Source organism: Isoptericola cucumis (assembly GCF_014635665.1).
Lineage (GTDB): Bacteria > Actinomycetota > Actinomycetes > Actinomycetales > Cellulomonadaceae > Isoptericola > Isoptericola cucumis.
Genome location: NZ_BMDG01000002.1, coordinates 166858 through 221826 on the forward strand (window position 1 = coordinate 166858; position 54969 = coordinate 221826).

Below are 54969 nucleotides of genomic sequence, written 5' to 3' on the forward strand. Positions count from 1 at the left end.
GACGTCGGAGCCGTACAGCGGCTCGTGGTACTGCCCGTTCACGGTGATCCCCATGTGAGGGATGTTGCCCTCGACGTCGCCGACCCACACCGAGGTGGACAGCTGCTTCGTGAACCCGGTGAACCACGTGTGCCACGAGAGCTGCGTGGTACCGGTCTTGCCGGCCGCCGGCCGGCCGCCGTCCAGCCCGTGGCCGGACGCCGTACCGATCTTGAGCACGTTCTCCATGGCCGACACCACGGTGTTCGCGACGTTCTCCGGCAGCGCGTTCTCGTCGCAGTTGCCGCCGGGGAGCTCGTAGTCCTTGCCCCCGGGGCCGGTCACCTTGGTGATCGCGACCGGCTCGCAGTAGGTGCCGCCGCTGGCGAGCGTCGCGTACATGGCGGCCATGAACAGCGGCGTCGACTCCTGGGTGCCCACGATCATCGGGGCCTGGATGTCGATGTCGGTCTTCTTCGGGTCGTAGATGGTCTTCTTCTGCACGCCCGAGTTGGTGGGACGGAAGCCCATCTTCCAGGCCGTGTCGCGCATGTCGCACAGGTTGAGCTGGTAGCCCATCGCGGCGTACGCCGTGTTCACCGACCGGTAGGTCGCCTCGAGCGCGGACAGGTTGCTGTAGGCGACGCCCTCGGAGTTGGCCGGCGCCCACGGCTCCGCGGCACCCAGGGTCCCGACGCACGGGGTGTTGAAGTTCTGCGGCCAGCGCGCCACCTTGGCGGCAGAGACCGTCTCGTTGAGGGTGTGCCCCTCGCGCAGCCACTCCGCCAGCACGATCGGCTTGAAGTTCGAGCCGACCTGGAAGCCCTTGGAGGCGCCGTGCGTCGGGTCGGCGTTGTAGTTGAGCAGCGTGGTCTTGTCGTCGCTGCCCTGCGGCGGCGTGTACGGCACGTTCTGCGCCATCGCGACGATCTTGCCCGTGCCCGGCTCGACCGAGGCGATCGCCGCCTCCAGGCCGCTGGAGTCCTCGGCGGGCACGGCCTCGCGGACGGACTGCTCGGCGGCCTTCTGCTTCTTCGGGTCGAGGGTGGTGGTGATCTCCAGCCCGCCCCGGTACAGCAGCGCCTGCCGGTCGCTGCGCGTCTCGCCGAACGCCGGGTTGTTGACGATGTCCTTGATGACGTAGTCGCAGAAGAACGCGGCGCCGTCGGCGGCGTGGCAGCCGATCTCGACCGGCTTGACGTTCAGCGTCTCCTTGATCGTCAGCGCCTGGGCCTCGTCCCGCTCCTCCGTGGAGATGTGCCCGAGCTTCCACATGTTCTGCAGCACCAGGTTGCGGCGGACCTTGGCCTCCTGCGGGTTGACCGTGGGGTCGAACCGGCTGGGGGACTTGGTGATGCCGGCGATGGTGGCGGCCTCGACGACGCTCAGGTCGGCGGCGTGCTTGCCGAAGTAGTACCGGGCCGCCGTCTCGACGCCGTAGATGCTCTTGGAGCCGAACTGGGCCACGTTGAGGTAGCCCTGCAGGATCTCCTCCTTGCCCATCTTCTGCTCGAGGGCGATCGCCATCTTGGCCTCGCGCAGCTTGCGGCTGATCGAGTCCTCCTTGGCCTGGATGACGCCGAACGGGTCGTCGTCCTGCAGCGCCTGCTCGATGAGCATGTTCTTCACGTACTGCTGCGTCAGCGTCGAGGCGCCCTGCGTCGCGTGGCCGGCGACGTTGTTCGCCAGCGCGCGGGACATGCCGCGCATGTCGATGCCGCCGTGCTCCCAGAACCGCTCGTCCTCGATCGCGATGACGGCGTTCTGCATCGGCTCGGAGACCTTGTCGAGCGGGACCACGATCCGGTTCTGCGCGTAGAACGTCGCGAGCTGCTTGCCGTCGGCCGCGTAGATGCGGGACTGCTGCGACAGCGGGCTCGGCTCGAGCTCCGCCGGCAGCTCGTCGTACACCTCCACGGTGCTGTCGGCCGCGGCGTTGGCGCCGGCCACGGCCGGGATCACCAGGCCCGCCGTCAGGACGCCTCCTGCCACGGCCGCGAGGACGAACGCGAGCAGCAGGGCGACGAGCTGCGTCGCCGGCATCGTACGAGTGATGCGGCGGGGATCCTGGTTCGCCATGCGGTCCAGGATACGGGCTCGGTTCCAGTCGGCACGGCCGCCGGCGGGCCGCGCGTGTGCAGGTCCTGTGGACCCCTCGTCGTGGCGTCGTGGGCTGTGCAGGGCGTCCCGGCTGGTTACGATCGCCGCATGGCTACCACGTGGGAGTACGCGACCATCCCCCTGCTGATCCACAACACCAAGGCGATCCTCGACCAGTGGGGCTCCGACGGGTGGGAGCTCGTCCAGGTCGTCCCCGGCCCCGACAGCACCAACCTCGTGGCCTACCTCAAGCGGCCCACGGGCGACCAGTGACGTCCGGCCCCGAGGCCCGCCTCGCGGAGCTCGGCATCACGCTGCCCGAAGTCGCGGCCCCCGTGGCCGCGTACCAGCCCGCCGTGCGCTCGGGGCGGTACGTCTACACCGCCGGCCAGCTGCCGTTCGTCGCCGGCGCCCTGCCGACGACGGGCAAGGTGGGCCAGGGTGAGGGGCTCGTCACCCCCGACGACGCCGCCGGCCTCGCCCGGACCTGCGCCCTCAACGCGCTCGCCGCGGTGCGGTCGCTCACCGGCTCGCTCGACGGCGTCCGCATCGTCAAGGTGACGGGTTTCGTCGCGTCCGACCCGTCGTTCACCGGTCAGCCGGGCGTGCTCAACGGCGCCTCGACGGTGCTCGGGGAGATCTTCGGGGACGCCGGCACCCACGCGCGGTCTGCCGTGGGCGTCGCCGTCCTGCCGCTCGACGCCCCGGTCGAGGTGGAGCTGATCGTGGAGCTGGCCGAGTAGTCGCGCCCCGCCCGCTCGCGCATCGCCTCCCGCGCGGCTGAGCCGATGCACGAGCAGGCGGGAACGGCATGCTTCGCGCGGTCGTAGAAGTCCCGAAGTGGAGGGCGCCCTGGCGCCCGTGAACGCGACCGCGCGAAGTATGCCGTTCCCGCCTGCGACCGCGACCGAGGTGTCGGCCGGAACCGAGGTGCCGGAACCGTGGATCAGCGGGCCCGGCGCTCCAGGCGGTCGAGGTCCAGCAGCACGACGGCGCGGCCCTCACGACGCACCCAGCCCCGGGTGGCGAAGTCGGCCAGCGCCTTGTTGACGGTCTCGCGCGACGCGCCGACGAGCTGCGCGAGCTCCTCCTGCGTGAGGTCGTGCGCGACGCGGATGCCGTCGTCGTTGGGCTCACCGAAGCGGCTGGACAGGTCGAGCAGCGCCTTCGCCACGCGGCCGGGCACGTCGGAGAAGACCAGGTCGGCCAGGGTCTCGTTGGTGCGGCGCAGGCGGCGGGCCAGCGCGCCCAGCAGCGTCGTCGCGACGCTGGGGTGGGCGGCGATCCACTGCACGAGCGCCTGGTGGCGCAGCTCGTAGACGAGGGCGTCGGACACGGAGGAGGCGGTCGCCGTGCGGGGGCCCGGGTCGAACAGGGAGAGCTCGCCGAACATCTCGCCCGGGCCGAGGATCGACAGCAGGTTCTCCCGGCCGTCGCTCGAGCGCCGCCCGAGCTTGATCTTGCCCTGCGCGATGACGTACAGGCGGTCGCCGGGCTCGCCCTCGCGGAAGAGGACGTCCCCCCGGCTGAGCTCGACGGGGATCATGGACTCGAAGAGCGCCTTCGTCTCCTCGGATTCCATGTCCGCGAAGAGAGGGGCGGAGAGCACGACGGTGTCGTCCACAGGATTCCTCACGTGGTTCGGGGGCGGCCGTCCCGGATGTCGGGCGGGTCGTCCGGCTGATGTCAAGGGGTTGTGTTCCAGTTCTCAGTCTGCCTCACCGCACCAAATCGCGTCGGGAAGACCGTGTCGGACGTCGTCGCTAGGCTCCGAACGTGCCGACGACATCTTCGACCACGACGACCCCGACGGGCGAGTCCCGGCTCGCGCTGGTGCGCCGGGCGCGCCGCATCGACCGGGAGCTCGCGGTCACGTACCCGGACGCGCGGGCGGAGCTCGACTTCACGACCCCGCTCGAGCTGCTGGTCGCGACGGTGCTGTCGGCGCAGACCACGGACGTGCGGGTCAACGCCACGACGCCGGCGATCTTCGCCCGGTACCCGGACGCGGAGGCGTACGCCTCCGCCGACCCGGCCGAGATGGAGGAGCTGTTCAAGCCGCTGGGCTTCTTCCGCGCCAAGACGCGCGCGGTCATCGGGCTGGGGCAGGCGCTGGTCGAGCGGTTCGACGGCGAGGTGCCCGCGCGGCTCGAGGACCTGGTGACGCTGCCGGGGGTGGGTCGTAAGACGGCGAACGTGGTGCTCGGCAACGCGTTCGGTGTCCCCGGCATCACGGTCGACACCCACTTCGGGCGCCTGGCCCGGCGGTTCGGCTGGACGGCGCAAGAGGACCCGGTCAAGGTCGAGCACGAGGTGGGGGAGCTGTTCGACAAGAAGGACTGGACGATGCTCAGCCACCACCTCGTCTGGCACGGGCGGCGGGTGTGCCACGCCCGCAAGCCGGCCTGCGGGGTGTGCCCGGTGGCGCGCTGGTGCCCGTCGTACGGCGCGGGCGAGGTGGACCCCGTGGCCGCCGCGAAGCTGGTCAAGCCGGGCCCGCGGGGCTGACGCCCCGGGCGCAGGCCGGTCTGACGCCGGTCAGCGTGGCGTGGCCGCCACGCGCGGCAGCCACTCGAGCAGCAGCTCGCTGACCTGGTCGGGCGCCTCCTCGGGCAGGTAGTGCCCGGCGCCGTCGATCCGCTCGAGGCGCAGGTCCCGCACCAGGGCGGCGGAGTCCACGTCGGCGGACTCGGGGTCCAGGATGCCGTCCGCCGTGCCGTGCAGCTGGAGCGCGGGGACCTCGACGGGCTGTCGCACCGCCGCGAGGTACCGGCGTCCGTCGGGCCGGGGCGTCGAGCGCACGGTCCAGCGCAGCGACTCCATCACGGTGTGCGCGGCGAACGGGACGCGCATGACGGTCCGGTAGAGCTCGACGTCGTCCGCGGGCAGGGGGCGCGCCGTCCCGAGGTCGAGGACGCGGGCGACGAGGTCGCCGTCGACGAGCCGGCGCTCGGGGAACGTGGGGAGCTGGTAGAACGCCAGCTGGCGGCGCGCGGCCCGGGTGAGCAGCCGCGCCCCGGAGACGTGCAGGCGGGCGGGGTGCGGTGCGGAGACCGCCCCGACGGCGGCCGTGACGGCCGGCTGCAGGCTCGCCATCGACCATGCGACGGCCCCGCCGGTGCCGTGCCCGACGACGACGGCCCGCTCGTGCCCGAGCGAGCGCACGACGCCGGCGACGTCGCGGGTGCTGGTGGGGACGTCGTAGCCCGACGGCGGCTTGTCGGACGCGCCGACCCCCCGCAGGTCCATCGCCGCGACGCGGTAGCCGGCGTCGGCCAGCGCCGTCAGCTGGTGGCGCCACGCCCACCAGAACTGGGGGAAGCCGTGCAGCAGCACCACCAGGGGGCTCGCGACGCCGGCCCGGCGCTCCGGCCCGGCGACGGCGACGTGGAAGCGCGACCCGTTCGCGGGCACGAGCTCGTGCGTCCAGGGCCCCTCGACGAGGGCGCTGGAGAAGTCGCTGGAGTCCGACATCGCGGTCATCCGGTCGAACCTACCGGGTCGGTCCGCAGGGCCGCCCGCGGACGCGCGGCGCCCGGCGGGTGTCGTCGCTCACCCGCGGTCAGCGGTGCGGCGTCGCGCGGGCGCCCCCGGGCGGCGGCCCGGACACGTGCTCGACGTCGTCGCCCCCACGGGGCTCCTTGGGTGGGTCGAAGCGGTAGCCGACGTTGCGGACGGTGCCGATGAGCTGCTCGTGCTCGGGCCCGAGCTTGGCGCGCAGGCGTCGCACGTGCACGTCCACGGTGCGGGTGCCGCCGTAGTAGTCGTAGCCCCAGACCTCCTGCAGCAGCTGGGCGCGGGTGAAGACCCGGCCCGGGTGCTGCACGAGGTACTTGAGCAGCTCGAACTCCTTGTAGGTGAGGTCGATGGGACGACCGCGCAGGCGGGCGGTGTAGCCGCCGGCGTCGATGGTGAGCTCGCCCGCGGCGATCTCCTGCGGTCCGTCGTCGACCGGCCCGTGGGCGGACCGCTCGACGACGAGCCGCAGCCGCGCCTCGACCTCGGCGGGGGACGCGGTGACCAGCAGCAGGTCGTCGGCGCCCCACTCGTGCGTCACGACCGTCAGCCCGCCCTCGGTGAGGACGAGGACGAGCGGCACCGTGAGGCCCGTGGCGTGCAGCAGGCGGCAGGTGGTGCGGGCGGCGACGAGGTCGCGCCGGGCGTCGAGCAGGACGACGTCCGAGTCCGGGGCGTCCACGAGCGCCGACGGCTCCATCGGCAGCACGCGCACCCGGTGGCTCAACAGCCCGAGCGCGGGCAGCACCTCGACGGAACCACCGGTCGCCGTGGGCGTGAGGATCAACAGATCTGCCACGGCACCTCCTCCCGTTCGCGGGCTGCTGCCCGACAGGTGCGCCCCGCAGGTGCGTCCGACAAGTTACCGCGGCTGCGGTGTGCGCCACACCTGGGCGGACCTGGTTGTGCGGCGCGCGCCGGCGCGCCGTGTCCCCGCAGTGTGCCCCGAACCGTGTTACCGGCGTGTGAAGCGCCGGTTGCCGGGACGTGTGCGCGTGTCTGGGACACTCGTCGTCGTGACCGTGACCACCCGAGCCGTCTCCACCACCGTGCTCGCCGCCGTCGTCGCGGCCGCCGCCTACCTCGGCACCGACGTCCTGGCGGCGGTCGCGGCCGTCCTGGTGCTCCTCGTCGCCGTCGGGTGGGCGCCCCTGCTGCGGCTCCCGGCCCGCGGCGGGACGGCGGTCGTCGTGGGCCTGACGGGCGTGGGCGGCGTCGCCGTCGCGTGGGTGACGCGGGGTGAGCCGGTGCTGCGGTACCTGCCGCTGGTGGTCGCGATGGGCCTGGTCCTCGCGTTCGTGGCGGAGATGCTCCGGCGCGGCGGGCGGGCCCGGCTGGTCGAGTCGGTGAGCGGCACCGTCAGCGGCGTCGTCGTCGCCGTCGCGTGCGCGGGCTGGGTGGCGGCCGGCCGGACCGAGGCGGGCTCGGCGCTGGTCGTGACCAGCGCCGTGGGGCTCGCGGTCGCGTCGGCCGTCTCGGCGCTGCCCGTCGCACGGGGGTGGGCGGGGTCGCTCGTCGGGGTCGCGCTGGGCGGCGCGGCCGCCGCGGGTGCGGCGACGGCGGTGCCGTCGGTCGACCTGGTCACCGGGGCCGTGGCCGGTGTCGTGTCCGGTCTCGTGGTGGCGGTGCTCCGCCTGCTGTTCGAGCGCCAGCCCGCCCTGTCGAGCCGGTGGGCCGCGGTCGCCGCGGTCACGACGCCCGTCGCCGTGAGCGGCATCCTGGTGTTCGTCGTGGGGCGACTCGTCCTCGGTTGAGATGTAGGGCGGTCAGGCCGGGCGCGCCACCACGCCGGCCATGTTGATGGCCTCGCCGGCGAGCTCGATGCGGACCTTCTTGGCGACGAGCACGCCGCCGGCCTCCAGCGGCACGTTCCACAGCAGGCCGTACTTCTCCCGCTCGAACTCGGCCGTGGCACTGAACCCGAAGATGTCGCGGCCGTACGGGTCGCGCCCGGCCCCGCCGAACTCGGCGTCGAGCGCGATCGGGTGGGTGACCCCCCGGATCGTGAGCTCCCCGTGGAGCACGAACTTTGCGGAGGTCTTGAGCGCCGCGGGGGCGGTGTCGGCGCGGCCCGGGGTGCGGCCCTTGAGGCGCGCCCAGGAGAAGATCGGGTCCACCTCGGTGTGCCACTCGATGCCGGTGCTGCGGAAGTCGATCGTCGGGAAGTTCTCGACGTCGAGGAAGTCGGCACTGCGCAGGTGGGCGTCGCGGTCCGGGAGGTGGGAGTCGATCGACGAGGCGTCCAGCGAGGCCGTGACCGACGAGGCCATCGGGTCCTCCGCGACGTGGATCGTCGCCCTGCCGGCGGCGAACTCCCCGCGCACGGGGCTCACCATCATGTGCATCACGAGGAATCCGAGTCGCTTGTGCTCGTCGTCGAGCACGTACGAACCGGCGGCCGGGATCACGAGGTCGTTCCAGGTCCGGGTGGGCGAGGTCATGGATGAGTCTCCGGTCGCGGCGGGGTCGGTTGCCGCGACGTCAGGCGGCAGACCGGGGCGGTCGGTGATCGGGCCGGTCCGCGTCGCGAGGTCCACGGCGGGTGCAGGAGCAGATGCTTCAACGTTCAATCTACGGCACCGGGACCGGCGGGCGACAGTCGCCCGCAGACGTGGTGGCGGAGTTCACACGAGCGGCGCGAACGGGTGCGCCGACGGCGTGGACGGACCCGGCGCACCGGCGTGCGCACCGGCGCCGGCTCAGTACACGAGCGCCTGGGCGCCCGGGCGCAGCACCTCCTCCGTGAAGACGGCGGCCCCCGCGATCCGGACCTCGGGCAGGACGTCGTCGGCCGTGATCTCGCGGCGGGCGGCGCACTGCGTGCACAGCGTCACGGTGCCGGCGGCCAGCACGGCCTCGAGCAGGTCGGAGGCGGGGGCGGCGTGGTCCAGCGTCAGCTCGTCCGCGCGGCCGGGGACGGCGAACCAGGCCGACTCCCCGGTCAGCCACAGGCTGACCTCGACGCCGGAGGCGACGGCCGCCGCCGCGACCGTGAGGGCCTGGTTCGCGGCCTCCGGGCGGTCGAGGCCGGAGGTCGTCTTGATCACGAGCGTGCGGGCGGGCGCCGGGGCGGGGGAGCTGCTCATGTCGGGCGACCCTACCGACCGTGCGCCCGGGCCGGGCCTGGTGGGTGCCGCCGGTGACGGCTGGGTAGGATCGCAGCATGTCTATCGAAGCTCTCGAGGCCGTGTTCACCGGCCTGCTGGTCGTCGTGTCGGTCACGATCGTCTGGTTCGCCGGCTACGTCGTCTACAAGCTGTTCCAGGGCCAGCGCTGATGCCCTTCGCCTTCCCCGAGGGCCTCGCGCCCGAGGTGTACCCGCTGGCCTGGCTGGTGGGCCGCTGGCGCGGCGAGGGCGTCATCGAGTACCCCGGGATCGACGAGACCCCGTTCGTCCACGACCTCGTGTTCGACCACGACGGCGGCCCGTACCTGCGTGTCGAGTCCACGCTGCGGGTGCGCTCCGCGGCGGTGGCCGACGGCGAGGGCGACGACGACGCGGCCGACGAGCCCGACACCGTCTGGTCGACGGAGACCGGCTACTGGCGCGTGTCCAGCGACCGGCCCGACGGCCTGGACGACGACCGGCACGCGCTGGAGGTCCTGCTCACCGACGCGTCGGGCCGGCTGTCGCTGTTCCTCGGCGTGGTCGGCAACGGCCGGGTCGACCTGGCCACGGACTTCGTGGCCCGCACCTCGACCGCCGCGGAGGTCACCGCGGCCAAGCGCCTGTACGGCCTGGTCGACGGGCAGCTCATGTGGGTCGAGGAGCTCGCCGCCTTCGGCCACCCGCTCGGGTCCTACGCCTCGGCGAAGCTCGACCGGGTCACGGAAGTCTGATCACGGAAGTCTGATCACGGAAGTCTGAGGTGGAGGCCTGATGGACAGCCCGCTGCTCGCCCGCCACGGTGCGGTCCCCGCGACGGGTGCCGACGCCGGCATCGCGTGGCACTACGGCGACCCGGTCGCCGAGCAGCGCGCGCTCGCGCGCGGGGGAGCCGTCGTCGACCAGTCCCACCTGGGCGTGGTCCGGGTCGCGGGCCCCGACCGGCTGGGCTGGCTGCACTCGATCACCTCCCAGGACGTGCAGGCGCTGCCGCCGCGCACCTCCACCGAGCTGCTGGTGCTGTCCCCGCAGGGCCACGTCGAGCACTCGGCCGGCGTCGTGGACGACGGCGAGGCGACCTGGCTGATCACCGAGGGCGACCACGCCGAGCCGCTCGCCGGGTGGCTCGAGCGCATGAAGTTCATGATGCGTGTGGAGGTCGCCGACGTCAGTGCCGAGTACGCCGCGATCGGCGAGCCCGTCGCGGCCGAGGGCACCGACGCCGAGCCGGTCACCTGGTGGGACCGGTGGCCCACCGTCCTCGCCGGCGGCACCCGGTACGGCCCGCCCGCGGACGAGCACCCCGGCGCGGAGCGGTCCTGGCGGCTCGTGCTGGTGCCGCGCGCCGACCTGGCCGCCGCCGTCGCGGAGCGCGAGGACGCGGGCTGGACCCTGGCGGGGACCTGGGCCACGGAGGCGCTGCGGGTCGAGGCCTGGCGTCCGCGCCTGTCGCACGAGGTCGACCACCGCAGCGTCCCGCACGAGCTCGACTGGCTGCGCACCGCGGTGCACCTGAACAAGGGCTGCTACCGCGGGCAGGAGACCATCGCGCGGGTGCACAACCTGGGCCGCCCCCCGCGCCGCCTGGTGCTGCTGCACCTCGACGGCTCCCAGCACGTCGTGCCCGACGCCGGCGCCGAGGTCCGCCAGGGCGGTCCCGACGGGCGCGCGGTCGGCACGGTGACGACGGTCGCCCGGCACCACGAGCTCGGTCCCGTCGCGCTCGCGGTGATCAAGCGGTCCGTGCCCGAGGACGCCGAGCTGACCGTCGTCGGCGAGGTGGGCGGCAGCGAGCTGCAGGTGGCCGCCGCCCAGGAGGTCGTCGTGCCCGGCGACGGCGTGTCGGCCGACCGGCCGGAGGCGCACGGTCCGCTCGCGCGCGGGCTCACCCCGCGCGGCCCGGACGCTCCGCAGAGCCTGCTGTGACGCCGCCGCGGTGAGGCCGGTGGCGGGTCGACGAGGGGCGGTCGGGTCGGCGTGAGCTCCCAGGGCGCGGGACGCGAGGGCGACGCGCCGGTGGCCCGTGCCGGCGCCGCCGCGCGCGCGGCCCTGCGCACCCTGCCCCGGCGCATCCGCGTGCGGCAGGGGATCTCCCGCGTGCGCATGTCGTTCTGGCCCGTGCTGCAGGCGGCGCTCGCCGCGGGCGTCGCCTACGGCATCGCCACCGTGGTGCTGGGCCACACCCAGCCGTTCTTCGCCGCGATCGCCGCGTGGGTGTGCCTCGGGTTCAGCTTCGACCGGGAGCTGCGCAAGGTGGCGGAGGTCGCGGTGGGCGTCGCGCTCGGCGTCGCGCTGGGCGACTTCATGGTGCACCTCATCGGGTCGGGCTGGTGGCAGATCGCCCTGGTGATGGGGCTCTCGGCGACGATCGCCCGGTTCATCGACCGCGGGGCGCTCGTGACCATCCAGGCGGGGGTCCAGGCGGGCGTCGTCGTGGGCCTGCCCGCGTCGGTGGCCACGAACGGGGCCTTCGGGCGCTGGACGGACGCCCTGGTGGGCGGCGGTGTCGCCCTGCTCGTCGCGCTGATCACCCCGGGCGACCCGCGCCGCCGCATCCGTGCCCTCGCGCAGGACGGGACGCGCGAGCTGGCCCTGACCCTGGAGTCGGTCGCGCGCGGGCTGCGCGACGGCGACGCCGACGAGCTGGCGGCGGCCCTGGTGCGGGGGCGGGCCGCCGAGAAGGTGCTCGAGGAGTGGCACGACGTCGCGACGAAGTCCGACGAGATCGCCCGGGTGAGCGTCAACCGCGTGCACCGCGGGGAGATCACGCGGCTCGCCGCCCAGGCGGTGCTGGTCGACCGCGCCATGCGGAGCGTGCGCGTGCTGGCCCGGCGCACCCCTGCCGCGCTCCGGTCGCTCGGCGCGCTCGAGGACGACGACACCGACCATCGCGTGGCCGCGGTCCCGCTCGCCGGGGGGATGCCGTCCCCGCCGGAGGTCGACCCGGTGGCGGACCCGGTGGCGGACCTCGTCGTGCGCTTCGCGCACGGCGTCCGGCTGCTGGCGTCGGCCCTCGGCTCGGGGTCCGGCATGGCGCAGGCGCGCGACGCGCTCGCCGAGGTCGCGCGCGACGTCGACCCCCGCACCGTCGGGGAGGGGCACTGGCAGGTGCAGTCCCTCGTCCTGCTGCTGCGCTCGCCCGTCGTCGACGCGCTCGAGGCGGCAGGCATGCCGCCGGACACCGCGCGCGTCACGCTCCCGGAGATGTAGCCGGCGACCGGCGCGCGGGTCAGCGGTGCTCGACGACGTCCGTGTCGTCGGCCAGGAGCTGGTGCGTGAGCTGCTCGACGAGCGCGTCGACCTCGGGCTCGTCGCCGCCGGGCCACTCGGCGACGTACCGGCGCAGCCGCTCGCGCTCGGCCTCGCGGATCTCCTCGGCGACGGCGTCGCCGGCCGGCGTGGCCAGCACGGCGTCGCCGTCGACCTCGACGAGGCCCCGGTCCCGGAGCGACTCGGCGACGCGGCGCACCGTGTCCGGCGAGACCTCCGTGCGCTCGGCCATGAGCTGCACCGAGCGCTTCCGCTTGAGCGAGACCCGCGTGACCATCCAGGACTCCTCGGGCGACAGGTCGGTGCCGCGCGCCACCAGCTCGTACACGCGCAGCGGGTCCTGCTTGCCGACGCGGCGCCACAGGATGAGGCGCAGCTCCTCCAGCGAGGTGCGGCCCGAGCCGAGCGCGAAGGCCGCGCCCGCCGCGTGCCCGGCCGTCTCGGCGTCCCCGGCGCGGGTCGCGGTGCGCAGCTCGACCTCGGGCAGCAGCCAGGCCAGCCCGAAGGCGAGGATTGCCACCGGCACGGCCCACAGGAACACGCCGTGCAGGGCGTCGGCGTACCCGTCGAGGAACCAGTCCTGCACCTCGGGCGGGCACTGCGCGACGACCTGTGACGACGCGGACAGCGCCTCCGGGCTGCAGGGCCCCTGGGCGGCGACGGGCACGGAGGTGCTCAGCCCGGACGTGAGCCGGTTCGCGAAGACGGTGCCGAAGACGGCCACCCCGACGGACGAGCCGATGGTGCGGAAGTACGTGGCCCCGGACGTGGCGGTGCCCAGGTCGCGGTAGCTCACGGCGTTCTGCACGGCGATGACCAGCACCTGCGTCACCATGCCGAGCCCGGCCCCCAGCACGAACATGCTGAGCCCCGCCTGGAGGGTGGTGGTGTCCCGGCCCATGAGGGACAGCAGGTAGAGCCCGACGGCGGTGACGCCCGTGCCGATGATCGGGAAGTGCTTGTAGCGCCCGGTCCGGGAGATGAGCTGGCCCGACCCGATGGACGTGATGAGCATGCCGAGCATCATCGGCGTCATCTCGAGGCCGGACTCGGTGGGGCTCGAGCCCTTGACGGTCTGCAGGTACAGCGGCAGGTAGGTGATGGCGCCGAACATCGCAAAGCCGACGACGAACCCCACCACCGCGGCGACCGAGAACACCTTGCTGCGGAACAGGTGCAGCGGGAGCACGGGCTCGGGTGCGCGCCGCTCGACCACGACGAACGCGACGAGGGACACGACGGCGAGCGCCACCATCGCGTACACGGGCCCGGAGCTCCACTCCCAGGTGGTGCCGCCGAGGCTGGTGACCAGCACGATCGACGTCGAGATGGTGGCCAGCAGGACGATGCCGGCATAGTCGACGCGCGGCTTGCCGCCGGCGTCGATGTGGGGGAGCACGGAGGCGACGACGAGCAGCGCGACCACGCCGATCGGGATGTTGATGTAGAAGACCCAGCGCCAGTCGAGGTTGTCGACGAAGAAGCCGCCGAGCAGCGGGCCGGCGACCGACGAGACGCCGAAGACGGCGCCGAACAGGCCTTGGTAGCGGCCGCGCTCCCGCGGCGGCACGACGTCGCCGATGATCGCCTGGGACAGGACCATGAGGCCGCCGCCGCCGATGCCCTGGACGGCGCGCCACACGATGAGCTGGCCCATGGTCTGCGACGTGCCGGACAGGATCGAGCCGATCAGGAAGATGACGATGCAGGCGATGAACAGCGCCTTGCGCCCGTAGAGGTCGCCGAGCTTGCCCCACAGCACCGTGGTGGCGGTGCTCGCCAGCATGTACGACGTCACGACCCACGACAGGTGCTCCGCCCCGCCGAGGTCCGAGACGATGGTGGGCAGCGCCGTCGCGACGATGGTCTGGTCGAGCGCGGCGAGCAGCATCGCGAGCATGAGCCCGCCGAAGATCGCCCAGACTTTGCCCTGGGGCAGCGCCTGCGGGTCGGTCGGCGGCGCGCTCGGTGCGGTCATGCGGTGCCCTCCCGGCGTGGGGGCGGACGCCGTGGTCCGCCGCGGTGGTGCCTGCGTCCCGTCACGCACGTTGCCACGACCACGGCAGGTCGGCACCCGGAACCGTCTCGGTCGTCAACCACCCGTTGTCGTCAGGTAGTGGATGAGATACAGTACCTGTCGTGATGCAGCGAGATGAGCTCCCGACGGCGGACGACGCGTTCTCCGCCGACCTGCTGCGTGGTCACACCGACACGATCGTGCTCGCGACGCTGCGTCGTGGGGACCGCTACGGCTTCGAGATCTACAAGACGATCCGCGACGCCACCGGCGGCGCGCACGAGATCAAGGAGGCCACGCTCTACGCGACGTACCGCCGCCTGACCAAGGACGGGTTGGTCGAGGCCTACTGGGGCGACGAGTCCCAGGGCGGGCGCCGCAAGTACTACCGGATCACCGACGCCGGCCGCGCCGTCTACCGGCGCAACGTCGCGGCGTGGGTCGCCACCCGCGACGTCGTCGACGCCCTCCTCAGCACAGACAAGGACACCCCCCGATGACCACCGTCCACCGCCTGCTCGACGACGCCTTCGCCGGCGTCGAGCCGTCCCCCGAGGTCCAGGACCTCAAGGAGGAGATCCGGGCGAACCTCGAGGCGCGGGCCGCCGAGCTCGAGTCCGCGGGGGCCACGCCCGACGCCGCCGCCCGGCGCGCCTTCGACGAGCTCGGCGACGTGCGGGCGATCGTCGCCGACGCCCAGGCCGACGTCGCCGAGGAGACGGGCGGCGCCCCGCGCACCGCCCTGCAGGCGGCCCTCGCGGCCGCCGAGCAGCACCGGGTGCGGCCGACGCCGCGCTTCGTGCTCGGCGTCGTCCTCGCGTCGCTGGTCCTCGCGGCGGCCGTCGCGGTCGCGGCGCTCGCCCCGGCCGGCGTGCTCGCCCTGCCGGGGATCGCGGTCGCCGCGCTCCTGCTGACGGCGTCCAGCGCCGCGGGATTCGTCGTGGGCCTCTCCCTCTCGCGCGAGACGACGACGAACCACCCGATGCCGCAGGGTCGCGCCGGCGGGTACTACCTCGCCTCCGGGCTCGGGGCGTTCGGGCTCCTGCTGGCGCTGTTCACCGCCCTCGGGACGTTCGGGGCGTGGGTGTACGTCGTCGCGGGGGGTGCCGTCGTCGTCGGCGGGGTGCTCTTCACGATGCTCGGCGTCACGCAGACCAACCGGAAGAAGGCCTGGGTGCGGGACGTCGCACGGGCGCAGGCCGCCGAGGGCCACTTCGACCGCTTCGACCGGGACCCGGCCGCCGCCGCGCGGTTCGGGGTCTACACGCTCGTGATCTGGCTCTCGGCGTTCGTCGTGTTCGTGGTCCTCGGCCTCACCGTCGGCTGGGCCTGGTCCTGGCTGACGTTCGTCGTCGCCCTCGCGGTGATGATGCTCGTCCTCGCGCGGATGCTCTTCACCTCGCCGGGGGAGGGCGCGCGCGACCAGCGCTGACACCACGCACTGACCCAACGCACCGACACAAGAAGGTCCCCGGGCGACTGCCATCGCCCGGGGACCGGTGACCCGGGGTCCGGCGCTCGGCCGCACCACGGACGCACTCCCAGCCTACGGGCGTGCGCCGGACCCTCCGACCGCACAGGAGGAGAACCATGAGCACGACCCCGAACGGGTCGGCGCCGGCGATCGACGCCTCGATCGACGTGCGCGGCCTGACCAAGACCTACCGCTCCCCAGGACGGCGGGGCCGCGAGGTCCGCGCCCTCGCCGGCCTCGACCTCGCCGCCGCACCCGGCACCGTGCTGGGGCTGCTCGGCCCCAACGGCGCCGGCAAGTCCACCACCGTGAAGATCCTCGCGACGCTGTCGCGGCCCGACGCCGGCAGCGCCCGCGTGGCCGGGCACGACGTCACGCGGGACCCGGCCGCCGTCCGCCGCGCCATCGGCTACGTGGCGCAGCGCCCCGTGACCGACCCGATGGGCACCGGGCGCGAGAACCTCGTGCTCGCCGGGCGGCTGCAGGGCCTGTGCGCCCGCGCCGCGCGGAGCCGCGCCGACGAGCTGCTCGAGCGCTTCGGCGTCGCGCACGCCGCCGACCGGCTCGTGAAGACCTGGTCCGGCGGGATGGCGCGCAAGCTCGACGTCGCCGTCGGCCTGGTGCACCGCCCGCAGGTGCTGTTCCTCGACGAGCCCACCACCGGGCTCGACCCCGAGGCGCGCACCGCCATGTGGGCGGAGATCGAGCGCATGGCGGCCGGCGACGGCATGACCATCCTGCTCACCACCCACTACCTGGACGAGGCCGACCGGCTCGCCGACCGGGTCGTCATCGTCGACGCCGGCCGCGTCGTCACGTCGGGCACGCCCGACGCCCTGAAGGACGAGCTGCACGGCGACGGGATCACCGTCGAGCTGGAGGACGGCACCGCGCAGGCCGCGGCCCGCGCCGCGGCGGCCGTGCCGGGCGTCGTCGACGTCGTCGCCGACGGCCGCACCCTGCGGGCCCGCGCCGAGGCCGGCGCCACCGCGCTGCCCGCGCTGCTCGCCGCGCTCGACGCGGCGGGCCTCGACGTCCGGGCGGCCGGGCTGTCCCGGCCCACGCTCGACGACGTCTACCTCGCCCGCACCGGCCGCAGCCTGGAGGAGGCCCACCGGGCCGCGACCCCTGCCGGCCGGGACACCGACGTCGAGGAGGTGGCGGCATGAGCACGCCGACGAGCACGACGACGAGCATGCCGGCGACCGGCACGCTGACGCAGACCGTGCTGCTCACCGGGCGGCAGGCGCGCCAGGGGATGCGCATCCCCGTGTTCATGGTGATGAACCTGCTGCAGCCGATGATCTGGCTGCTGCTGTTCGGCCAGCTGTTCCGGTCCGTGATCGAGATCCCCGGGTTCGCCGGGGGAGCGGACGTCACGTACCTCGAGTACCTCACCCCCGGCGTCGTGATGATGACGGCGATGGGCGGCGCCGCGTGGGCGGGCACCACGTTCGTGCAGGACATGGACCGGGGCGTCATGGACCGCTTCCTCGCCTCGCCCACCAGCCGCGGCGCGCTGCTCGGCGCGACGATGGCCTGGTACGCGCTGCTCGCGTGCGCGCAGGCGCTCGTGGTCGTGGGGGTGGCGTGGGTCGGCGGCGCCCGGTTCCCGGGCGGCTGGCCGGGGATCGCGGTCATGCTCGTCGCGGTGGCGCTGCTGAGCTGCCTGTTCGCGGCGCTCTCCGGCGCGGTCGCGCTGCTCACCCGCCAGCAGGAGGCCCTCATCGGCGTCTCCCAGCTGCTGACGATCCCGCTGATGTTCCTGTCGTCGGCGGTGATGGACCCGTCCCTGGCGCCCGACTGGATCGCCACCGCCGCGCGGTTCAATCCGTTCGACTGGGCGGTCGTCGTGGCCCGCGAGGCGCTCCAGGGGTTCGCCGACCCCGGTGCCGTCTGGCTGCACCTGGGCCTGCTCGCTGCAGCGGTCGCGGCCATGGCGGGGCTCGCGACGCTCGCGTTCCGCGCCTACCGGCGCGCGATCTGACGTCGCCCTGACGCCGAACAGGTGGTTGTCGTCGTATTGCGCCCGCAATACGACGACAACCACCTGTTCGGCACGACGGAGGTGCAGACGGCGGGAGCGGGCGGGCGGTACGGTCGTGCGTCATGGAGGTCTCCGTGAGCGCGCTGCGCGCCGAGCTGAAGTCGTGGATCGAGAAGGCCCGCGCCGGCGAGGAGGTCGTCATCACCGAGCGCGGCGTGCCTGTCGCGCGCCTGTCCGCCGTCGAGACGGCCGATCTCGTCGCCGGGCTGGTGCGCGACGGGCTGCTCACGCCCGCGGACACCGAGCGCCCCGTGCACGCCGTGCCCGAGGCCGACCCCGCTGTGAACGGCTCACGACCGGCCGCGCGGACGCCGTCGCGCATGTCCGACCTGGTGCGCCGCATCCGGCGCTGACACCGGAACCGAAGGACGGAGCACGATGGCCCTCGTCTACCTCGACGCCAGCGCCCTGGTGAAGCTCTGCGTGCGCGAGCCCGGCTCGCGGCTCGCCAGCGCGCTGTGGAACCGGGCCGACGTCGTCGCGACCTCCCGCGTCGCCGACGCGGAGGTCCGCGCGGCCCTCGCCGCGGGGGAGCGGGCCGGCGTCCTCGACCCGCTCGCCCGCCGCCGCGGCACCGCGACGTGGGAGACGCTGTGGCCGGCGCTGCACGTGGTCGAGGTGACGCGGGACCTCGGCGACCGCGCGGCGGACCTGCTCGCCACCTGCCCGGTCCCGCTGCGCGGCGGCGACGCGCTGCACGTGGCCAGCGCGCTCTCCCTCGCGCACGACGACACCGTCGTCGCGGCCTGGGACGAGCACGTCGCGGGGGCGGCGCGCTCCGTCCGGCTCCGCGTCCTCCCGTAGGCTCGTCCCCGTGCTCGGATCCCTCCAGTTCCTCGTCCTCGCGGCGCTCGCCGTCGTCGTGCTCGTCGTGCAGGCCGTCGCGTTCGTCGACGCCGCGCGCCGCCCGGCGAACGCCTACGTCTCCGAGGGCAAGCTGAAGAAGAACATCTGGCTGATCATCCTCGGTGTCGCCGCGGTGATCGGCTTCCTCGGCCTGCCGCCGGCCATGATGACGTCGACGTCGTTCTTCAACGTCATCGCCGTCGCGCCCGCGATCATCTACTGGGTCGACGTGCGCCCCAAGATCCAGCCGTACGGCACGGGCGGTGGCCGCCGCCCGCAGGGCCCCACGGGCGGGTGGTGACGGTGGCCGGGGAGGCGCCCGGGATCACCCGGGAGGTCGCGCCCGTCGCCCGCGGCGCCGTGCCGCTCGCCGAGGTGGTGCGCGGCGGCCTCGTGGAGTCGGTGCACCTCGGACACCTCGTCGTGCTCGACCCGCGGGGCGAGGTGCGCCTCGCCCTGGGTGAGGTGACGACGACGATCTGGCCCCGCTCGTCGGTCAAGCCCCTGCAGGCGGCGGCGATGGTGCGCGCGGGCCTCGACCTGCCGGAGCGGCTGCTCGCGCTGGCGGGCGCCAGCCACGACGGAGCGGCCGTGCACCGCGACGGCGCGCGGGAGATCCTCGCGGGTGCCGGCCTCGACGAGTCGGCCCTGCAGAACACGCCCGACCTGCCGCTGGACCCGGCCGAGGCGCTCGCCTGGCAGCGCGCCGGCCACGGGCCCGAGCCGATCACCCAGAACTGCTCCGGCAAGCACGCCGCGATGCTCGCCACCTGCGTGGCCCGGGGCTGGGACACCGCGACCTACCGGGAGACGTCGCACCCGCTGCAGCAGACGATCCGCGCGACCGTCGCGGAGGCGACCGGCGACGACGCCGCCGGGATCGCCGTGACCGTGGACGGCTGCGGCGCCCCGCTGTTCTCCACCACGCTGCTCGGCCTCGCCCGGGCGTTCTCGCGGCTCGCGGCGGCCCCCGGGCGCGAGGACGCGGAGCCCGGCGTCAGTGCTGCGGACGGCCGGCGAGCCGACGGCCTCCGGCCGCACCTCGCCCGGGTGGCGCGGGCGTTCGCCGCGCACCCGGAGCTCGTCGCCGGCGAGCGTCGCGACGCGACCGCCGCGATGCGCGCGGTGCCCGGGCTCGTCGCCAAGGACGGCGCCGACGGCGTGTACGCGGCGGGCCTGCCCGACGGCTCGGCCGTCGCCTTCAAGGTGCTCGACGGCGCGTCGCGGCCCCGCCCGGCGGTGCTGGCCGCCGCGCTGCGGGCCGCGGGGGCGCTCGAGCTCCCCGGCACGGACCGGGCCCGGGCGGAGGCTGGGCTGGCGGCGCTCGCCGACGTGCCGGTGCTCGGCGGCGGCGTGCCGGTCGGCCAGGTCCGCGCGGTGTTCTCGGCGGACGGGGTGCTCGCGTGAGGGCGGTCGTGCAGCGGGTCACGCGGGCGAGCGTGACGGTCGACGGCGAGGTCGTGGGCGCGATCGGCCGCCCGGGCCTGCTGGCCCTGGTCGGTGCGACGCACGACGACGGCCCGGAGCAGGTCGCGACGGTCGCGCGCAAGATCGCCGAGCTGCGCATCCTGCGGGGCGAGCGGTCGGCGTCCGACGAGGGCGCCCCCGTGCTCGTGGTCAGCCAGTTCACCCTGTACGCCGACGTGCGCAAGGGCCGTCGGCCCACCTGGAACGCGGCTGCCCCCGGGCCGGTGGCGGAGCCGCTGGTGGACGCCGTCGTGGCGGACCTGCGCTCGCGCGGGCTGGAGGTCGCCACCGGCCGGTTCGGCGCCGACATGGCCGTGGAGCTGGTGAACGACGGCCCCGTGACGATCCTGGTGGAGGCCTGACGGCCCCTGATCGGCCCTGACGCGTCAGCCGGAGGTGCGGCGCCGGCGCACGGCCGCGACCGCGACTCCGCCGACGACGACCAGGCCGGCGGCGATCGCGACGAGGCCGGCCACCTCGGCGCCGGTCTGCGGCAGGAAGCCGGCGCCGGGCGCCGCCGCCTCCTGCGGCCCGGGTGGCGCGGCCTCCCCGGGCACCGGGGCGCCGACCGTCTCGCCGGGATCCGGGTCCGCGCCGTCGGGCGGCGAGGAGGGCGGCACGCCGGGCGGGTCCGTCGCGCAGCTCGGCGAGGACGGCGGGTAGGCGGCGGTGGCCGTCATCTCGGGGTTGACCTGGAACAGGACGTCCACGGACGGGCGCACCCAGTCGTACTCGTCGCCCTCGACCCACACCCCGTCCTCCAGCCGCCAGCCGGGCCAGTCGATCGGGGTGCCGTCGGTGTCCGCGACGGCTCCCGGCCACAGCACCCGCCCGGACAGCGGCAGGCCGGTCAGCACGACGTCCTCGCCGGCGGGATTGATCCAGGTGAGCGTGAGGGAGTCGCTGTCGGTGCCGGTGGCCGTCACCGCGTAGCGCAGGTACGGCACGTCGCCGTCGCAGATCGGCTGCAGCACGTCGGCGGTGAGCGTCGGCTCCTCGGGCGGCGGGTACTGGGTGCCGGTCGGGCTGGGGTCGGCGTCCGCCACCGCCGCCTGCGCCCCGGTGATCCCGATGCCGGCGCCCACGAGGAGGCCGACCGCGACGCGAGCCGCCGAGCGGGCTGTGACTGCCGTGGACATCTGTGCTCCCTCGCCGGTACGGGTGGTTCCTCGCTCGATCACGCTAGCGGCGGCGCGCCCGGCCCAGGCCGTCGTCACCCGGGTGAAAGTGCTGGCAGCGGCCGCATTCACCCGCAGGCCGGGACCTCGACGTCGAGCAGGCCGCCCTGCGTCGTCGTCGGGGTCGACCACACCTCGAGCCGGCCGGGCGGGGTGCCCTCGCCGGCGCTCGGTGCGTCGCCGGTGCTCGGTGCGCCGCCGACGGTGTCGGCCGCCGCGGACGCGGGGACCGTCAACCGCAGGGTCGTGCGCTCGCCCGGAGCCAGCACGACGGTGACGGCGAGCGTCGGGCGCGCGTGGGTGGTGCGGGCCTCGCCGCCGAGCGGCGCGCCGTCGCGCTCCAGCCGCGGCGCCTCGCCGCCCCGCGGGCCGGACACCGCCACGCCGAGCCGCAGCGTGCCCGGCGGGCTCGACCCGCCCGGCAGCCCGGCGACGTACGCGGGCAGCGCCGTCGCGGCGTCCTCGGGCGCCGTCGACGCGAGGCCGAGCTCGAGGGTGTCCACGCGCCCGTCGGGCGTGCACTCCGAGCCCGCGTGCGTGAGGGTCGCGTCGAGGTAGGCCGACATCTTGCCCGAGACGTGGTCGGTGAGGAACACGCCCACGGCGTCGGCGGCGCGCGGGGCCCGGTCGAACGCCCCGGCCAGCACGGTGCCCGTGAGGCGCTCCTGCTCCGGCTCGTGCGGGGACCACAGGCGCACCCGGTGCTCCACCGCGGCGTGCTGCATCCCGACGAGCAGGGCGGCGGGGGAGACGTCGTCGGCGGTGGCGCGCGCGAGCACGGCCGACGCGACGTCGGCGAAGAACAGGTCGGCGGTCTGCGGGTCGAGGACGTCGTACACCCGCCGCAGCAGGACGTCGACGGCGTTCTCGGCCGTCACCTCCACCGTGTCCCGCCCGAGGGCCTCCGCCACCGGGCCGGACAGCGGCACCTCGACCGGCCCGGCCTGCGCCAGCAGGTACGACAGCGCGACGGGGTCGGTCGCGAGCACCCCGTCCACCTGCTCGCCCTGGGCGCGCGCCCACATCTCGGCGGCCAGGCGGGCCGACGTCGGGAAGTCGGGGGTCGCGGTGACGTCCTGGACGAACGTGCCCAGCCGGCCCGTGTACGCCGCGTCGTCGTCGGGCTCCAGGGGCAGCACCGGCTCGTCGAACGGGCCGACGTCGGCCGCCGCGACCTGGCGCACGACCTCGGCGCGGCCCCCCTCGACCCGCAGCAGGGTCAGCGCCCCGGGGATCCCGCCGCCGGCGCGCAGCTCCGCCGTGCTCATGCTCAGCAGGAGGTACGTGCGCGGCCCGTCGGCGCCGAGCATCGTCGGCGCGAGCGTGGCCGCGCGGTCGGCGGTGTCCGTCGCGGCCGCCAGCTCGCCCACCCGGTCGCGCAGCGCGGCCACGGGCTCGCCGAGCCGGGGGAGCAGGGCGTCCACCTCGATGCGCGCCAGCCGGTCGTCGGCGGCGGTGACGGTCCGCTGCGCCGACGACACCGCCGGGGCGACGGCCTGCAGGGGCGCCAGGTCGAGGCCCCCGTCCGCCGTCCGCGACATGGCGGACATCGCGTCGGCGAGCTCGGCGAGGGCCGGCAGCACGTCATCGGTGACGTCGTCCAGCACCAGGGCGACGTCGGTCGCGGCCCTCGCGGACGGCCCGACGACGGGCGCGCGGGCGGCGAGCCACCACAGCGGTCCGTCGGTCGCCTCCCGCGCGACCGTCGTCTGGCGGCGCAGCTCGGCGAGGGCGGGGGACTCGGCGAGGGCGGGGGACGCCGCCGGCGGGGCCGCGCCGTCCCCGGCGCCGTCGGAGGACTCCGAGGGTTCGCCGGGCGTGACGCCCGACCGCAGGTCCTCCGCGACGGCGGGGACCTGCGCCGCGGCACGCGTCAGCGCCGCGCGGGCCACGACGGCGTCGCGCACCAGCAGCACCGCACACACCGCCGCGGCCACGACGACGAGGCACACGCCCAGCGCGACCCACCGCCCGGCGTGCCGCCGCCGCGGGCGTTTCGGGGCGCCGGGGTGGCGCGCCGTCCCGGCGACCGGGTCGGTGTCGACGATCATCTGAGCACCGTAGGTCGGCCCGGACGAGGCGGAGGGATGAAAGTGCGGGTGATGTCCGTGCGCGAGATACGCCGGGGATCGCGTTACGGTCGTCCTGACCAGTCCCGGAGCACGAAGGAGTACAGCCATGCCCACTCGTACCGCACGCACCGCCTGGAACGGCACCCTGCAGGAGGGCTCCGGTCGGGTCGAGCTCGCCAGCTCCGGTGCCGGCGCCTTCGACGTCTCCTTCCCGCGCCGTGCCGCCGACGACGCGGGCGGCGTCACCAGCCCGGAGGAGCTCATCGCGGCCGCGCACTCGTCGTGCTACGCCATGGCGTTCTCGCTCGAGGTCGCGAACGCGGGCGGCACGCCCGGCGCGACCGACGTGAGCGCCGACGTCACGCTGAGCCCGGCCGCCGGCGGCGGGTTCGAGATCTCGAAGATCGCGCTGACCGTCGTCGGTGAGGCGACCGGCATCGACGCGGACGCCTACCGCGCCGCCGCCGAGGCCGCCAAGGGCGGCTGCCCGGTCTCCAAGGCGCTCGCGGGCGTCAGCGAGGTCACCCTGGACGTCACCTTCAACGGCTGACGCGACCGCACCGCCGGATCCGCACCGCCGGATCCACCCAGCCCGACCCAGCAACGAGCGTGCTGACTTGATCCTCACACCGGCGGTATGAGGATCAAGTCAGCACGCTCGTTGCGGATGAGCTGCGGCTGAGCTGCGGTCGACGGGCTCAGGCGAGCAGCGGCGGGGAGCCGGCGCCGGCCCCGTCGCGGATGCCCTCGACGGTCTCGCGCAGCACCTCGCCGGGGTCGCGGGTCGGCCGCCAGCGCAGCAGCTCGTGCGCCCGGCCGGCGTCCAGGACGACGTCGGCGCGCGCCATGTCGAACCACCCCACGTCGATGGGCACGAGCCGCGCCGCGGAGGCCACCCTCAGCCCGGTGCGCACGAGGTCCGGCGACACGTCGGCCGACCGCCCGCCCGCGAGCAGCCGGGCCAGGTCGTCGCCGTCGAGCCAGCCGGTGGGGGCGAGGTTGAACGCCCCCGGGTGCCGCCCGACGACCACCGCCCGGTACGCGTCCGCGGCGTCGTCCGTGTGCAGCACCTGCAGCCGCAGCCCGGCGGGGAGCGGCAGCACCGGCAGGAGCGCCCCCTCCGGCGCCCGCTTCGCCGCCAACCGCAGCGCCGTCGTCCCGAGCCGTCCCAGGAAGTACCGCGAGAGCTCGGCCCCCGCCTCGCGCTGGAACATCAGCGACGGGCGCACCCGCGTCACGACCAGGCGGGGGTGCGCCTGCTCGACCTCGTCGAGCATCCGCTCGACGGCCACCTTGTGCGACGAGTACGTGGACGTCAGCACCCCGCGGGCGGGCCACGACTCGTCGACGGCGGACCCGTCGGCCGGGCCGGGCGAGTAGACGCCCGACGTCGAGCCGAACACCAGGTGGCGCACGTGCTGGCGCAGCACCGCGTCGACGACGGAACGCGACCCCCCGAGGTTCAGCCGGCGCTGCGCCTCGACGCTGCGGGTCGACGGCGACGCCCAGGCGAGGTGCACCACCGCGTCGGCGCCCGCGAAGGCCTCGTCGAGGCCGCGGACGACGGCGTCGGCCGTGTCGGTGAGGTCCACGCGCACCCACTCGGCGGCGTCGTGCGGGAACGACACGGTGCTGGACCCGTCGGCGCGGGGCACGCGCCGCGCCACCCCGACGATCGAGGTCACGACGGGCTCGCGTGCCAGGGCTCGCAGCACGGCCGTCCCGACGTTCCCGCTCGCTCCCACCACGACGACGCGCATCCCCCGACGCTAGCCAACGGGTGCCCGTGCCGCGCGCGGTGGCGGGCGCGTCGACCAGGGCGCGGGCCGCGCCCTGGGACCCTCCTGCCCCGGGCGCGAGTGGATGCGAGAATCGCCCCGTGCCCGCCGAGAACGTCGTGACCACGCCCGCAGCCGTCACCGGAGGTGCCGCGCCCGGCGCGGAGCGTGGGCAGGCCACGCTGGAACAGGCCGAGGTGGAGCGCGCGGCGGCCGAGGCACGCGAGGCCGTCGCCACGGCCCTGCGCACGGTCGTCGCGGGCCAGGTGGACGCCGGCGCGCGCCGCCGGGCCGAGTACTCCACCGACGCGTCGAACTACCGCGTGCTGCCCGACGTCGTCGCCTTCCCGCGCAGCACGGCCGACGTCGTGCGCTCCCTCGAGGTGCTGCGCGAGCTGAAGATCCCCGTGACCCCGCGCGGGGCGGGCACGTCGGTTGCCGGCAACGCGGTCGGGCCGGGCGTGGTGCTGGACTTCTCGCGGCACCTGGACGAGGTCGTGTCGCTCGACGTGGAGGCGGGCACCGCCACGGTCGAGCCGGGCACCGTCATGTCGACGCTGCAGCGCGCGGGCGCCCCGCACGGGCTGCGCTTCGGCCCGGACCCGTCCACCCAGAACCGCGCCACCCTCGGCGGGATGATCGGCAACAACGCGTGCGGGCCGCACGCCGTGGCCTACGGCCGCACGGCCGACAACGTCGTGTCGCTCGACGTCGTCGACGGGCACGGCCGGCGCTTCACTGCCGGCCGCGGCGACCCGACCTTCGCCGCCGTCCCCGGCCTGGCCGAGCTGGTGCGCGAGAACCTCGCGCTGATCCGTACCCAGTTCGGCCGGTTCGGCCGGCAGGTCTCCGGCTACTCGCTGGAGCACCTGCTGCCCGAGAACGGCTCGGACCTCGCCAAGGCGCTGGTCGGCACGGAGGGCACGTGCGTCACGGTGCTGGGCGCGACGCTGCGGATGGTGCCGGTGCCGAGCGCACCCACGCTCGTCGTGCTCGGCTACCCCGACATGCCCGCGGCCGCCGACGACGTCCCGCACCTGCTGGGCCACCACCCCCTCGCGGTCGAGGGTCTCGACGCCCGGCTGGTCGACGTCGTGCGCCGGGCCAAGGGCGAGGGCGCGGTGCCCGCGCTGCCGGACGGTGCGGGCTGGCTCATGATCGAGGTCGGCGGCGCGTCGCAGGAGGAGGCGAGCGCGCGCGCCGAGGCGATCGTCACGGCCGCGTCGGCGACGTCGTCGCTGGTGCTGCCGGCCGGCCCGGACGCCACCAAGATGTGGCAGATCCGCGCCGACGGCGCCGGCCTCGCGGGGCGCACGCCCGCGGGCGAGCAGGCGTGGCCGGGCTGGGAGGACTCCGCGGTGCCGCCCGAGCGGCTCGGCGCCTACCTGCGCGACCTCGACGCGCTCATGGAGCGCTACGGCGTCGACGGGCTGCCCTACGGGCACTTCGGCGACGGCTGCGTGCACCTGCGCATCGACATCCCGCTCGAGACCTCGGGCTCCGTGCTGCGCACGTTCATGACCGACGCGGCCCGGCTCGTGGCGCACCACGGCGGGTCGCTGTCGGGGGAGCACGGCGACGGCCGGGCCCGGTCGGAGCTGCTGCCGCTCATGTACTCGCCCGAGGCGATCCGCCTCATGGAGCGGTTCAAGGCGCTCTTCGACCCGGACGACCTGCTCAACCCCGGCGTCGTGGTGCGACCGTCCGCGGTGGACGCCGACCTGCGCCGGCCCGCCGCCCGCCCGGTGATCTCCACCGTGCCGGTGGGGGACCGCGGCATGGGCGGCTCCGGCCCGCTGCACGGCATCGCGAAGAAGGCCGGGCACGTCGGCTTCTCGTTCGCGCACGACCACCACGACCTCACGACGGCCGTGCACCGCTGCGTGGGCGTGGGCAAGTGCCGCGCGGACACGTCGGCGGCGGGCGGCTTCATGTGCCCGAGCTACCAGGCGACCAAGGACGAGAAGGACGTCACGCGCGGACGGGCCCGGGTGCTGCAGGAGGCCGTCAACGGCACGCTCGTCGGCGGGCTGACCGCCCCCGAGGTCCGCGAGTCGCTGGACCTGTGCCTGAGCTGCAAGGCGTGCTCCTCGGACTGCCCGGCCGGCGTCGACATGGCGCAGTACAAGGCGGAGGTGCTGCACCGTACCTACAAGGGGAAGCTGCGCCCGGTCGACCACTACGCCCTCGGCTGGCTGCCGCGCTGGGCGCGGCTCGCCGGTGGCATGCCCCGGTTCGTCAACAAGGTGCTCGGCGTGCCGTGGATCGCGAAGGCCGTGCTCTGGGCCGGTGGCATGGACACGCGCCGCCAGGTCCCCGAGTTCGCCGAGATCCCCTTCCGCACCTGGTGGAAGCGTGGCTGGGCCTCGCACGGCGTGCCGGGCCTGGGCGCCGGGCAGTCGCCCGGCAAGCCGGGGCCGGGCGACCGGCCGAAGGTCGTGCTGTGGACGGACTCGTTCAACGACTCCCTGACGCCGTCCGTGCCGCAGGCCGCCGTGAAGGTGCTGAGCGCCGCCGGGTACGACGTCGTCGTGCCCAGCCAGCAGGCCTGCTGCGGCCTCACCTGGATCTCCACCGGCCAGCTCGACGGCGCCCGGCGACGGCTGTCGTCGCTGCTGAGCGTGCTCGGCCCGTACGCGGTGAACGGCATCCCGATCCTCGGGCTGGAGCCGTCGTGCACGGCCGTGCTGCGCTCCGACCTGCTCGACCTGTTCCCGGACGACCCGCGCGCCCAGGCCGTCGCCGGCGCGACCCGCACGCTCGCCGAGCTGCTCACGTCACCGGAGTCGGCGCCGCCCGCCGAGACGGGCTGGCAGGTCCCCGACCTGTCCGATCTCACCGCCGTCGTGCAGCCGCACTGCCACCAGCACTCCGTGATGGGCTTCTCGGCCGACGAGGCGCTGCTGCGCGCGGCCGGCGCCGACATCAAGGTGCTGGCCGGCTGCTGCGGGCTGGCGGGCAACTTCGGCATGCAGAAGGGCCACTACGACGTGTCGGTCGCCGTCGCGGAGAACGCGCTGCTGCCGGCGCTGCGGGAGGCGGAGCCCGGCACCGAGTACGTCGCCGACGGGTTCTCCTGCCGCACCCAGGCGCTGCAGCTCGAGGGCACCCAGGGCAAGGCGCTGGTGGAGGTCATCGCCGAGCGCCTGTGACCCCGGGCGGGCTCAGCCGGCCGCGGCGACGACCTGCGGGGCCGGGGTCGCGTCCGGCTCCGGCGCCGTCGCGCGGTGGAAGCACCACGCGACGGTGAGGAAGAGGCCGGCGGCGACCAGCTCGCCGGAGGACTCCAGCATGGCGACGACCCAGCTGACGTTGCCCGCCACGTGCGGCTCGACGACGATCGCGGCCATGTCGACGCCCACGGCGCCGACGCCGAGCACCCCGACGCAGCCGAGCAGCCACCAGGAGACCTTCCGGGCGGGCACGCCGCTGCGCAGGTAGGTCACGACCAGAGCCGCGAGCGAGACGACGCCGAGCGCGCCCCACACGGCGAGCTCGCCCCACCCCTGCGGGTCGAGGCCACCGGCGGGGCCGAGGTCCAGCGCCGACGCGAGGGCGCCGCCGGCGGTCTCGTGGATCTGCAGGAGGTCGTCGGCCACGACCAGCAGCAGCACGCCGGCCCACGCCCCGAGCACGGACGACCGCGGCACGCTCCGCGTGCGGTGCGCGAGGAGCGCGGCGGCGGCGAGCATCGCCGCGCAGGCCGCGAGCTCCGCGAACGAGCGGTCCTCGTCGATCTTCCACGGCGACGCAGGGTCGGCCGCGACGCCGTCGCCGAGCCGGTACAGCAGGTCGCCCGCGACGAACGCGGTGGCGACGAGGACCGTGCAGGCGACCCCGACGAGGGCGCGGCGGCGCACGAGGTGGTGCCGGGAGGAGCGGGCCGTCGCGTGCGCGTGCGCTGGGGGCATGCCGCAGAGAGTAGAGCACCCGGCGGCCGGGGCCCGTCGCTGCCCGGCCCTGCGGCACCCGGCAGCGCCACCGTCCGGCCCCGCGACCGCCGTCAGCCGCGCTCGGCGACGCCGGGGCGGGAGATGTCGAGGACGGCGGAGCGCGCGGGCTCGGGCAGCTCGGGCACGAGCACGACGAGGCTGGACAGCAGCAGCCGCTCCAGCTCCGCGCGCGTCAGGTCGCTGCCGCCGAGCCATGCGGCGGTGGCGTTCTCGACGAGCGCCACCCAGCCGCGGGCCAGCAGCTGCAGGCGCGGGCTGGGCGCGAAGCCGATGACGCCCGCCGTCGCCGTCATGCGCGCGACGAGGTCCGAGCGGACGCGCTCCAGCGCCGCCTCGGTGACGTCGTCGGACGCGAGCGTGCCCCGCCAGACGTCCTCCCACACGCGCCGGTGCGCGGTGACGGACCCCAGGAAGGCCGCCATGGCGTGCTCGGGGCGCTCGGCGAGGGGCATGTCGTCGGGGGTCTGCAGGGCGTGGTCCAGGTGGGTGATCGCCTCGAGGGCGACGGTCCGCCGCAGCTTCACGGTGGAGCCGAAGTAGTGGAAGACGAGCGCCTTGGACGCCCCGGAGCGGGCTCCGACGGTGGCGGGGGTCAGCGCGTCCAGGCCGGACTCGTCGACCTCGGCCAGGGCGGCGTCGAGGAGCTGGCGACGTCGGTCGGCGGGCTCGTGCCGGGTGCGCGCGGCCGGGGTGACGGGGACCATGCCTCTAGTTGTACGGGCTTGTTGACCGCCAGTCAATATCGGTCGTACCGTTGTTGATCACAGGTCAACAACGGCCTGCCGGGGCACGGGACGAGGAGTGCAGGGGTGCAGATCACGCTGAGCGGGGTACGGGTCGACGGGCGTCGCGAGCCGATGCTGGAGGCCACGGACCTCGACTGGTCGACGGGCGAGTGCCTGCTCGTGGCCGGTGAGCCCGGGCACGGCCACACCGCCCTCGCCCTCGTGGCGACCGGGCGTCTCGCACCCGCCGCGGGGGACGTCCGGCTCGACGGCGTGGACGCGTCGCCGTCCGCGCTGCGTACCGTGAGCGCCGTCGTCGACGTGCCCGGCATCAGCGAGCCCGACGACGCCCTCACCCTGGCCGACGTCGTGGCCGAGGGCCTCGCGCTGGCCGGCCGGCGGTCGCTGCCCCGGGACGTGGCGCGGTGGCTGGCCGACCATGAGCTCACCGACGAGCGGGGCATGCGCGTGGACCAGCTGCCCGGCGTCGTGCGTACGGCCGTGCTCGCCGCGCTCGCGGCCGAGAACCCGGACGTGCGGTTCGTGGTGCTCACGCTCCCGGACCGGCACGGCGGCGAGCCCGCAGGCTGGTGGGAGACGGCGCGCACGCTGGCGGCGGCGGGCCTCGGCGTGCTCGTGCAGTGCACGCGGTCGTCCGCGCGCGACCTGGGCGTCGACCTCCCGCCCGCCCGCGGCGCGACGCTGCACCAGCCGCCGCAGGTCGTGCTCCGCTCCGGTCCCGCGCCCGTCGCGGCCGTCGACGAGCCGGAGCCCACGGCCGAGACGGAACCTGTGCCGGAGCCGGAGCCGGAGCCGGTGCCGGAGCCAACGGGCGCCGAGGAGCGGGACGCCCTCGAGCCGGAGGACGAGCTGGAGCCGTCGCCCGACCCGGACCCGCGCCCGGAGGAAGACCCCGACCCGCTCCCGGAGGGGGACGCCGCTCCGGAGCCCGCGCCCGTCGTCGGGCGCCACGCCACGCAGGAGGAGGCCCGATGACCGCGGTCCGGCTCGCGCTGTCCGAGCTCAAGCGGCTCGCCGCGGGGCGCATGCCCCGGCTCGCCATCCTCGCGATGGCGCTGATCCCCACCCTCTACGCGGGGCTGTACCTCTTCGCGAACCACGACCCCTACGGCAACCTCGACCAGGTGCCGGCGGCTGTCGTCGTGCAGGACGAGGGCACCACGACGACGGACGCCCAGACGGGGGAGAAGACCGAGCGCGACTTCGGCCGCGACGTCGCGGACCAGCTGCTCGACGACGGCGGCTTCGGCTGGGTGGAGACCTCCCAGGTGGACGCCGAGGCGGGCGTCCGGTCCGGGCGCTACGACGCCGCGCTCGTCATCGGCCCCACGTTCTCCGCCGACCTGGCGTCGGCGGGCGAGTTCGAGCCGCAGCAGGCGAGCCTCACCCTCATCACGAACGACGCGAACAACTACCTCGCGGGCACCATCTCGGACCAGATCGTGGGGCAGGTGCGCGACTCCATCGCGGAGCAGGTCGGCACCGAGGCCGCCGACACGTTCCTGCGCGGGTTCGCGTCGATCCACACCAACCTCGCGGACGCGGTGGACGGCGCGAAGCAGCTCCTCGGCGGTGCCACGCGGCTCGACGACGGGCTCGCCGACGCGGACGACGGCGCGCACAGGCTCGCCGACGGCGCGCAGCGGGCCGCGGACGGGGCCACGACGCTGGACGGCAAGGTCGGCACGCTCGCCGACGCCGTAGGACAGCTCGACGACGGCGCGGGGCAGCTCGCGTCGGGGCTGGGCGAGCTGCAGTCGAAGACGAAGGACCTGCCCGCGCAGACCGAGAAGCTCGCCGACGGCGCCGCGCAGGTGGCCGACGGCAACGCGCAGGTGGCGCGGTACGGCCACGAGGCGGCCGACGCCGCCGGACAGGTGCTGCCCACGCTCGACGGCGCGCGCGCCGACGCGAAGGACGCGTTCGACGGGGCGCAGGACGACATCCGGCAGCGCATCGACGACCGCGTGGCCGCGGTGTGCGCCGACGTGCCGGCCGACCAGCAGGAGCAGTGCGAGGCGATCGCCGCCCAGGTCGTGGACGAGGCGCGCGCAGGGATCGACGAACAGCTCGGCGCCGCGCAGCAGGACGTCGACGCGGCGCTGGACGCGCAGCGCCAGGACGTGCAGTCCGCGGTGACGAAGGTCGAGGGAGCCTCGAAGCAGCTCGACACGCTCGCCGACGGCTCCCGGCAGGTGGCCGACGGCGCGGCCACGCTGGCCGGCGCGACGCCGCAGCTCACGGCGGGCATCGGCTCCGCGGCCGACGGCGCCGACCGGCTCGCGGACGGGACCGGGCAGCTCGCCGCCGCGACGCCGGCGCTCACCGACGGCGTCCACCGGCTGGCCGACGGCACCGGGCAGGTGGCCGGGGGTGCGGCCGACCTCGCGGCCGGGACGACGAAGCTCGCCGACGGCGCCGGGGAGCTCAAGGCCGGCACCTCGGAGCTGCGCGACGGGCTGGCCCAGGGCCTGGGGCAGATCCCCGACGTCGACGACGAGACGCGCGAGGACACGGCGTCGACCATCGGCAACCCGGTCGAGGTGAAGGACGAGTCCCTGTCGTCGGCCGGCACGTACGGCGGCGGCCTGGCGCCGTTCTTCCTCTCGCTGGCCACCTGGATCGGGGCGTACGTCCTGTTCCTGCTGGTGCGACCGCTGTCGGTGCGGGCGCTCGCCGCGGGCCGGTCGGGGCTCGCGACAGCGCTGGGCGGCTGGGCGACGCCCGCCGCGATCGGCGTCGTGCAGGTGGCCGCGATGTTCGCCGTGACCAAGTTCGCCCTCGACATCCAGCCGGCGTACGGCCTCGGCACCGCCCTGTTCCTCGTGCTCGTCTCCGGCACGTTCGTCGCCGTCCTGCAGGCCCTGAACGTGTGGCTCGGCGCCGCGGGCCAGTTCCTCGGCCTGGTGCTCATGCTGGTCCAGCTCGTCACGGCGGGCGGCACGTTCCCGTGGCAGACGATCCCGCAGCCGCTGAAGGCCATGCACCAGTTCATGCCGATGACGTACGCCGTCGAGGGCCTGCGCCAGCTGCTGTACGGCGGCAACCTCGCGACGGTCTCCCGGGACGTGACGGTGCTCGTCGGGGTGCTCGTCGTCGCGCTGGGCCTGACCACCCTGGCGGCGCGCCGGCAGCGCGTGTGGTCGGTCACCCGGCTCCAGCCCGAGCTCGTCCTCTGACGGCGACCCCGCCGTCCGGCAGCAGGCAGGATGGGCGCGTGGAGTTCCAGGACGTGGTGCGCAGGCGGCGGATGGTGCGGCGGTTCACGGGCGAGGAGGTGGCGCCCGACGTCGTGGACCGGCTGGTGCGCAACGCGGTGCGCGCCCCCAGCGCGGGCTTCTCGCAGGGCTGGTCGTTCCTGGTGCTCACGACGCCGGACGAGCGGGAGCGGTTCTGGGCGGCCGCCACCCCGGCCGCGTCCGAGCGGAACATGTCGACCTGGCTGGCGGGCATGCGCACCGCGCCGGTGCTCGTCGTCGTGCTCTGCTCGAAGGACGCCTACCTCGGCCGGTACGCCGAGCCGGACAAGGGGTGGACCGACCGGGACGAGGCGCGCTGGCCGGTGCCGTACTGGCACGTCGACGCGGGCATGGCGTCGCTGCTCATGCTGCAGACCGCGGTCGACGAGGGCCTCGGCGCGTGCTTCTTCGGCATCGGCGCCGGCGAGGTGCCGGCGTTCCGCGAGGCCTTCGGCGTCCCGGACGAGTGGGTGCAGACCGGGGTCGTCGCGGTGGGTCACCCGGCGGACGGCGGTGCCCAGGGCTCGCCGACGCGGCGGCGTCGCAAGCCGCTGGAGGACGTCGTGCACCGGGGACGCTGGTGAGCGGCACCCCGGCGACCCGCCGGCGTCACCGCCGCGACCGTTCGCGCACCGCCGCGGCGAGCCCGGCGACGGCCTCCTCGACCCGCGCGTCGGCGAGGTTGCCGTAGCCGACGACGAGCGCCTCGCGCGGGGACGCCGGTCCCGGTGACGCGGTGACGCGGTAGCGCCGCAGGTCGCCGACGGCGACGTCGCGCTCCGCGGCGGCCGCGACCACGGCCGCGGCGGTGACGCCGTCCGGCAGTCCGAGGACGACGTGCAGGCCGGCGGCCAGGCCGGTGACGGGCAGCCCGGGCAGCGCGGCGGCCAGCGCGTCGAGCAGCGCCGCGCGGCGGCGGCGGAACCGGCCCCGCGCGGCCCGCAGGTGCCGCTCGTAGCCGCCGCCCGTGAGGAACCCGCCGAGCGCCAGCTGGTCGATCGTCGACGGCTCGGGCCCGCCGGCGAGCTCGCCGAGCCGCACGCGCCACCGCGGCGGCAGCACCAGCCACCCGAGCCCGAGCGCCGGCGAGACCGTCTTGCTGAGCGACCCGAGCAGCGCGACGCGGCCCGGGTCGTGACCCTGCAGGGCGGCCACGGGCCGCCGGTCGTAGCGGAACTCGGCGTCGTAGTCGTCCTCGATCACGAGCCCGTCGACGTCGCGCGCCCACGACACGAGCGCGTCGCGCCGCCCGGGGGCGAGCGCCACGCCGGTCGGGAACTGGTGGGCGGGCGTCACCAGGGCGGCGCGGGCGCCGGTGCGGTCGGCCGCCGCGACGAGCCCGCCGACGTCGACCCCGTCGTCGTCCACCGGGACCGGGACGGGGACGAGCCCGGCGTCGCGGGCGACGTCGCGCAGCCGCCCCCAGCTCGGGTCCTCGACGAGGACCGCGCGGTGGCCGGCGGAGCGCAGCGCCCGGGCGAGGCGCGCCATGCCGTCGGCCGCGCCGTGCGTGACCACGACGTCGTCGGAGCTCGCGCAGGTGGAGCGGGCCCGGGCGAGGTAGTCGACGACGGCGGTGCGCGCCGCCGGGTGGCCGGCGGGGTCGGGGGCACCGAGGTCGGCGTCGGGGGCGTCGGCCAGTGCGTCCCGCAGCGCCCGCAGCCACGCCGACCTGGGCACGTGCCGCAGGTCGGGCACGCCCGGGCGCAGGTCGAGGCGGAGGGCCGCGCCCGCGGGGACGGGGGCGGCGCGGGCCGGGTGCTTCGGGACGGCGTGCGCGGCGGCCCCCGTGGCGACGCGCGTCCCGGAGCCGACGCGCGCCTCGCAGAACCCCTCGGCGACGAGCTGGCCGTAGACCTCCGTCACGACCCAGCGCGACACGCCCAGGGTCTCCGCGAGGACGCGGCTCGGCGGCAGCGCCGACCCGCCGGGGACCCGGCCGGCGTGCACCGCGTCCCGCAGGGCGCGCTCGAGGCGGGCGACCAGCGGGGCGCCGTCGTCGCCGAGGTCGAGGACCGTGTCCCACGCGAGGCGAGCATTGGTCTGGGCCGTTGCCATGGAATTGGACGGTACACCCGGACCGATCTGCTCGTAGCGTCGGAGGAGTCAGCCGGCGGGACGGTCGCCGGCCCCACGGACTGGAGCACCCATGCGCTACCGCACGATCGGAGACGGCACGACGTCCTTCGAGGTCAGCACCCTGTGCCTCGGCACGATGTGGTTCGGCACCCGGACCGACGAGGAGACGTCCCGGGCGGTCCTCGACCGCTTCGTCGAGGCCGGCGGCACGTTCCTCGACACGGCGAACAACTACAACGGCTGGGGTGGCGGCCACGGCCGCGACAGCGAGGACGTGCTCGGCCGCTGGCTCGCCGACCGGGGCAACCGCGACGCGCTGCGGATCGCCACCAAGGTGGGCGCGGCCAAGAAGGACCCGGACCTGCCGCTGCAGCCCGTGCCCCCCACGAACTACCAGGGCCTCGGCGCCGAGACCATCGCCTGGGAGGCGCGGGAGAGCCTGCGGCACCTCGGCGTCGACCACGTCGACGCCTACTACGGCCACGTGGACGACGTCGAGACCCCGCTCGCGGAGACCGTCGGCGCGTTCGGCAAGCTGCAGGCGGAAGGGCTCGTCGGGATCGCGGGCATCTCGAACGTCGCGCTGCACCGCGTCGTCGAGGCCCGGGAGGAGGCCCGCCGGCAGGGGGTCGCCCCGTACGGCCTGGTGCAGCAGCAGCTCACCTACCCGTACCCGCGGCCCGACGTCGGCCGGCACAACTGGGCGTCGTACGAGCTGCTCGACTACGCCCGGGCGTCGTCCGAGGCGGGCAGCCCCCTCGCCGTCGTCGCCTACTCGCCGCTCATGCAGGGCGCGCTGGTGCGCGACGACAAGCCGCTGTGGGACGGCTTCGACCACCCCACGACGCACGAGCGGCTGCGCGTGCTGCGCGAGGTGGCGGCCGAGGTCGGCGCCACGCCGAACCAGGTGGTGCTCGCGTGGCTCCTGGGCGGCGACGTGCCCGTGGTCCCGATCGTCGGGGCGAGCAGCGTCGCCCAGCTCGACGAGCTGCTCGGCGCCGCCGACCTCGACCTCGACCCCGAGCTGCGGGCGCGCCTCGACGCGGTGTGACGACGGGCCCGGCTACTCCAGCCACTCGGTCTCGAACCGGTCGCTGGCGTGGATGTGCACGGCCTCGTACAGCTCCGGCCCGATCACGGTGAACTTGTGCGGCACCCGGGCCGGAGCCACGAGGATCTGCCCGCCCACGGCGACCATCTCGTCGTCGCCCACCCGGAACAGCGCCCGGCCGGACCGGATGACGAACGTCTCGGGGTAGGGGTGCAGGTGCAGGCGGGGGCCGACGCCGTCGGTGTCGGTGCGCTCGAAGATCACCGACACCGCCGAGCCGTGCAGGTAGCCCTCGAGGTTGCCGTGCGGCAGGTCGGACTGCTGGACCAGGGGGATGCTCATGCCGCGGTGGACCGCGCCGGCGCCTCGAACTGATCGGTGGCGCGGTCCGCCCGACCGGGGCTACGGGAGCGGCAGGCCGACGCCGTCGCGCAGGCGGTCGCGGGCGGCGGCGGGCAGCTCGCCCCAGTCGTCCAGGGTGTCGAGGTCCACCTCGGTGCCTGGGCGGTGCACGACGGCGACCGGAAGGCCGGCGCGCCCCGCCTCCGCGACGTGCGCGGCGCACGAGCCCGGGCCGAAGCGGAACGTGAACCCCGGCGTCGCCGGCACGAGCAGCAGGTTCGTCCCGGTGCCGTGCCGGTCGGGAGCCACCACGACGGAGGCGTCGGCCGCGAGGAGCGCCGCGACGTCGGCGGGGGACAGGAGCGGCAGGTCGGCGTGCGCGACCAGCACCCGCCGCGCCCCGAGCGCGGCGGCGTGCTCGCGTCCGAGGTCGAGCGCGGCGTCGAGCCCCGGCCGGTCCGCGGGCTGCACGACGACGCCGACGTCGAGCCCGGCGAGCGTCTCGGCCGCGAACGGGGCGTCGGCCGTCACGACGGCGACGCGGTCGACGGCGTCCGACGCCACCAGCACGCCGACCACGTGCCGCGCGAGCGTCGCGACGAGCCGGCGCCGGGCGGCCGGGCCCAGCGCCGTCGCGAGGCGGGACTTGCCCGAGACGCCGTCCCGCACGGGGACGACGGCGACCGTCTCGGGTGCGGCGCTCACGGAGCCCGGTGGCCGACGGCGGCCAGGAGCTCGCGGGCGAGGCGCTCGCGTCCGGCCGGCCCGCCCATGACCGTGTCGGTGACGACCACGTCGAGGCCGAGGTCGCGGATCGGGCCCGCGAGGGCCGCGTCGGCGTCGTCGATCGTCATGACGTCCACCAGGCCGGTGTAGAGGCGGGCGACACCCAGCGCGGAGACCTCGTGGCCGAGGGTCTCGAGGATCTGCGCCGCGGGGCCCTTGATCGCCCGGCCCCCGACGATCGGGCTCACGGCCACCCGACGGGCCGTCGAGCTCTCGACGGCCGCGCGGACGCCGGGCACCGCGAGCACGGGGTCCACGGACAGGAACGGGTTGGAGGGCGCCACCACGAGCACGTCCGCGCCCGTCAGCGCGTCGAGCACCCCGGGCGCCGGCAGCGCCGTCCCGGCGCCGTCGAACGTCAGCCCGAGCACGGCGTCGGCGTGCCGGCGGCGCACGAAGTACTCCTGGAACGCGACCCGGCCGGAGGGGGTGTCCACGAGGGTGCGCAGCCGGTCGTCGGTCACCGGCAGGATCCGCGCGCGCACCCCGAGCGCGGCGGCGAGGCGGGCGGTGACGGCGCTGAGCGGCTCGCCCGCACGCAGGGCGGCGGTGCGCACCACGTGGGTCGCGAGGTCCTTGTCCCCGAGCGTGAACCAGGTGTCCTCGCCGAGCCGCGTGAGCTGCTCGAGGGTCGCGTAGGACTCGCCCTGCAGCCCCCAGCCGCGGTCCTCGTCGTTCGCGCCCGCGAGCGTGTAGACGACGGTGTCGAGGTCGGGGGCGACGTGCAGCCCGTGCCGTTCGGTGTCGTCGCCGACGTTGACGACGGCGGTCAGCCCGCGGCCCTCGTCGTCGGGGGCGCCGCCGCCGGGCAGGGCGAGGGCGAGGCCGTGGGCGAGGCGGGCACCGCCGACGCCGCCGGCGAGCAGGGTGACGCGCGGAGCGACGGGGGAGGAGCTCACCTGCCGAGCCTAAGCGTTCCCCGGGACGGCGAGGGTGGAGGATGGGCGCATGGCCGTCTTCGCTTTCTCCGTGTCCCCGCTCGGCGCCGGCGAGTCCGTCGCGGACTCCGTCGCCGAGGCCGTCCGCATCGTGCGCGACTCGGGCCTGCCGAACCGCACCACCGCGATGTTCACCGAGATCGAGGGGGAGTGGGACGAGGTGATGCCGGTGGTCCGGCGCGCCACCGAGGCGGTGGGCGCCGGTGGCCACCGCGTGTCCCTCGTGCTCAAGGCGGACATCCGGCCCGGCTACACCGGCCAGCTCGACGCCAAGGTGGCCCGGGTCGAGGAGCGGCTGGGCGGCTCGGCCGCGGGCCCGGGCGCGGTTGCCCCGGACGACGACGAGGCCACGACCGGGCACGCCTGATTCGTCTCGTTTACCCGTTTCACGACGTCAGGTGTGCCCCGCCGCGCCGGATATGTCCCGTGGCCCGCGTCACTGAGGAGGCCACCCAGGTGACTGGCCTAGGCTGTGCCCGGGATACGGCCGCAGGGGTCGTGATCCGAACCAGGAGTTGTGCGCATGCCACTGTTCGAGGTCGACGGCCAACGGCCCCTCCTCGTCCAGTCCGGACGGTCCCAGGTCACCCGTGAACCGGGGGTCGGCACCACGGCCCACGCGGTCGTGGAGAGCCACATCGACGGTCTGCTGGGCGAGCAGATCTTCCCGGTCGCGCCGGGCGCCGGGCCCGACGAGCCCCACCTGCTGGCGCTCGACGCCACGGGGTCGCCGGTCGTCGTCGAGCTCGTGGCCGAGCTCGACCGGTCGGCGCTCACCAAGGCCCTCGACCACGCGGGCGCGGCCGGCCGGCTCACCCGCGGCGAGCTCGCGTCGCGGTACCACGGAGGCGCGTCGGCGTTCCACCGCGACGTGGCCGCGTTCTACGACAGCGTCCCCATCACGCGTTCCCAGCCGGGTCGCAGCAGCGCCCGCCTCATCATGATCTGCCAGGAGGCGGACGAGGAGATCCTCAACGCCGTCGACTTCCTGCGCCAGCCCACGATGCCCGTCGAGGTGCTGAAGATGGGCGTGGTGCAGAGCGCGGACGGGCGGCGGTTCGTCGACGTCTCGCCGTTGGTGATCCACCCCGCCTCGTCCGCGACCTCGCCGCAGCTCTCCGCCGCGACCGGCGCCCCGAGCACCCCCGGCGTGACCGGCGACCGGGCCACGCCGAGCACCCCGGCGGCGGACACGCCCGCGTCGTCCGACGTCGAGCCGGAGATCTTCGCCGAGGGCGTCGCGGTCGGGCTGGCGCTGGGCGGCAAGATGCCCGCCGAGGCGCGCGGGCACGCGGCCCCGGCGCAGGTCGCCCCCACGCGCGCCGGCCGCCGTCGTGCCGCCGACGCCGCCGCGCCCCCGACGCCGCCCGCGCTGCCGCTGCCCGTGGACCCCGCCGCCGGTGCCCCGCACGAGGCGCTGCCCACCTCCCTGCCGGGCGGGGGCACGACGACGCGCCGGTCCGCGCCCGTGCGCCGGCGCTCGCGGGCCGAGCGGTTCGCCGCGGCGGAGCAGGCCGCCGAGCAGACGCCGACCTACGAGCCGGTCGCGTCGGACGCCGGTCTCGACTCCTGGAGCGACCACGGCAGGCCCTCCGTGCCGCTGCCCCCGCCGGGTTCCGGCGCGGGCCCGGGCCTGGGCGAGGCGTTCGCCGCCGTCGCGGCGCCGGCGTTCGACCGGCCGGCCCCGTCGTCGTGGTCGAGGCCCGAGCCGCCGATCCCGGAACCTCGCTGGTCGGGCGCCGAGGACGACCTGCCGCGCCTGCAGGTGCCGCCGCTGGAGCCGCCGCGCCTGAGCGTCCCGCCGCAGGACGACGACCGGCCGTGGGAGGACGACACCCTCCCGCGCGCGCCGTCCCGCCGGTACGACGCGCCCTCCTACGACCCGCCGTCGTTCGGTTCCCCGTCCTACGACGGGCGCTCCTACGGCGCCCCTTCGTACGACGCGCCGTCCTACGACGCCCCCTCGTACGACGCCCCCTCGTACGACGCCCCCTCGTACGACGCGCCGTCCTACGACCCGCTGACGGCCCCGGCGGACGCCTGGACGCCGGAGCCGTCGGGGGCGCCGGTCGCGCCCGACGACGAGATCGACCCGGACCTCATCGCCCTCGCGAGCACGATCGGCTACCCGACGCCGGTCGTGTGGTCCCGGCCGCGGCGCCGGCAGCACTACGAGGCGGTGCTGCACCCGGACGGCGCGATCGAGCTGACGGACGGCTCGCGGTACCGGCACCCGGACCACGCCGCCACCGCGGCGTCCGGCTCGCCGACCGTCGACGGCTGGACCGTGTGGCGGCTCGGCTCCGACGGGCCGACGCTCATGGAGGCGTTCCGCCAGCGCTTCGCCTGACCCGTCGCCGAGCGGCGGCCTCAGGCGCGGGCGCGCTCCATCGTGCGCACCCCGACGGCGAGCCCGGCGGCGGCGGTGAGCAGCGCGGCGACCCACCCCCACAGGACGGCGGGCGACGCGAGGTCGCCCGCGAACAGCTCGCGGGCGGCGTCGACGACGTAGCGCAGCGGGTCGGCGTACGAGACGGTCCGCATCCATGCCGGCCCGCCGTCGAGGGGAAGCAGCATCCCCGACAGCAGCATGAGCGGGAAGATCACCGTCTGCTGCACGACCCAGAACATCCACTCCTGCTTGCGCACCGCGAGGGCGAGGGCGTACGAGAACCCGCCGATCCCCACGCCGAGCACCGCGAGCTGGCCGAGCGTGAGCACGACGCCCAGCGGGTCGGGGCGCAGGCCGAAGGGCAGCATGACGAGCACGACGACCAGCGCCTGGACGACGACCGGCACCACCTCCTTGAGCGCCCGCCCGACGAGCATCGCGGACCGGGACATCGGCGTGACGAGCAGCCGTTCGTGCGAGCCGGAGACGAGCTCCATCTGCAGGTTCGAGCCGGTCCCGGTGGTCCCGAACAGGGTGGACATCACGAGGATCGACGGCACGAACCACAGCCAGACGTCGCCGCCGAGGGCGTCGGTCCCGCCGAGCGAGCTCACCAGCAGCGGCCCGAAGAGGGCGAGGAAGAACAGCGGCTGCACCAGCCCGAAGAGCATGGAGAACGGGTCGCGCACCAGCGGCCGCAGCTCGCGGACGAGCACGAGGCCGGTGTCGCCCCAGAACCGGCCCGCCCGCGACGGGGTCGTGGCGGGGGCGACGGGGACGCGCGGCGGGCCCGCGACGGTCGTGTGGCTCATCGGGCCACCTCCTTCGTGAGGTCCGGCGTGCGGCCGGACGAGGGGTCGAGCGCCGTCTCGCGCAGGCTGCGGCCGGTGAGCGCGAGGAAGACGTCGTCGAGGGTGGGGCGCGAGACCTGGACGCCCAGGACGTCGACGCCGGCGGCGTCCGCGGCCCGCAGCAGCCCGGGCACCGCGCGGGTGCCGTCGGTGGAGCGCACCGACACCACGCCGGTGGAGAGCCGGTCGGGACCGGCGTCCCCGGCGCCGTCGTGGTCCGCGGTGACGTCCACGGCGACCTCGCGCGTGCCGGCGTCGCGCTCGGCGATCTGCGCGAGCACGGCCAGGTGCTCGGGGGCCGCCTGCAGCGCCACGTGGTCGCCCGCGAGGTCGGCCTTGAGCGCGTCGGCGGTGTCGTCGGCGATGACCTCGCCGTGGTCGACGACGACGACGCGCTCCGCCATGGTGTCGGCCTCGTCGAGGTAGTGGGTCGTGAGGACGATCGTCGTCGGCGGTCCGGAGCTCTCCGCCGACCGGGTGCGCAGGCGCAGCACGTGCTCCCACAGGTTGGCCCGGTTGTGCGGGTCCAGGCCGGTGGACGGCTCGTCGAGGAAGAGCAGCGGCGGCGCCTGGACGAGCCCGAGGGCGACGTCGAGCCGCCGGCGCTGGCCGCCGGACAGGCTGTCCACCTTGCGCCGGGCGAGCGGGGCGAGGTCGAGCGCCTCGAGCAGCTCGTCGGCGCGGTACTCGGCGGCGCGCCGGTCCAGGCCGTGCACCCGCCCCTGCAGCACGAGCTCGTCGCGCACCTGCTGCACCGAGGCCGCGCCGTTGCCCTGCCCGACGTACCCGATCGCGGCCCGCACGCGGTGCGGCGCGGTCGTGACGTCGTGCCCGGCGACGTGCGCCGTGCCGGACGTCGGGGCGAGGAGCGTCGTGAGCATGCGCATCGTCGTGGTCTTGCCGGCGCCGTTCGGGCCGAGCACGGCGACGAGCTCGCCGGCCTCGACGTCGAGGTCGATGCCGCGCACGGCGTGCACGGTCTCGTGACGGCTCACGACGAAGTCCTTCGTGAGCCCGCGAGTTCGGATCATGGTCCACCTCCTGTGTGGGTTCGACGACCACGATGCCGACAGTTGCGGTCAGCCTCTGTCCGCTACTGGTGGCAACCTGAGGTCATGATCGAGACGTCGGGCCGGCTGCTCTCCCTGCTGTCGCTGCTGCAGGCGCGCCGGGACTGGCCGGGCACGCTCCTGGCCGACCGGCTCGGCGTCAGCCCGCGGACCGTGCGCCGCGACGTCGACCGGCTGCGCGAGCTCGGGTACCCGGTGCAGGCCACGCGCGGCCCGGACGGCGGCTACCGGCTCGTCGCGGGGGCCGAGCTGCCGCCCCTGCTCCTCGACGACGAGCAGGCCGTGGCCGTCGCGGTCGCCCTCCAGACGTCGACCACCGCCGGCACGCAGGACGCCGCGCTGCGCGCGCTCGCCACGGTCCGCCAGGTGATGCCGGCGCGGCTGCGGGCGCGCATCGACGCCCTGGAGATCACCGCCGCCCGCGACCCCGAGGCGCCGGCCAGGCCGGAGGTCGACCACGACACGCTCCTCGCGCTCGGCACGGCGATCCGCGCCGCCGAGGTGGTGCGGTTCGACTACGCGCGCGGGTCCACACCGGTGGTCGGCACCGGCCCCGACGCGTTCCGGCCGCCGCGCCGCGTGGAGCCGCACCACCTCGTGACGGCCGAGGGGCGCTGGTACCTCGTCGCCTTCGACCTGGACCGCGACGACTGGCGACGTTTCCGCATCGACCGGCTCACGCTCCGCACGGGCAGCGGCCCGCGCTTCCGCCGGCGCACGGTGCCGGGCGGCGACGTCGCGCGCTACGTCCTCGAGGGGTTCGAGGCCGTGAGCCCGACGGCGGTGCGTGGCGAGGCCGTCCTGCACGCGCGGGCCGACCAGCTCGCGCCGTGGGTGGGGCGGTGGGGCGTCGTCGAGGCGCTCGAGGACGCCGACGACGGCCCGCGGTGCCGGATGGTGCTTGCGTCGTGGTCGTGGGTCGGGCTCGCCGCGCAGCTGGCCATGTTCGACGTGCCGTTCGACGTCGTGGGCCCGCCCGAGCTGCGCGCCGCGCTGCGGACGCTGGCGGCCCGCAGCGACGCCGCGGCGGCTGACTGACCGGTCAGGGCAGGACGACGATCTTGCCCGTCTGCTCGCCCGCCTCGAGGCGTGCCAACCCGTCGGCGACGCGCGCGAGCGGCACCTCGGAGTCGATCACGGGCCGTAGGCCCGTGCGGGCGCAGAACCGCACCAGGGCGGCCAGGTCGTCGCGCGATCCCATCGTCACGCCCTGCACGCGGATCTCGTTGAAGAAGACGCGGGTCAGCTCGGCGGGCGGGGCGTCGCCGGACGTCGCCCCGCACACGACGATCGTGCCGCCGGGCCGCACCGACCGCACGGAGTGCGCCCACGTGGCCTGGCCGACCGACTCGACGACGGCGTCCACCCGCGCGGGCAGCCGCTCGCCCGGCTCGACGGCGTGCGCGGCGCCCAGCTCGAGCGCCCGCGCCCGCTTGGCCGCCGAGCGCGACGTGGCGACGACCTCGAGGCCCGCGGCCGCGCCCAGCGCGATCGCCGCGGTCGCGACGCCGCCGCCCGCGCCCTGCACGAGCACCCGGTCGCCCGGGGTCAGGCCGCCCGCGCCGAACAGCATCCGGTAGGCGGTGAGCCAGGCCGTGGGCAGGCAGGCCGCCTCGGCGAACGACAGCTCGTCGGGGAGGGGGACCAGGTTGGCCGTCGGGACCGCGACCCGCTCGGCCAGCGTGCCCGGGTACTTCTCCGACAGCAGGGTGCGCCGTTCGCGCGGGCCGACGCCGTGCCCGTCCGCGCCGATCACCCCGTGCACGAGCACCCGCGAGCCGTCGGGCGCGACGCCGGCGGCGTCCGTGCCGAGGACCATCGGCAGCTGCTCGGCCCGCAGACCGACGCCGCGCAGCGACCACAGGTCGTGGTGGTTCAACGTCGCGGCCTGCACGTCGACCGTGCTCCAGTGCTCCCTCTCCTCGGGTTCCGGCCGCTGGCCCACCTCCAGGCCGTCGAGCGGGGAGTCGGGCGAGAACCGGGCGACGGTGGCAGCGAGCATGCCGCCCAACCTACCCACAGCACCCGCCGGCCGGGCGACGGCTGGTCGGCTCTCCTGCGTGCAGGGGCCGGTCGTCGGCCGAGCCTGTGGCTCCGCTTCGGGCGAGCGCCTCTCCCTCAGCCCTCCTGCGTGCCGACGTCGAACATCCAGGTGATGCCGAACCGGTCGGTGACCTGACCGTAGTAGTCGCCCCACGGCGCGAGGTCGAACGGCATCGCGTCGGAGCCGCCCTCGGCCAGCTGCGCGTACGCGCCGGCGACGTAGTCGTGGTCGGCGGGGCCGCCGGTCAGGGCCACGACGACGCCGCTGGTCGGCGCGACGTACGGCATCATCGAGCCGGTGTCCGAGGCCATGAGGGTGAGCCCGGCGGGGGTGTCGAGCTGGCCGTGCATGACCAGCTCGCGGTCCTCGGGGGCGACGGGCATCCCGGCCTCCTCGGGCATGTCGCCGAACAGGCTGAGGTCCAGCTCGCCGCCGAGGACGGACCGGTAGAACTCGAGCGCCTCGCGGGCCTGGTTCTTGAAGCTGAGATACGGGTTGAGCCGGACCATGGGGGATCCTCCTGGACGACGGTGGCGCACGGTGGACGGCCGCCGCTGCGGCGGCCCGGAACCACGCTAGGCACGGCGTCCGACACCCGCCGCGCGAACGGCCTCGGGCGCTGCGGCGTCAGCTGCCGGAGCCGGGCTCCGGGCTCCGGGCGTGCGCCCCGGCGAGGAAGCTCGCCACGATCGGCCCGAGCTGGTCGAACTCGATGAGGAACCCGTCGTGCCCGAAGTCGGACCGCACGAGCCGCAGCGGCTCCGCGCCCGGCACCCCGGCCGCGATGCGCCGCGCCTGCTCGGGCGGGTACAACCGGTCCGAGTCCACCGCGACCGCGAGCGTCCGGGCGGTGATCTGCGCCAGCGCCGCCTCGACGCCGCCGCGGTCGCGGCCCAGGTCGTGGCTGAGCATCGACTCGGTGAGCACCAGGTAGGAGTTGGCGTCGAAGCGCCGGGCGAGCTTGTCGCCGTGGTGGTCGAGGTACGACTGGACGGCGTACCGCCCGCCCGTCATCGGGTCCTCGCCGCCCTGCGGGAGACGCCCGAACCGCTCGTCGAGCTCCACGGCCGTGCGGTACGTCGTGTGGGCGATCTGCCGGGCGACGGCGAGGCCCGCGTGCGGCCCGTCGCCGTCGGGGGCGTCGTAGTAGTCGCCGCCGCGCCAGCGCGGGTCGGCGCGGATCGCACCGAGCTGGGGGTGGGCCCAGGCGATCTGGTCGCCCGAGGTCTGCGCGGTCGTCGCGATCGGGGCCACGCCCCGCACCTCGATGCCGGCCTCGGGGCCCATGAGGGCCCACTCGAGGACGCGGAGGCCGCCCATCGAGGCGCCGATGACGAGCTCCCAGCCGTCGATCCCCAGCTGGCGGGTCAGCTCGATCTCCGCGGCCACCTGGTCGCGCGTCGTGATGCGGGGGAAGCGGCCGCCCCAGGGCCGGCCGTCGGGGGCGGTCGACGCGGGCCCGGTGGTGCCCTGGCAGCCGCCCAGCACGTTGGGGGCGACGACGAAGTACCGGTCGGTGTCGAGGGGTGCGCCCGGCCCGACCATCTGCTCCCACCAGCCGGCGCTGTGCTGACCGGGGCCCGCCGGGCCGGCCAGGTGGGCGTCGCCGGTGAGGGCGTGCAGCACGAGGACGGCGTTCGACCCGTCGGGGGCCAGCTCGCCCCAGGTCTCGTACGCCACCCGCACGTCGGGCAGCACACCGCCGGACTCGAGCTCGACCGCGCCGACGTCGGCGAAGCGGCGGGCGGCCACCGGGTCGCCGTCGCGCCACGCGCCCGAGCCGGGCACGGGCGCGGCGGCCCGTGCCCGGTCCCGCGCCGTCGGCCCGGGCGTCGCGTACCGGCGGTCGCCCGCCACGGTCACGCCGCGGCCTCGCCGTCCGCGCCGGCCCGCCTGCCCGCGCCGGTGGCGGCGGCCGCCGCGGCGAAGCCGAGCTCGAGGTCCGCGAGGATGTCGTCGACGTGCTCGAGCCCGACGGCGAGCCGCACCAGGCCCGGCGTCACGCCGGAGAAGGCCTGCTCGGCGGGCGTGAGCTGGGAGTGCGTCGTCGAGGCGGGGTGGATGACGAGGGACCGCACGTCGCCGATGTTCGCCACGTGGGAGTGCAGCTGCAGCGCCGAGACGAACGCGCGCCCGGCGGCGTTCGCCTGCTCGTCGTCGTCCGTCACCAGCTCGAAGGCGAGGACGGCGCCCGCGCCCGCGGGGGAGTACCGCTGGGCGTTGGCGTACCAGGGCGAGGACTCCAGGCCGGCGTAGTGCACGACGCCCACGTCGACGCGCGCCTCGAGCCACTCGGCGACGCGCTGGGCGTTGGCCACGTGCCGCTCCAGCCGCAGGGACAGCGTCTCGAGGCCCTGCGCGAGCAGGAACACGTTGAACGGCGAGATGGCGGGGCCGAGGTCGCGCAGCAGCTGGACGCGAGCCTTGAGGACGAACGCCAGGTTGGCGCCCAGCGCCGAGCCGACGCCGAGGTCGCGCGCGTAGACGAGGCCGTGGTAGCTGGGGTCGGGCTGGTTGAAGTCGGTGAAGCGGTCGGGGTCGGCGGCGTAGTCGAAGGTGCCGCCGTCGACGATGACGCCGCCGATCGACGTGCCGTGCCCGCCCAGGTACTTGGTGGCCGAGTGCACGACGATGTCGGCGCCGTGCTCGATGGGACGCACGAGGTAGGGCGTCGCGACGGTGTTGTCGACGATCAGCGGCACCCCGACCTCGTGGGCGACGCCGGCGACCCCGGCGATGTCGAGCACGTCGGCGCGCGGGTTGGGGATCGTCTCGCCGAAGAAGGCCTTGGTGTTCGGGCGGGCGGCGGCGCGCCAGGCGTCGAGGTCGTGCGGGTCGTCGACGAAGGTCGTGGTGATGCCGAGCCGCGGCAGCGTGTGGTGCAGCAGGTTGTACGTACCGCCGTACAGGCTGGGGCTGGCGACGATGTGGTCGCCGGCCTGGGCCAGCGTGAGGATGGCGATCGTCTCGGCGGCCTGGCCGGAGGCGACCAGCAGGGCGCCGACGCCGCCCTCGAGGTCGGCGACGCGGTTCTCGACGGCCTCCTGGGTCGGGTTGCCGATGCGGGTGTAGATGGGGCCGAGGTCCTTGAGCGCGAACCGGTCGGCGGCGACGTCGGCGGATGGGAACTCGAACGAGGTCGTCTGGTAGATCGGCAGGGCGCGGGCCCCGGTCACGGGGTCGGGCACGGTGCCGGCGTGGATCTGGCGCGTCTCGAAGGACCACGTGGCGGCGGGGGTGGCGTCGGTGCTCATGTCTGCTCCTGGCTGGTTCGGCGGCGCTGGTTCGGCAACGGTCGGGCGGGGCCGCGGTGCCCAGGCCTGCACGCTGGGGACCGCGACGGTCGAGGTGCGCACGGGGCAGGATGCTGCGCCGATGCCGGTTCGGTGAGCCGGCCGCAGGCAGGCGAACGTGCGCGGTGGTCAGCGGCACATTCGGCGGGTCATGCGCTCGACGGTAGCCCGGGTCGCCGGCGGGCGACAGGGCTGGTCCATTATTCGAGACCAGGATTTGGACGGCGTGTCGCCTTGCTCCGGACCGTGTGTCGTGATTCTCCGGTGGCGCTCGTGCACCCGGTGGGCGAGCCTGGGCGGGGTTGCCAGGACGTGCTGCCCAGGGGGAGGAGCAGAGCATGGTCCGCACGCGACACGCCCCGCGTCCCGCACCTGCGAGCACGGGACGCCGGACGACGACACCCGTGCGCGCGACCGCCGTCGTCGCGGCCGCGCTCCTCGGGGTCCTGCCGACCGCGGCCGCACCTGCGGCCTCCGCCGACCCGCCCAGCGACGACGACGTGGCCGCCGCGCACGCCGCCGTCGACGCCGCCCACCTGGACGTCGCGGGGGCGCAGCACCGGCTCGACGCCATCCGCGGCGAGCTCGCGCAGGCGGAGGTCGTCGTGCAGACGGCCGCCGAGGACTACGCGGAGGCCCGCGAGGGCGTGCGGGTGGCGCGCGAGGCCGCCGACGACGCGGCCGCCCGCGCCGACCGGGCGCGCCAGGCGCAGGCCGAGGCCCGGTCGGCGCTCGCCGACGCGTACCGGACGACGGCGCGCGCCGGCGACCCCAGCCCGCTGGCCGTGGTCGCCGGAGCCCACGACGTCGACGGCGTGGTCGCCGGCGGTGCCGCCCAGCGCGCCGTCGACCGCAAGAACGCTCGGGCGGTCACGGCCCAGGCCGACGTGCGCGCGACGGCGGAGAACGCGGACGCCCGCTGGGACGCCGCCCGCACCGAGCTCGCCGAGGCGAAGGAGCAGGCCCGGACGGCGTTCGAGGCCGCGCAGGACGCGGCGGCCACCCTCACTGCCCGGACCGCGGCGGCAGAGGACGAGCGCGACCGGCTCTACGCCCGCCTCGCCCAGTTGCGCAGCACCAGCGTCGAGCTCGAGCGGGAGCGCGAGCAGGCCCGGCAGGAGCAGGCGGAGCGGGCGCGGGAGCGCGCGGCACGCGAGGCCGTCGTCGCGCAGCCGACGCCCGGGGACGCGTCCGGCGGGCCTGCGGCCGACGCAGGCGAGCCCGCCGACGACCGCGCGACCGCCGACGACCGCGCGACCGCGCCCGCCGACGCCCCGCGCGAACCCCGCGACGAGGCGCGCGAGCGACCCGCCGCCGAGCCCGACCCGGCACCGGCGCCCGACCCCGAGCCCACCCGCGAGCCGAGGCCCGACCCGCGGCCCGAGCCCCCGCCGGTCAGCGGCGTCGAGCAGGGCGCGGCGGCGCAGGGCCGTGAGGCCGTGGCGTGGGCGCGCTCCAAGATCGGCATCGCCTACCAGTGGGGCGGCACCGGCAACCCGGGCTACGACTGCTCCGGGCTCACCTCGGGCGCGTGGAACGCCGCCGGGGTGTGGATCACCCGGACGTCACGCTCCCAGTACCTCAGCGTCGGCAAGGTCTCCTACGACCAGCTGCGGCCGGGCGACCTCATCTTCTACGCCAACGACACCTCCGACCCGTCGAGCATCCGGCACGTGGCGATCTACTCCGGCAACGGGATGATGGTCGAGGCGCCGCGGCCGGGGATCGCGGTCCGCGAGACCCCGGTCCGCTGGGACGACGCGATGCCGTCGGCGGGCCGCCCCTGACCGAGGACGCGTCGACCCGGGTCGCGACAGGTCGCGACCTGCGGGCGACGCGGGGCCGTCCCGCCCGCGGGCACCGTGGCGGTCATGACCACGCGACCCTCACCTGTCCCCGCTGTCCTCGCCGTACTCTCCTGCCTCGCGGCGCTCGCCGCGGGAGCGCTGCAGCTGCGGGGCGCCCCGCCGACGGGCTACGCGGAGGTCTTCGCGCCCGTGTGGGTCGCGCCGGTCGCGGCCGTCGCCGGTCTGGTCGCGGTCGGGCTCGGCACCCGCCTCCCGCGCGTGACGGTGCCGGTGGGGTGGGCGGCCGTCGTGCTCCTGTTCTGGGGGTCGGGCGGCCTCGCGCTCGAGGGGTTCCGTGCCTTCTTCGCCGTCACCGGCATCCCGGCGGGGGACTTCGCCGAGGTCGACGTGCCGGGGATGGTCGTGCGGACGTTGTCCGCCCTCGCGGCCGTGACGACCGTCCTGTACACCTGGGGCGTCGGACGGAGGCTGCGGCCGGCGGCGAGGGGCGGACGTCACCGGCCGCGGTACCTTGCCCTGGCGATGTGCGTCCCGTACCCGTCGCTGAAGGTCTACTGGTGGCTCGGCGGGACGTTCGGCCGCCCCGAGCCCCACACGGGGGGAGTGCCCTGGATGGAGCTGGTGCTGTTCGCGACGGGAGCGCTCGTCGTGCTCGGGCTGACCGGGCCGGTCGTCGAGGGGCGCCTGCGGCCCGCGCTGCTCGCGGCCGGCTGGCTCGGCTCGACCGCGGCGCTGACGATGGGCGCGCTCATGGTGTTCGGCACCCTCTCCCAGCTGCTCGGCGTGAGCGACGGGCCCGTGGACCTCGACGCCGGAGCCGTCATCGGCCTCGTCGCGATGACGTACGGCAGCTGGCTCGTCGTCGGGGTCGCGCTGCTGGCGGCGACGCTGCAGGCGCACGACGACCGCCGTCCCGGGGCCCCGAACCGCGCGGTCGGCGACCGGGTGCTGCGGGGAGCCGCATGACCGCGTGGCCCGCCCGGGGCGACGTCATCCTCGCGGCCGCGGCCGCGCTCGTGCTGCTTCCCCCCACCGTGGTGGTCGCGTCCCGGTCGATGCCCCCGGGTGCGGCGGCGACGGTGGTCGCGCTCGCGGTCGCGGTCCACGCGGCGTTCGCGTGGCGCCGTCGCTCGCCGGTGGTGTCGCACGCCGTGGTGCTCGGCGCGCTGGCGGGACAGCTCGTCACGACGGGCCTGTTCCTGCTGCTGCCGTCGGCCCTCGTGGTGTGGCTGTCGGTCTACGCCTGCGTGGCCTGGTCGGCGCGCCCCTGGCTCCCGGCGGTGACCGGGGCCGTCGGTGTCGCCGCCACCGTGCTGCGCTACGCGACGGACCCCGCCGCGCGCGCCTCCGGGTTCGGGCCGGCGCCCTGGCTCCTGGCGCTGCTGCTCCTGGCGCTGCTGGCGGCGTCGTGGACGGCGGGCCTGCTGCGGCGGGCGCAGGAGTCGGCCCGGCGCGACGCCGAGGCGCGGCACGACGCGGCCGTGGCCGAGCAGGTCGCGCGGGCCGACCGGGCGGCGCTCGCGGAGCGTGCGCGCATCGCGCGGGAGATGCACGACGTCGTCGCGCACTCGCTGGCCGTCGTCGTCGCCCAGGCGCGGCTCGGGCGCGCGGCGCCGGCCCGGGCGCAGGAGGCCCTCGCCGCCGTCGAGGAGGCGGGACGTTCCGCGTCCGGCGAGCTGCGCGGGCTCCTGCACGTGCTGCGCCCGGACGTCGCGGACGAGCCCGGGACGGTGGGCGACGGGTCGGACGACGCGGGCCGCCCGGCGCCCGGCACGGCCGACCTGCCGGCGCTCGTCGAGGAGGTCCGCGCGACCGGGCGCACCGTGATCCTCGACGTCACGGGCGAGCCGCGAGCCCTCGGCCCGGTCGCCCGGCTCGCCGTCTACCGTGCGGTGCAGGAGGCGCTCACCAACACCGCCCGGCACGCCGGGCCCGGCGCGGCGGCGCGGGTGACGCTCACGTGGGGCGGCGAGGGGCTGGAGGTCGTGGTGGCGGACGACGGTGGGGCAGCCGGACCCCGGCGGCGCGGCCCGGCCGCGCGTCCGGCGGGCCTGGGCCTGCGCGGCATGCGCGAGCGGCTCGAGGCCGTCGGGGGGACGCTCGAGGTGCGGCAGGGCGTCGGCTGGACCGTCGTGGCGACGGTCCCCGTGCCGCCCGGCGCCGCGGGGGCCCGGCCGTGATCCGGGTGCTGGTGGCCGACGACCAGGACCTCGTGCGGGCGGGGGCCGTGGCCGTGGTCGACGCGGCCGAGGACATGGTCGTCGTGGCGGAGGCCGCCGACGGCGGGGCCGCGGTCGAGGCGCAGCGTCGGCACCGCGCGGACGTCGTCCTCATGGACGTCCGGATGCCGGTGCTCGACGGGATCGAGGCGACCCGGCGGCTCGTCACGGGTGCGGCCGACGGATCGGTGCCCCCGTGCCGTGTCGTGATGCTCACGACCTTCGACCTCGACGAGTACCTGTTCGCCGCGCTGCGGGCCGGTGCGAGCGGGTTCCTGCTCAAGGACGCCCCGACGCACGACCTGCTCGCCGGGGTACGCGTCGCGCACCGGGGCGACGCCGTCGTCGCGCCGTCGGCGACCCGTCGCCTGCTCGCGCACGCGGTGCCCCGCCTGCCCGACGTCGCCGCCCGCACCGCCGCCGTGGCCGTGCTGTCGGAGCAGGAGCGGCGCGTCGTGGGGCTGCTCGCCGAGGGGCTGTCCAACGCGGAGATCGGCGCCCGGATCTTCGTCTCGGAGGCCACCGTCAAGACCTACGTGGGACGGGTCCTCGCCAAGCTGGGCGTGCGCGACCGCGTCCAGGTGGTGGTCTGGGCCTTCCGGCACGGCCTCGCGGAGTGACGACCCGGCGCCTGCCGGCCGCCGTCGGTCAGGCGCCGTCCGGCGCCGGCCAGACCATCGTCAGCTGGTGCGCGCGCCCGCCGTCGACGCGCAGGCCGGGGACCGCCGGCGTGCCCCCGTGCGGCACGAAGCCGGCGCGGGCGAAGAACCGCGCGGCGCGCTCGTTCTCGACCAGCGTCTGCAGGTAGGCGCCGGGCACGCCGGCCGCGCGCACGTGCTCCTGGAACGCGGCCATGAGGCCCTGGGCGAGCCCGGTACCGCGTGCCTCGGGCGCCACGTTGACGTGCAGGTGGGCCGGCCACCGCGGGTCGTCGAGCTCCCCGGCGGAGGCGTCGCCGGCCCGCTTGGCGCGCACGCCGTCGACGATGCTGCGGGCGAAGAACGGCATCGCGCGCGGCCGGAGGAACACGAGGTGCCGCGAGATCGCGCGGACCATGCGGTCCTCCTCGCTCGGCACCGCACCGCCGCCGAGCGAGCCCGCGAGGTAGCCGACCAGGGCGCCGTCGGCCACGGCGACGAAGACCGACCCCGGCTCGTGGTCGAGGTAGGGCGTCAGGTAGATCGCGGCCTCGGAGGGGACGTGCCCCCACAGGTCGCCGGTGGGGGAGCCGTCGCCGGCGCGGGCGAAGAGCTCCAGGAGCTCCTGGCGGTCGGTCTCCTGATAGCGACGGACGCCGCGCTCCGTGGTGGTCATGGACGGATCAGCACCTTGGTGGCGCGGCGCTCGTCCATCGCGGCGTAGCCCTCGGCGACGTCGGCGAGCGGCAGCTCGAGGTCGAAGACCTTGCCCGGGACGATCGCGCCGGACAGGACCTCCGGCAGCAGCGTCTCCATGTAGTGGCGGGCGGACGCCATCCCGCCGCCGACGGTGAGGTTGCGGTCGAACAGGCGGCGCACGCTCAGCTCGGGCCCGCCGTGGGGGACGCCGACGAAGCCGACGCGCCCGCCGCCGCGCACGACGTCGAGCGCGGTGTCCATCGACTGCTTGGTGCCGACACACTCCAGCGCGGCGTCGGCCAGGTCGCCGTCGAGCAGGTCGCGCAGGGCCGCGAGCCCTTCCTCGCCACGCTCGGCGACGACGTCGGTGGCGCCGAACTCGCGGGCCAGCGCCGCCCGGTCGTCGTGGCGGCTCATCGCGACCACGCGCTCGGCGCCGAGCAGGCGGGCCGCGATCACGCCCGAGAGCCCGACCGCGCCGTCGCCGACCACGACGACCGTGTCGCCCGCCGAGACCCGGGCCGAGGACGCGGCGTGGTAGCCGGTGGACATCACGTCCGCGAGGGTGAGCAGGTGCGGCACCAGGCCGGCGGCCTCGATCTCGGCCTCCGTGCGCCCGACGGGGACCAGGGAGTGCTGCGCGAGCGGGATCCGCACGCGCTCGCCCTGCGCGCCGTCGACCGGGTGACCGTCGCGGTCGGTGCCGCCGAAGCCGGTCACGAGGTCGCACGCCGCCGGGAACCCGGCGCGGCACGACTGGCAGACGCCGCAGCTCATCGTGAACGGCAGGATCACGAAGTCGCCCACCCGGGCGGACGTCACGTCGGAGCCCAGCTCCTCCACGACGCCCACGAGCTCGTGCCCGATCGGCCGGGGCCGCTTCACGGGCGTCACGCCGCGGTACGGCCACAGGTCGGAGCCGCACACGCAGGAGGCGACGACGCGCACGACGGCGTCCCCCGGGGTGAGGATCGTCGGGTCCGGGCGCTCTTCGGCGCGGACGTCACGGGTGTCGTGGATGACGGCGGCAAGCATGGGCCTCACCCTATGCGGGCGACGGCCGAAAGAGGTCAGGTCGGTAGTTCGGGGTGAGGTCGGCGGTCCGGACCGCCGACCTCACCCCGAACTACCGACCTGGTCGTCGGTGTCGGCGTGGGCGGCTCAGTGGCCGTCGTAGTAGCCGGTGTCCTTGGCGCGCTGGAAGGAGCGCTCGATCTCGGCCTCGGCGTCGTCGCGGCCGACCCAGTGGGCGCCCTCGACGGACTTGCCGGGCTCGAGGTCCTTGTACACCTCGAAGAAGTGCTGGATCTCCAGGCGGTGGAAGTCGGAGACGTCGTCGATGTCCTGGCGCCATGCGGCGCGCTGGTCGCCCAGGGGCACGCAGAGGACCTTGTCGTCGCCGCCGGCCTCGTCGCGCATGCGGAACATGCCGAGGGCGCGGCACTTGATCAGGCAGCCGGGGAACGTCGGCTCCTCGAGCAGCACGAGCGCGTCCAGGGGGTCGCCGTCCTCGCCGAGGGTGCCCTCGATGAAGCCGTAGTCGTCCGGGTAGCGCGTCGAGGTGAAGAGCATGCGGTCGAGGCGGATGCGACCGGTCTCATGGTCGACCTCGTACTTGTTGCGCTGGCCCTTCGGGATCTCGATCGTGACGTCGAACTCCACTGTTCCTCCATGCTCGGGACGGCTCGGACATGCTCGGGCATGCTCTGGTGTGCGGGCATGCTCGGTGCGGACGCCCTGACAAAGTGTGCCATGGAGCAGTCCGCCGGCCCGGTCGGCAGGCCTGGCTCCGGCGGCCGTGCGGACGTGGGAAGATACGCGTGGAGCGCGCCACGGCAGTCCGTCTGTGACGATGCTCACGGACACGGGGAGGGCCTCATGGGGTGGCGGGCGAGCTTCGGCGCCACCGTGACGACCGTGGTCGTGGTCTTCGGGGGATACCTGGTGGCCGACGCCTACGACGTCGTCCCC

55 protein-coding genes (2 of these 55 cut by a window edge) are annotated in these 54969 nt (G+C 75.6%); 30 read left to right on the plus strand and 25 right to left on the minus strand.

What is annotated here, in order from left to right; all coding sequences use genetic code 11:
• Nucleotides 1-2058, minus strand: partial view of a transglycosylase domain-containing protein gene (locus tag IEW03_RS02940; RefSeq protein WP_188522160.1) — the 5' portion only. The gene continues 321 nt to the left of window position 1, outside the view; only the first 2058 of its 2379 coding nucleotides appear in the window; its start codon is at nt 2056-2058; its stop codon lies beyond the left edge, outside the window.
• A gap of 129 nt (nt 2059-2187) precedes the next feature.
• On the opposite strand from IEW03_RS02940, the gene sp36 reads away from it, so the two are divergent.
• Both sp36 and IEW03_RS02950 read left to right on the plus strand, forming a co-directional pair.
• Nucleotides 2188-2352 carry a Sp36 family protein gene (gene sp36 / locus IEW03_RS02945; RefSeq protein WP_188522161.1) on the plus strand — a complete coding sequence of 55 codons (165 nt, stop codon included), beginning with the start codon at nt 2188-2190 and terminating at the stop codon, nt 2350-2352.
• Nucleotides 2349-2822, plus strand: coding sequence for a RidA family protein (locus tag IEW03_RS02950; RefSeq protein ID WP_188522162.1), 474 nt, complete (start codon nt 2349-2351; stop codon nt 2820-2822). The genes sp36 and IEW03_RS02950 overlap by 4 nt, the downstream gene beginning before the upstream one ends.
• Before the next feature lie 203 nt (nt 2823-3025).
• Here IEW03_RS02950 and IEW03_RS02955 read toward each other — a convergent pair whose 3' ends face one another.
• Nucleotides 3026-3703, minus strand: a complete 678-nt coding sequence (locus IEW03_RS02955) for a Crp/Fnr family transcriptional regulator (protein WP_308808194.1) — start codon at nt 3701-3703, stop codon at nt 3026-3028.
• A gap of 152 nt (nt 3704-3855) precedes the next feature.
• On the opposite strand from IEW03_RS02955, the gene nth reads away from it, so the two are divergent.
• Nucleotides 3856-4587, plus strand: coding sequence for an endonuclease III (nth, locus tag IEW03_RS02960; protein ID WP_188522163.1), 732 nt, complete (start codon nt 3856-3858; stop codon nt 4585-4587).
• Nucleotides 4588-4617: 30 nt separating this feature from the next.
• Here the strand turns inward: nth and IEW03_RS02965 are convergent, their stop codons facing one another.
• On the minus strand, nt 4618-5562 hold the full coding sequence (locus IEW03_RS02965) for an alpha/beta fold hydrolase (protein WP_188522164.1): 945 nt from the start codon (nt 5560-5562) through the stop codon (nt 4618-4620).
• 79 nt (nt 5563-5641) lie between these two features.
• Nucleotides 5642-6394, minus strand: coding sequence for a winged helix-turn-helix transcriptional regulator (locus IEW03_RS02970; RefSeq protein WP_229737344.1), 753 nt, complete (start codon nt 6392-6394; stop codon nt 5642-5644).
• A 217-nt stretch (nt 6395-6611) separates the two neighbouring features.
• On the opposite strand from IEW03_RS02970, the gene IEW03_RS02975 reads away from it, so the two are divergent.
• The gene (locus tag IEW03_RS02975) at nt 6612-7349 is read left to right on the plus strand and encodes a hypothetical protein (RefSeq protein WP_188522165.1); all 738 of its coding nucleotides are present in this window, start codon (nt 6612-6614) and stop codon (nt 7347-7349) included.
• A gap of 12 nt (nt 7350-7361) precedes the next feature.
• Here IEW03_RS02975 and IEW03_RS02980 read toward each other — a convergent pair whose 3' ends face one another.
• Nucleotides 7362-8036 carry a YceI family protein gene (locus IEW03_RS02980; protein WP_188522166.1) on the minus strand — a complete coding sequence of 225 codons (675 nt, stop codon included), beginning with the start codon at nt 8034-8036 and terminating at the stop codon, nt 7362-7364.
• A 258-nt stretch (nt 8037-8294) separates the two neighbouring features.
• Nucleotides 8295-8681, minus strand: a complete 387-nt coding sequence (locus tag IEW03_RS02985; RefSeq protein ID WP_188522167.1) for a DsrE family protein — start codon at nt 8679-8681, stop codon at nt 8295-8297.
• A gap of 190 nt (nt 8682-8871) precedes the next feature.
• Here IEW03_RS02985 and IEW03_RS02990 point away from each other — a divergent pair, with 190 nt between their 5' ends.
• The 3 genes from IEW03_RS02990 to IEW03_RS03000 are packed head-to-tail and all read left to right on the plus strand — an operon-like array spanning nt 8872 to nt 11911.
• Nucleotides 8872-9435 (plus strand): heme-binding beta-barrel domain-containing protein, encoded by a 564-nt coding sequence (locus tag IEW03_RS02990; protein ID WP_188522168.1) that lies wholly within the window; start codon nt 8872-8874, stop codon nt 9433-9435.
• A 40-nt stretch (nt 9436-9475) separates the two neighbouring features.
• A complete protein-coding gene (ygfZ, locus tag IEW03_RS02995) occupies nt 9476-10627 on the plus strand; it encodes a CAF17-like 4Fe-4S cluster assembly/insertion protein YgfZ (RefSeq protein WP_188522169.1) in 1152 nt (383 codons plus the stop codon).
• A gap of 51 nt (nt 10628-10678) precedes the next feature.
• Nucleotides 10679-11911, plus strand: coding sequence for an FUSC family protein (locus IEW03_RS03000; RefSeq protein WP_229737345.1), 1233 nt, complete (start codon nt 10679-10681; stop codon nt 11909-11911).
• A 19-nt stretch (nt 11912-11930) separates the two neighbouring features.
• Here IEW03_RS03000 and IEW03_RS03005 read toward each other — a convergent pair whose 3' ends face one another.
• On the minus strand, nt 11931-13949 hold the full coding sequence (locus IEW03_RS03005; protein WP_188522170.1) for an MDR family MFS transporter: 2019 nt from the start codon (nt 13947-13949) through the stop codon (nt 11931-11933).
• Nucleotides 13950-14113: 164 nt separating this feature from the next.
• Between IEW03_RS03005 and IEW03_RS03010 the strand changes: the two genes are divergently transcribed.
• The 9 genes from IEW03_RS03010 (at nt 14114) to dtd (ending at nt 20184) form a co-directional block, all read left to right on the plus strand.
• On the plus strand, nt 14114-14488 hold the full coding sequence (locus tag IEW03_RS03010) for a PadR family transcriptional regulator (RefSeq protein ID WP_188522409.1): 375 nt from the start codon (nt 14114-14116) through the stop codon (nt 14486-14488).
• Nucleotides 14485-15420, plus strand: coding sequence for a permease prefix domain 1-containing protein (locus IEW03_RS03015; protein ID WP_188522171.1), 936 nt, complete (start codon nt 14485-14487; stop codon nt 15418-15420). The genes IEW03_RS03010 and IEW03_RS03015 overlap by 4 nt, the downstream gene beginning before the upstream one ends.
• Before the next feature lie 158 nt (nt 15421-15578).
• Nucleotides 15579-16631, plus strand: a complete 1053-nt coding sequence (locus IEW03_RS03020; RefSeq protein WP_188522172.1) for an ABC transporter ATP-binding protein — start codon at nt 15579-15581, stop codon at nt 16629-16631.
• Nucleotides 16628-17449: an ABC transporter permease gene (locus IEW03_RS03025; RefSeq protein ID WP_188522173.1), complete on the plus strand. Its 822-nt coding sequence runs from the start codon at nt 16628-16630 to the stop codon at nt 17447-17449. Before IEW03_RS03020 ends, IEW03_RS03025 begins: the two co-directional genes overlap by 4 nt.
• A gap of 122 nt (nt 17450-17571) precedes the next feature.
• The gene (locus IEW03_RS03030) at nt 17572-17862 is read left to right on the plus strand and encodes a type II toxin-antitoxin system Phd/YefM family antitoxin (RefSeq protein WP_188522174.1); all 291 of its coding nucleotides are present in this window, start codon (nt 17572-17574) and stop codon (nt 17860-17862) included.
• A gap of 25 nt (nt 17863-17887) precedes the next feature.
• Nucleotides 17888-18313 carry a type II toxin-antitoxin system VapC family toxin gene (locus IEW03_RS03035; RefSeq protein WP_188522175.1) on the plus strand — a complete coding sequence of 142 codons (426 nt, stop codon included), beginning with the start codon at nt 17888-17890 and terminating at the stop codon, nt 18311-18313.
• 10 nt (nt 18314-18323) lie between these two features.
• Complete coding sequence (locus IEW03_RS03040) at nt 18324-18656, plus strand: DUF2516 family protein (protein ID WP_188522176.1); 333 nt, start codon at nt 18324-18326, stop codon at nt 18654-18656.
• The gene (locus tag IEW03_RS03045; RefSeq protein WP_229737346.1) at nt 18653-19762 is read left to right on the plus strand and encodes an asparaginase; all 1110 of its coding nucleotides are present in this window, start codon (nt 18653-18655) and stop codon (nt 19760-19762) included. Before IEW03_RS03040 ends, IEW03_RS03045 begins: the two co-directional genes overlap by 4 nt.
• Nucleotides 19759-20184 (plus strand): D-aminoacyl-tRNA deacylase, encoded by a 426-nt coding sequence (gene dtd, locus IEW03_RS03050; RefSeq protein ID WP_188522177.1) that lies wholly within the window; start codon nt 19759-19761, stop codon nt 20182-20184. Before IEW03_RS03045 ends, dtd begins: the two co-directional genes overlap by 4 nt.
• A gap of 24 nt (nt 20185-20208) precedes the next feature.
• On the opposite strand, the gene IEW03_RS03055 is transcribed toward dtd, so the two are convergent.
• Both IEW03_RS03055 and IEW03_RS03060 read right to left on the minus strand, forming a co-directional pair.
• Nucleotides 20209-20961, minus strand: a complete 753-nt coding sequence (locus tag IEW03_RS03055) for an LPXTG cell wall anchor domain-containing protein (RefSeq protein WP_188522178.1) — start codon at nt 20959-20961, stop codon at nt 20209-20211.
• Nucleotides 20962-21068: 107 nt separating this feature from the next.
• Nucleotides 21069-23051, minus strand: a complete 1983-nt coding sequence (locus tag IEW03_RS03060; RefSeq protein WP_188522179.1) for a DUF4012 domain-containing protein — start codon at nt 23049-23051, stop codon at nt 21069-21071.
• A gap of 127 nt (nt 23052-23178) precedes the next feature.
• Here IEW03_RS03060 and IEW03_RS03065 point away from each other — a divergent pair, with 127 nt between their 5' ends.
• A complete protein-coding gene (locus IEW03_RS03065) occupies nt 23179-23622 on the plus strand; it encodes an OsmC family peroxiredoxin (protein WP_188522180.1) in 444 nt (147 codons plus the stop codon).
• A 148-nt stretch (nt 23623-23770) separates the two neighbouring features.
• On the opposite strand, the gene IEW03_RS03070 is transcribed toward IEW03_RS03065, so the two are convergent.
• Nucleotides 23771-24832: an NAD-dependent epimerase/dehydratase family protein gene (locus IEW03_RS03070; RefSeq protein ID WP_188522181.1), complete on the minus strand. Its 1062-nt coding sequence runs from the start codon at nt 24830-24832 to the stop codon at nt 23771-23773.
• A gap of 200 nt (nt 24833-25032) precedes the next feature.
• On the opposite strand from IEW03_RS03070, the gene IEW03_RS03075 reads away from it, so the two are divergent.
• Nucleotides 25033-28002, plus strand: coding sequence for an FAD-binding and (Fe-S)-binding domain-containing protein (locus tag IEW03_RS03075; RefSeq protein ID WP_188522411.1), 2970 nt, complete (start codon nt 25033-25035; stop codon nt 28000-28002).
• Between the two features lie 12 nt (nt 28003-28014).
• On the opposite strand, the gene IEW03_RS03080 is transcribed toward IEW03_RS03075, so the two are convergent.
• Nucleotides 28015-28761 carry a DUF8692 domain-containing protein gene (locus tag IEW03_RS03080; RefSeq protein WP_188522182.1) on the minus strand — a complete coding sequence of 249 codons (747 nt, stop codon included), beginning with the start codon at nt 28759-28761 and terminating at the stop codon, nt 28015-28017.
• Between the two features lie 92 nt (nt 28762-28853).
• The gene (locus IEW03_RS03085) at nt 28854-29507 is read right to left on the minus strand and encodes a TetR/AcrR family transcriptional regulator (protein WP_188522183.1); all 654 of its coding nucleotides are present in this window, start codon (nt 29505-29507) and stop codon (nt 28854-28856) included.
• 105 nt (nt 29508-29612) lie between these two features.
• Between IEW03_RS03085 and IEW03_RS03090 the strand changes: the two genes are divergently transcribed.
• Genes IEW03_RS03090 through IEW03_RS03100 form a run of 3 tightly spaced genes read left to right on the plus strand, consistent with a single transcriptional unit; the run spans nt 29613 to nt 33372 of the window.
• Nucleotides 29613-30524, plus strand: coding sequence for an ABC transporter ATP-binding protein (locus IEW03_RS03090; protein ID WP_188522184.1), 912 nt, complete (start codon nt 29613-29615; stop codon nt 30522-30524).
• A complete protein-coding gene (locus IEW03_RS03095) occupies nt 30521-32728 on the plus strand; it encodes a YhgE/Pip domain-containing protein (protein WP_188522185.1) in 2208 nt (735 codons plus the stop codon). The genes IEW03_RS03090 and IEW03_RS03095 overlap by 4 nt, the downstream gene beginning before the upstream one ends.
• A 38-nt stretch (nt 32729-32766) precedes the next feature.
• Nucleotides 32767-33372, plus strand: a complete 606-nt coding sequence (locus tag IEW03_RS03100; RefSeq protein WP_188522186.1) for a nitroreductase family protein — start codon at nt 32767-32769, stop codon at nt 33370-33372.
• 25 nt (nt 33373-33397) lie between these two features.
• On the opposite strand, the gene pdxR is transcribed toward IEW03_RS03100, so the two are convergent.
• Nucleotides 33398-34846, minus strand: a complete 1449-nt coding sequence (gene pdxR, locus IEW03_RS03105) for a MocR-like pyridoxine biosynthesis transcription factor PdxR (RefSeq protein ID WP_188522187.1) — start codon at nt 34844-34846, stop codon at nt 33398-33400.
• A gap of 91 nt (nt 34847-34937) precedes the next feature.
• Here pdxR and IEW03_RS03110 point away from each other — a divergent pair, with 91 nt between their 5' ends.
• On the plus strand, nt 34938-35918 hold the full coding sequence (locus IEW03_RS03110) for an aldo/keto reductase (protein WP_188522188.1): 981 nt from the start codon (nt 34938-34940) through the stop codon (nt 35916-35918).
• 12 nt (nt 35919-35930) lie between these two features.
• Here the strand turns inward: IEW03_RS03110 and IEW03_RS03115 are convergent, their stop codons facing one another.
• The 3 genes from IEW03_RS03115 to cofD are packed head-to-tail and all read right to left on the minus strand — an operon-like array spanning nt 35931 to nt 37945.
• On the minus strand, nt 35931-36260 hold the full coding sequence (locus tag IEW03_RS03115) for a cupin domain-containing protein (protein ID WP_188522189.1): 330 nt from the start codon (nt 36258-36260) through the stop codon (nt 35931-35933).
• A 60-nt stretch (nt 36261-36320) separates the two neighbouring features.
• A complete protein-coding gene (cofC, locus tag IEW03_RS03120; protein ID WP_188522190.1) occupies nt 36321-36965 on the minus strand; it encodes a 2-phospho-L-lactate guanylyltransferase in 645 nt (214 codons plus the stop codon).
• Nucleotides 36962-37945, minus strand: a complete 984-nt coding sequence (gene cofD / locus IEW03_RS03125) for a 2-phospho-L-lactate transferase (RefSeq protein ID WP_188522191.1) — start codon at nt 37943-37945, stop codon at nt 36962-36964. The genes cofC and cofD overlap by 4 nt, the downstream gene beginning before the upstream one ends.
• Before the next feature lie 49 nt (nt 37946-37994).
• On the opposite strand from cofD, the gene IEW03_RS03130 reads away from it, so the two are divergent.
• Together IEW03_RS03130 and IEW03_RS03135 are read left to right on the plus strand one after the other, a co-directional pair.
• The gene (locus tag IEW03_RS03130; protein ID WP_188522192.1) at nt 37995-38351 is read left to right on the plus strand and encodes a thiamine-binding protein; all 357 of its coding nucleotides are present in this window, start codon (nt 37995-37997) and stop codon (nt 38349-38351) included.
• 156 nt (nt 38352-38507) lie between these two features.
• A complete protein-coding gene (locus IEW03_RS03135; protein WP_188522193.1) occupies nt 38508-40334 on the plus strand; it encodes a restriction system modified-DNA reader domain-containing protein in 1827 nt (608 codons plus the stop codon).
• A gap of 20 nt (nt 40335-40354) precedes the next feature.
• Here IEW03_RS03135 and IEW03_RS03140 read toward each other — a convergent pair whose 3' ends face one another.
• Nucleotides 40355-41188 carry an ABC transporter permease gene (locus tag IEW03_RS03140; RefSeq protein ID WP_188522194.1) on the minus strand — a complete coding sequence of 278 codons (834 nt, stop codon included), beginning with the start codon at nt 41186-41188 and terminating at the stop codon, nt 40355-40357.
• On the minus strand, nt 41185-42258 hold the full coding sequence (locus IEW03_RS03145) for an ATP-binding cassette domain-containing protein (RefSeq protein WP_188522195.1): 1074 nt from the start codon (nt 42256-42258) through the stop codon (nt 41185-41187). Before IEW03_RS03145 ends, IEW03_RS03140 begins: the two co-directional genes overlap by 4 nt.
• 84 nt (nt 42259-42342) lie before the next feature.
• Here IEW03_RS03145 and IEW03_RS03150 point away from each other — a divergent pair, with 84 nt between their 5' ends.
• Entirely contained in the window at nt 42343-43335 is a 993-nt protein-coding gene (locus IEW03_RS03150) for a helix-turn-helix transcriptional regulator (protein WP_188522196.1), read from the plus strand.
• Nucleotides 43336-43339: 4 nt separating this feature from the next.
• On the opposite strand, the gene IEW03_RS03155 is transcribed toward IEW03_RS03150, so the two are convergent.
• From IEW03_RS03155 to IEW03_RS03170, 4 genes are all read right to left on the minus strand, one after another.
• The gene (locus IEW03_RS03155) at nt 43340-44299 is read right to left on the minus strand and encodes a zinc-binding dehydrogenase (protein ID WP_188522197.1); all 960 of its coding nucleotides are present in this window, start codon (nt 44297-44299) and stop codon (nt 43340-43342) included.
• Nucleotides 44300-44415: 116 nt separating this feature from the next.
• On the minus strand, nt 44416-44850 hold the full coding sequence (locus IEW03_RS03160) for a VOC family protein (RefSeq protein WP_188522198.1): 435 nt from the start codon (nt 44848-44850) through the stop codon (nt 44416-44418).
• Between the two features lie 118 nt (nt 44851-44968).
• On the minus strand, nt 44969-46204 hold the full coding sequence (metX, locus tag IEW03_RS03165; protein ID WP_188522199.1) for a homoserine O-acetyltransferase MetX: 1236 nt from the start codon (nt 46202-46204) through the stop codon (nt 44969-44971).
• Nucleotides 46201-47595, minus strand: a complete 1395-nt coding sequence (locus IEW03_RS03170; RefSeq protein WP_188522200.1) for a bifunctional o-acetylhomoserine/o-acetylserine sulfhydrylase — start codon at nt 47593-47595, stop codon at nt 46201-46203. The genes metX and IEW03_RS03170 overlap by 4 nt, the downstream gene beginning before the upstream one ends.
• A gap of 377 nt (nt 47596-47972) precedes the next feature.
• Between IEW03_RS03170 and IEW03_RS03175 the strand changes: the two genes are divergently transcribed.
• The 4 genes from IEW03_RS03175 to IEW03_RS03190 all read left to right on the plus strand — a co-directional run bounded on the left by IEW03_RS03175 (nt 47973) and on the right by IEW03_RS03190 (nt 52281).
• A complete protein-coding gene (locus IEW03_RS03175) occupies nt 47973-49421 on the plus strand; it encodes a C40 family peptidase (protein ID WP_188522201.1) in 1449 nt (482 codons plus the stop codon).
• 84 nt (nt 49422-49505) lie between these two features.
• Nucleotides 49506-50408 (plus strand): hypothetical protein, encoded by a 903-nt coding sequence (locus IEW03_RS03180; protein ID WP_188522202.1) that lies wholly within the window; start codon nt 49506-49508, stop codon nt 50406-50408.
• Nucleotides 50405-51622 carry a sensor histidine kinase gene (locus IEW03_RS03185; protein WP_188522203.1) on the plus strand — a complete coding sequence of 406 codons (1218 nt, stop codon included), beginning with the start codon at nt 50405-50407 and terminating at the stop codon, nt 51620-51622. The genes IEW03_RS03180 and IEW03_RS03185 overlap by 4 nt, the downstream gene beginning before the upstream one ends.
• Nucleotides 51619-52281, plus strand: a complete 663-nt coding sequence (locus IEW03_RS03190; RefSeq protein WP_188522204.1) for a response regulator — start codon at nt 51619-51621, stop codon at nt 52279-52281. Before IEW03_RS03185 ends, IEW03_RS03190 begins: the two co-directional genes overlap by 4 nt.
• 28 nt (nt 52282-52309) lie before the next feature.
• Here the strand turns inward: IEW03_RS03190 and IEW03_RS03195 are convergent, their stop codons facing one another.
• The 3 genes from IEW03_RS03195 to IEW03_RS03205 all read right to left on the minus strand — a co-directional run bounded on the left by IEW03_RS03195 (nt 52310) and on the right by IEW03_RS03205 (nt 54660).
• Nucleotides 52310-52975: a GNAT family N-acetyltransferase gene (locus IEW03_RS03195; RefSeq protein ID WP_188522205.1), complete on the minus strand. Its 666-nt coding sequence runs from the start codon at nt 52973-52975 to the stop codon at nt 52310-52312.
• Nucleotides 52972-54033 carry a zinc-binding dehydrogenase gene (locus IEW03_RS03200; protein ID WP_188522206.1) on the minus strand — a complete coding sequence of 354 codons (1062 nt, stop codon included), beginning with the start codon at nt 54031-54033 and terminating at the stop codon, nt 52972-52974. Before IEW03_RS03200 ends, IEW03_RS03195 begins: the two co-directional genes overlap by 4 nt.
• 126 nt (nt 54034-54159) lie before the next feature.
• A complete protein-coding gene (locus IEW03_RS03205) occupies nt 54160-54660 on the minus strand; it encodes an inorganic diphosphatase (RefSeq protein ID WP_188522207.1) in 501 nt (166 codons plus the stop codon).
• Between the two features lie 216 nt (nt 54661-54876).
• On the opposite strand from IEW03_RS03205, the gene dacB reads away from it, so the two are divergent.
• On the plus strand, nt 54877-54969 hold the 5' portion of the coding sequence (gene dacB / locus IEW03_RS03210; RefSeq protein WP_188522208.1) for a D-alanyl-D-alanine carboxypeptidase/D-alanyl-D-alanine endopeptidase. It continues 1314 nt past the right edge of the window; the window shows 93 of its 1407 coding nt (coding positions 1-93); it begins with the start codon at nt 54877-54879; its stop codon lies off the right edge, out of view.

What these genes read in the sequence shown, in the direction of transcription:
- sp36 (WP_188522161.1), top strand. Translation starts at nt 2,188, where the DNA reads ATGGCTACCACGTGGGAGTACGCGACCATCCCCCTGCTGATCCACAAC.
- IEW03_RS02965 (WP_188522164.1), bottom strand. Translation starts at nt 5,562, where the DNA reads ATGACCGCGATGTCGGACTCCAGCGACTTCTCCAGCGCCCTCGTCGAG.
- IEW03_RS02980 (WP_188522166.1), bottom strand. Translation starts at nt 8,036, where the DNA reads ATGACCTCGCCCACCCGGACCTGGAACGACCTCGTGATCCCGGCCGCC.
- IEW03_RS02985 (WP_188522167.1), bottom strand. Translation starts at nt 8,681, where the DNA reads ATGAGCAGCTCCCCCGCCCCGGCGCCCGCCCGCACGCTCGTGATCAAG.
- IEW03_RS02990 (WP_188522168.1), top strand. Translation starts at nt 8,872, where the DNA reads ATGCCCTTCGCCTTCCCCGAGGGCCTCGCGCCCGAGGTGTACCCGCTG.
- ygfZ (WP_188522169.1), top strand. Translation starts at nt 9,476, where the DNA reads ATGGACAGCCCGCTGCTCGCCCGCCACGGTGCGGTCCCCGCGACGGGT.
- IEW03_RS03005 (WP_188522170.1), bottom strand. Translation starts at nt 13,949, where the DNA reads ATGACCGCACCGAGCGCGCCGCCGACCGACCCGCAGGCGCTGCCCCAG.
- IEW03_RS03010 (WP_188522409.1), top strand. Translation starts at nt 14,114, where the DNA reads ATGCAGCGAGATGAGCTCCCGACGGCGGACGACGCGTTCTCCGCCGAC.
- IEW03_RS03015 (WP_188522171.1), top strand. Translation starts at nt 14,485, where the DNA reads ATGACCACCGTCCACCGCCTGCTCGACGACGCCTTCGCCGGCGTCGAG.
- IEW03_RS03020 (WP_188522172.1), top strand. Translation starts at nt 15,579, where the DNA reads ATGAGCACGACCCCGAACGGGTCGGCGCCGGCGATCGACGCCTCGATC.
- IEW03_RS03025 (WP_188522173.1), top strand. Translation starts at nt 16,628, where the DNA reads ATGAGCACGCCGACGAGCACGACGACGAGCATGCCGGCGACCGGCACG.
- IEW03_RS03030 (WP_188522174.1), top strand. Translation starts at nt 17,572, where the DNA reads ATGGAGGTCTCCGTGAGCGCGCTGCGCGCCGAGCTGAAGTCGTGGATC.
- IEW03_RS03035 (WP_188522175.1), top strand. Translation starts at nt 17,888, where the DNA reads ATGGCCCTCGTCTACCTCGACGCCAGCGCCCTGGTGAAGCTCTGCGTG.
- IEW03_RS03055 (WP_188522178.1), bottom strand. Translation starts at nt 20,961, where the DNA reads ATGTCCACGGCAGTCACAGCCCGCTCGGCGGCTCGCGTCGCGGTCGGC.
- IEW03_RS03060 (WP_188522179.1), bottom strand. Translation starts at nt 23,051, where the DNA reads ATGATCGTCGACACCGACCCGGTCGCCGGGACGGCGCGCCACCCCGGC.
- IEW03_RS03065 (WP_188522180.1), top strand. Translation starts at nt 23,179, where the DNA reads ATGCCCACTCGTACCGCACGCACCGCCTGGAACGGCACCCTGCAGGAG.
- IEW03_RS03070 (WP_188522181.1), bottom strand. Translation starts at nt 24,832, where the DNA reads ATGCGCGTCGTCGTGGTGGGAGCGAGCGGGAACGTCGGGACGGCCGTG.
- IEW03_RS03080 (WP_188522182.1), bottom strand. Translation starts at nt 28,761, where the DNA reads ATGCCCCCAGCGCACGCGCACGCGACGGCCCGCTCCTCCCGGCACCAC.
- IEW03_RS03085 (WP_188522183.1), bottom strand. Translation starts at nt 29,507, where the DNA reads ATGGTCCCCGTCACCCCGGCCGCGCGCACCCGGCACGAGCCCGCCGAC.
- IEW03_RS03095 (WP_188522185.1), top strand. Translation starts at nt 30,521, where the DNA reads ATGACCGCGGTCCGGCTCGCGCTGTCCGAGCTCAAGCGGCTCGCCGCG.
- pdxR (WP_188522187.1), bottom strand. Translation starts at nt 34,846, where the DNA reads ATGGCAACGGCCCAGACCAATGCTCGCCTCGCGTGGGACACGGTCCTC.
- IEW03_RS03110 (WP_188522188.1), top strand. Translation starts at nt 34,938, where the DNA reads ATGCGCTACCGCACGATCGGAGACGGCACGACGTCCTTCGAGGTCAGC.
- IEW03_RS03115 (WP_188522189.1), bottom strand. Translation starts at nt 36,260, where the DNA reads ATGAGCATCCCCCTGGTCCAGCAGTCCGACCTGCCGCACGGCAACCTC.
- IEW03_RS03130 (WP_188522192.1), top strand. Translation starts at nt 37,995, where the DNA reads ATGGCCGTCTTCGCTTTCTCCGTGTCCCCGCTCGGCGCCGGCGAGTCC.
- IEW03_RS03135 (WP_188522193.1), top strand. Translation starts at nt 38,508, where the DNA reads ATGCCACTGTTCGAGGTCGACGGCCAACGGCCCCTCCTCGTCCAGTCC.
- IEW03_RS03140 (WP_188522194.1), bottom strand. Translation starts at nt 41,188, where the DNA reads ATGAGCCACACGACCGTCGCGGGCCCGCCGCGCGTCCCCGTCGCCCCC.
- IEW03_RS03145 (WP_188522195.1), bottom strand. Translation starts at nt 42,258, where the DNA reads ATGATCCGAACTCGCGGGCTCACGAAGGACTTCGTCGTGAGCCGTCAC.
- IEW03_RS03150 (WP_188522196.1), top strand. Translation starts at nt 42,343, where the DNA reads ATGATCGAGACGTCGGGCCGGCTGCTCTCCCTGCTGTCGCTGCTGCAG.
- IEW03_RS03155 (WP_188522197.1), bottom strand. Translation starts at nt 44,299, where the DNA reads ATGCTCGCTGCCACCGTCGCCCGGTTCTCGCCCGACTCCCCGCTCGAC.
- IEW03_RS03160 (WP_188522198.1), bottom strand. Translation starts at nt 44,850, where the DNA reads ATGGTCCGGCTCAACCCGTATCTCAGCTTCAAGAACCAGGCCCGCGAG.
- IEW03_RS03170 (WP_188522200.1), bottom strand. Translation starts at nt 47,595, where the DNA reads ATGAGCACCGACGCCACCCCCGCCGCCACGTGGTCCTTCGAGACGCGC.
- IEW03_RS03175 (WP_188522201.1), top strand. Translation starts at nt 47,973, where the DNA reads ATGGTCCGCACGCGACACGCCCCGCGTCCCGCACCTGCGAGCACGGGA.
- IEW03_RS03180 (WP_188522202.1), top strand. Translation starts at nt 49,506, where the DNA reads ATGACCACGCGACCCTCACCTGTCCCCGCTGTCCTCGCCGTACTCTCC.
- IEW03_RS03185 (WP_188522203.1), top strand. Translation starts at nt 50,405, where the DNA reads ATGACCGCGTGGCCCGCCCGGGGCGACGTCATCCTCGCGGCCGCGGCC.
- IEW03_RS03195 (WP_188522205.1), bottom strand. Translation starts at nt 52,975, where the DNA reads ATGACCACCACGGAGCGCGGCGTCCGTCGCTATCAGGAGACCGACCGC.
- IEW03_RS03200 (WP_188522206.1), bottom strand. Translation starts at nt 54,033, where the DNA reads ATGCTTGCCGCCGTCATCCACGACACCCGTGACGTCCGCGCCGAAGAG.